This window comes from Actinophytocola sp. (assembly GCF_035942955.1).
Lineage (GTDB): Bacteria > Actinomycetota > Actinomycetes > Mycobacteriales > Pseudonocardiaceae > DASYTH01.
This window is the reverse complement of sequence record NZ_DASZCQ010000253.1, coordinates 1-57671: the sequence shown is the minus strand read 5'-3', so window position 1 is coordinate 57671 and position 57671 is coordinate 1. Positions and strand designations below refer to the sequence as shown.

At 68.3% G+C, this 57671-nt stretch carries 44 protein-coding genes, 2 tRNA genes and 6 pseudogenes; 26 read left to right on the top strand and 26 right to left on the bottom strand.

Annotation, left to right across the window (positions count from 1 at the left end):
- Positions 1-49 precede the first annotated feature (49 nt).
- The 3 genes from VGX25_RS26080 (at position 50) to VGX25_RS26070 (ending at position 1142) form a co-directional block, all read left to right on the top strand.
- Positions 50-925, top strand: a complete 876-nt coding sequence (locus VGX25_RS26080) for an HAD family hydrolase (RefSeq protein ID WP_326920540.1) — start codon at positions 50-52, stop codon at positions 923-925.
- Positions 926-963: 38 nt separating this feature from the next.
- A tRNA-Gln gene (locus VGX25_RS26075) sits at positions 964-1035 on the top strand.
- A 34-nt stretch (positions 1036-1069) separates the two neighbouring features.
- Positions 1070-1142: transfer RNA gene (locus VGX25_RS26070), tRNA-Glu, on the top strand.
- A gap of 364 nt (positions 1143-1506) precedes the next feature.
- On the opposite strand, the gene VGX25_RS26065 is transcribed toward VGX25_RS26070, so the two are convergent.
- The 4 genes and pseudogenes from VGX25_RS26065 to VGX25_RS35795 form a co-directional block, all read right to left on the bottom strand.
- On the bottom strand, positions 1507-2532 hold the full coding sequence (locus tag VGX25_RS26065; protein WP_326920539.1) for a PEP/pyruvate-binding domain-containing protein: 1026 nt from the start codon (positions 2530-2532) through the stop codon (positions 1507-1509).
- Complete coding sequence (locus VGX25_RS26060) at positions 2513-2794, bottom strand: dCTP deaminase (RefSeq protein ID WP_326920538.1); 282 nt, start codon at positions 2792-2794, stop codon at positions 2513-2515. The genes VGX25_RS26065 and VGX25_RS26060 overlap by 20 nt, the downstream gene beginning before the upstream one ends.
- Positions 2795-2882: 88 nt before the next feature.
- Positions 2883-3038, bottom strand: a pseudogene (locus tag VGX25_RS35800) (dCTP deaminase domain-containing protein); the annotation flags it as partial.
- A pseudogene (locus VGX25_RS35795) lies at positions 3035-3573 on the bottom strand (dCTP deaminase). The pseudogenes VGX25_RS35800 and VGX25_RS35795, both read right to left, overlap by 4 nt.
- Before the next feature lie 179 nt (positions 3574-3752).
- Here VGX25_RS35795 and VGX25_RS26055 point away from each other — a divergent pair.
- Positions 3753-3959: a hypothetical protein gene (locus VGX25_RS26055; protein ID WP_326920537.1), complete on the top strand. Its 207-nt coding sequence runs from the start codon at positions 3753-3755 to the stop codon at positions 3957-3959.
- 763 nt (positions 3960-4722) lie between these two features.
- Here VGX25_RS26055 and VGX25_RS26050 read toward each other — a convergent pair.
- The 3 genes from VGX25_RS26050 to VGX25_RS26040 form a co-directional block, all read right to left on the bottom strand.
- A complete protein-coding gene (locus VGX25_RS26050) occupies positions 4723-5169 on the bottom strand; it encodes a hypothetical protein (RefSeq protein WP_326920536.1) in 447 nt (148 codons plus the stop codon).
- Between the two features lie 20 nt (positions 5170-5189).
- A complete protein-coding gene (locus VGX25_RS26045; protein ID WP_326920535.1) occupies positions 5190-5891 on the bottom strand; it encodes a hypothetical protein in 702 nt (233 codons plus the stop codon).
- Between the two features lie 157 nt (positions 5892-6048).
- Positions 6049-6567, bottom strand: a complete 519-nt coding sequence (locus tag VGX25_RS26040; RefSeq protein WP_326920534.1) for a hypothetical protein — start codon at positions 6565-6567, stop codon at positions 6049-6051.
- A gap of 781 nt (positions 6568-7348) precedes the next feature.
- On the opposite strand from VGX25_RS26040, the gene VGX25_RS26035 reads away from it, so the two are divergent.
- From VGX25_RS26035 to VGX25_RS26020, 4 genes are all read left to right on the top strand, one after another.
- Entirely contained in the window at positions 7349-7870 is a 522-nt protein-coding gene (locus VGX25_RS26035) for a hypothetical protein (protein ID WP_326920533.1), read from the top strand.
- A 173-nt stretch (positions 7871-8043) separates the two neighbouring features.
- Positions 8044-8535 (top strand): hypothetical protein, encoded by a 492-nt coding sequence (locus VGX25_RS26030; protein WP_326920532.1) that lies wholly within the window; start codon positions 8044-8046, stop codon positions 8533-8535.
- Between the two features lie 47 nt (positions 8536-8582).
- Complete coding sequence (locus VGX25_RS26025) at positions 8583-9923, top strand: PxKF domain-containing protein (protein WP_326920531.1); 1341 nt, start codon at positions 8583-8585, stop codon at positions 9921-9923.
- Positions 9924-9988: 65 nt separating this feature from the next.
- Entirely contained in the window at positions 9989-11338 is a 1350-nt protein-coding gene (locus VGX25_RS26020; protein ID WP_326920530.1) for a PxKF domain-containing protein, read from the top strand.
- Positions 11339-12033: 695 nt separating this feature from the next.
- Here the strand turns inward: VGX25_RS26020 and VGX25_RS26015 are convergent.
- The 8 genes and pseudogenes from VGX25_RS26015 to VGX25_RS25980 form a co-directional block, all read right to left on the bottom strand.
- The gene (locus tag VGX25_RS26015; protein ID WP_326920529.1) at positions 12034-13905 is read right to left on the bottom strand and encodes a hypothetical protein; all 1872 of its coding nucleotides are present in this window, start codon (positions 13903-13905) and stop codon (positions 12034-12036) included.
- Between the two features lie 839 nt (positions 13906-14744).
- Positions 14745-15673 (bottom strand): annotated as a pseudogene (locus tag VGX25_RS26010) (IS481 family transposase); the annotation flags it as partial.
- A gap of 30 nt (positions 15674-15703) precedes the next feature.
- Positions 15704-16156: a hypothetical protein gene (locus VGX25_RS26005; RefSeq protein ID WP_326920528.1), complete on the bottom strand. Its 453-nt coding sequence runs from the start codon at positions 16154-16156 to the stop codon at positions 15704-15706.
- Positions 16157-16350: 194 nt separating this feature from the next.
- Entirely contained in the window at positions 16351-16539 is a 189-nt protein-coding gene (locus tag VGX25_RS26000) for a hypothetical protein (protein WP_326920527.1), read from the bottom strand.
- A gap of 199 nt (positions 16540-16738) precedes the next feature.
- Positions 16739-18907, bottom strand: coding sequence for a xanthine dehydrogenase family protein molybdopterin-binding subunit (locus tag VGX25_RS25995; protein WP_326920526.1), 2169 nt, complete (start codon positions 18905-18907; stop codon positions 16739-16741).
- Positions 18904-19887: a xanthine dehydrogenase family protein subunit M gene (locus VGX25_RS25990; protein ID WP_326920525.1), complete on the bottom strand. Its 984-nt coding sequence runs from the start codon at positions 19885-19887 to the stop codon at positions 18904-18906. The genes VGX25_RS25995 and VGX25_RS25990 overlap by 4 nt, the downstream gene beginning before the upstream one ends.
- Positions 19884-20348: pseudogene (locus VGX25_RS25985) on the bottom strand ((2Fe-2S)-binding protein). The gene VGX25_RS25990 and the pseudogene VGX25_RS25985 overlap by 4 nt, the downstream one beginning before the upstream one ends.
- Positions 20349-20491: 143 nt before the next feature.
- A complete protein-coding gene (locus VGX25_RS25980) occupies positions 20492-21364 on the bottom strand; it encodes an oxidoreductase (RefSeq protein WP_326920524.1) in 873 nt (290 codons plus the stop codon).
- Positions 21365-21451: 87 nt separating this feature from the next.
- On the opposite strand from VGX25_RS25980, the gene VGX25_RS25975 reads away from it, so the two are divergent.
- The gene (locus tag VGX25_RS25975) at positions 21452-22096 is read left to right on the top strand and encodes a TetR/AcrR family transcriptional regulator (RefSeq protein ID WP_326920523.1); all 645 of its coding nucleotides are present in this window, start codon (positions 21452-21454) and stop codon (positions 22094-22096) included.
- 568 nt (positions 22097-22664) lie between these two features.
- Here the strand turns inward: VGX25_RS25975 and VGX25_RS25970 are convergent.
- On the bottom strand, positions 22665-23117 hold the full coding sequence (locus VGX25_RS25970; protein WP_326920522.1) for a MarR family transcriptional regulator: 453 nt from the start codon (positions 23115-23117) through the stop codon (positions 22665-22667).
- 67 nt (positions 23118-23184) lie between these two features.
- Here VGX25_RS25970 and VGX25_RS25965 point away from each other — a divergent pair, with 67 nt between their 5' ends.
- The gene (locus VGX25_RS25965; protein WP_326920521.1) at positions 23185-24132 is read left to right on the top strand and encodes an NAD(P)-dependent oxidoreductase; all 948 of its coding nucleotides are present in this window, start codon (positions 23185-23187) and stop codon (positions 24130-24132) included.
- 68 nt (positions 24133-24200) lie between these two features.
- On the opposite strand, the gene VGX25_RS25960 is transcribed toward VGX25_RS25965, so the two are convergent.
- The gene (locus tag VGX25_RS25960; RefSeq protein ID WP_326920520.1) at positions 24201-24485 is read right to left on the bottom strand and encodes a hypothetical protein; all 285 of its coding nucleotides are present in this window, start codon (positions 24483-24485) and stop codon (positions 24201-24203) included.
- Between the two features lie 887 nt (positions 24486-25372).
- Here VGX25_RS25960 and VGX25_RS25955 point away from each other — a divergent pair.
- From VGX25_RS25955 to VGX25_RS25945, 3 genes are read left to right on the top strand one after another with little or no spacing between them, the layout of a single operon-like run.
- Positions 25373-26512 (top strand): ABC transporter substrate-binding protein, encoded by a 1140-nt coding sequence (locus VGX25_RS25955; RefSeq protein ID WP_326920554.1) that lies wholly within the window; start codon positions 25373-25375, stop codon positions 26510-26512.
- Positions 26513-26535: 23 nt separating this feature from the next.
- Positions 26536-27495: a sugar ABC transporter permease gene (locus VGX25_RS25950; protein ID WP_326920519.1), complete on the top strand. Its 960-nt coding sequence runs from the start codon at positions 26536-26538 to the stop codon at positions 27493-27495.
- On the top strand, positions 27492-28349 hold the full coding sequence (locus VGX25_RS25945) for a carbohydrate ABC transporter permease (RefSeq protein WP_326920518.1): 858 nt from the start codon (positions 27492-27494) through the stop codon (positions 28347-28349). The genes VGX25_RS25950 and VGX25_RS25945 overlap by 4 nt, the downstream gene beginning before the upstream one ends.
- Before the next feature lie 112 nt (positions 28350-28461).
- On the opposite strand, the pseudogene VGX25_RS25940 reads toward VGX25_RS25945, so the two are convergent.
- A pseudogene (locus tag VGX25_RS25940) lies at positions 28462-28875 on the bottom strand (serine hydrolase); the annotation flags it as partial.
- Between VGX25_RS25940 and VGX25_RS25935 the strand changes: the two are divergent.
- Both VGX25_RS25935 and VGX25_RS25930 read left to right on the top strand, forming a co-directional pair.
- A complete protein-coding gene (locus tag VGX25_RS25935; protein ID WP_326920553.1) occupies positions 28875-29531 on the top strand; it encodes a helix-turn-helix transcriptional regulator in 657 nt (218 codons plus the stop codon). The pseudogene VGX25_RS25940 and the gene VGX25_RS25935 overlap by 1 nt on opposite strands.
- A 206-nt stretch (positions 29532-29737) precedes the next feature.
- Positions 29738-30268 carry a hypothetical protein gene (locus VGX25_RS25930; protein ID WP_326920517.1) on the top strand — a complete coding sequence of 177 codons (531 nt, stop codon included), beginning with the start codon at positions 29738-29740 and terminating at the stop codon, positions 30266-30268.
- A gap of 635 nt (positions 30269-30903) precedes the next feature.
- Here VGX25_RS25930 and VGX25_RS25925 read toward each other — a convergent pair.
- The 6 genes from VGX25_RS25925 to VGX25_RS25900 form a co-directional block, all read right to left on the bottom strand.
- Complete coding sequence (locus VGX25_RS25925; protein ID WP_326920516.1) at positions 30904-33603, bottom strand: tetratricopeptide repeat protein; 2700 nt, start codon at positions 33601-33603, stop codon at positions 30904-30906.
- Between the two features lie 490 nt (positions 33604-34093).
- Positions 34094-34468: an ester cyclase gene (locus VGX25_RS25920; protein WP_326920515.1), complete on the bottom strand. Its 375-nt coding sequence runs from the start codon at positions 34466-34468 to the stop codon at positions 34094-34096.
- 9 nt (positions 34469-34477) lie between these two features.
- Positions 34478-34813 (bottom strand): YnfA family protein, encoded by a 336-nt coding sequence (locus tag VGX25_RS25915; RefSeq protein WP_326920552.1) that lies wholly within the window; start codon positions 34811-34813, stop codon positions 34478-34480.
- Between the two features lie 112 nt (positions 34814-34925).
- A complete protein-coding gene (locus tag VGX25_RS25910) occupies positions 34926-36944 on the bottom strand; it encodes an ABC transporter permease subunit (RefSeq protein ID WP_326920514.1) in 2019 nt (672 codons plus the stop codon).
- Positions 36941-38362 carry an ABC transporter substrate-binding protein gene (locus VGX25_RS25905; RefSeq protein WP_326920513.1) on the bottom strand — a complete coding sequence of 474 codons (1422 nt, stop codon included), beginning with the start codon at positions 38360-38362 and terminating at the stop codon, positions 36941-36943. Before VGX25_RS25905 ends, VGX25_RS25910 begins: the two co-directional genes overlap by 4 nt.
- A gap of 431 nt (positions 38363-38793) precedes the next feature.
- Positions 38794-39486 carry a FadR/GntR family transcriptional regulator gene (locus VGX25_RS25900; protein WP_326920512.1) on the bottom strand — a complete coding sequence of 231 codons (693 nt, stop codon included), beginning with the start codon at positions 39484-39486 and terminating at the stop codon, positions 38794-38796.
- Positions 39487-39611: 125 nt separating this feature from the next.
- Here VGX25_RS25900 and VGX25_RS25895 point away from each other — a divergent pair, with 125 nt between their 5' ends.
- Positions 39612-40769 carry a mandelate racemase/muconate lactonizing enzyme family protein gene (locus VGX25_RS25895; protein ID WP_326920511.1) on the top strand — a complete coding sequence of 386 codons (1158 nt, stop codon included), beginning with the start codon at positions 39612-39614 and terminating at the stop codon, positions 40767-40769.
- A 74-nt stretch (positions 40770-40843) separates the two neighbouring features.
- Here the strand turns inward: VGX25_RS25895 and VGX25_RS25890 are convergent, their stop codons facing one another.
- Positions 40844-43618, bottom strand: coding sequence for an ATP-binding protein (locus VGX25_RS25890; RefSeq protein WP_326920510.1), 2775 nt, complete (start codon positions 43616-43618; stop codon positions 40844-40846).
- Positions 43619-43765: 147 nt separating this feature from the next.
- On the opposite strand from VGX25_RS25890, the gene VGX25_RS25885 reads away from it, so the two are divergent.
- Entirely contained in the window at positions 43766-45136 is a 1371-nt protein-coding gene (locus VGX25_RS25885; RefSeq protein WP_326920509.1) for a helix-turn-helix domain-containing protein, read from the top strand.
- On the opposite strand, the gene VGX25_RS25880 is transcribed toward VGX25_RS25885, so the two are convergent.
- Entirely contained in the window at positions 45103-46302 is a 1200-nt protein-coding gene (locus VGX25_RS25880) for a VCBS repeat-containing protein (RefSeq protein ID WP_326920508.1), read from the bottom strand. The genes VGX25_RS25885 and VGX25_RS25880 overlap by 34 nt on opposite strands.
- Before the next feature lie 306 nt (positions 46303-46608).
- Here VGX25_RS25880 and VGX25_RS25875 point away from each other — a divergent pair, with 306 nt between their 5' ends.
- From VGX25_RS25875 to VGX25_RS25835, 9 genes and pseudogenes are all read left to right on the top strand, one after another.
- Positions 46609-47370, top strand: coding sequence for a hypothetical protein (locus VGX25_RS25875; protein ID WP_326920507.1), 762 nt, complete (start codon positions 46609-46611; stop codon positions 47368-47370).
- 621 nt (positions 47371-47991) lie between these two features.
- Positions 47992-49521: a non-reducing end alpha-L-arabinofuranosidase family hydrolase gene (locus tag VGX25_RS25870; RefSeq protein WP_326920506.1), complete on the top strand. Its 1530-nt coding sequence runs from the start codon at positions 47992-47994 to the stop codon at positions 49519-49521.
- A 92-nt stretch (positions 49522-49613) separates the two neighbouring features.
- Positions 49614-51227 carry a glycoside hydrolase 43 family protein gene (locus VGX25_RS25865; RefSeq protein WP_326920505.1) on the top strand — a complete coding sequence of 538 codons (1614 nt, stop codon included), beginning with the start codon at positions 49614-49616 and terminating at the stop codon, positions 51225-51227.
- A 430-nt stretch (positions 51228-51657) separates the two neighbouring features.
- The gene (locus VGX25_RS25860) at positions 51658-53193 is read left to right on the top strand and encodes a sugar ABC transporter ATP-binding protein (protein WP_414635967.1); all 1536 of its coding nucleotides are present in this window, start codon (positions 51658-51660) and stop codon (positions 53191-53193) included.
- Entirely contained in the window at positions 53190-54218 is a 1029-nt protein-coding gene (locus VGX25_RS25855; RefSeq protein ID WP_326920503.1) for an ABC transporter permease, read from the top strand. Before VGX25_RS25860 ends, VGX25_RS25855 begins: the two co-directional genes overlap by 4 nt.
- A complete protein-coding gene (locus VGX25_RS25850) occupies positions 54211-55215 on the top strand; it encodes an ABC transporter permease (protein WP_326920502.1) in 1005 nt (334 codons plus the stop codon). Before VGX25_RS25855 ends, VGX25_RS25850 begins: the two co-directional genes overlap by 8 nt.
- Positions 55212-56276, top strand: coding sequence for a rhamnose ABC transporter substrate-binding protein (gene rhaS / locus VGX25_RS25845; protein ID WP_326920501.1), 1065 nt, complete (start codon positions 55212-55214; stop codon positions 56274-56276). The genes VGX25_RS25850 and rhaS overlap by 4 nt, the downstream gene beginning before the upstream one ends.
- Complete coding sequence (rhaI, locus tag VGX25_RS25840; protein WP_326920500.1) at positions 56276-57457, top strand: L-rhamnose isomerase; 1182 nt, start codon at positions 56276-56278, stop codon at positions 57455-57457. Before rhaS ends, rhaI begins: the two co-directional genes overlap by 1 nt.
- Before the next feature lie 5 nt (positions 57458-57462).
- Positions 57463-57671 (top strand): annotated as a pseudogene (locus VGX25_RS25835) (bifunctional rhamnulose-1-phosphate aldolase/short-chain dehydrogenase); the annotation flags it as partial.

Sequence of the window (57671 nt, the reverse complement as noted above, 5' to 3'; positions counted from 1 at the left end):
CCTAAACAGCCGAATCGGTGGGGGCGCCCGGCGACCTAGCCTCTCGGGGGTGACTTCCGCGCTCGTGCCCGTGCACCTGCATGCCAAGGCGATGTCGACATCGGACAATTTGGAGGAGACGCACCTGCCACCCCGAATTCAGGCCGTCTGCCTGGACATCGACGACACCCTTGTCGACTTCACGACCTCTGCGCGGAAGGCACTGTGCAGCATGATCGGCCGTGACGACATGTGGCCGACCTGGCTGCGGATGACCGAGGAGCACGTCGCCAAGGTGGTGTCCGGGGAGATGGACCCGGACACCATGCGCATGGCCCGCACGAAGGCGTTCCTGGCCGACCTCGGCGCGCTGCTGGACGACGAGGCCGTCTGCCGGCTCGAGGACCGCCGGATGGCCGAGGCGTCCGGCGACTGGCGGCTGTTCGACGACGTGTTCCCGTGCCTGGACTGGCTCCAGGCCGCCGGGCTGAAGGTGGCCGCCGTGACCAACGCGTCCGGCTCCCACCAGCGCGCCAAGCTCAACCGGCTGGGCATCGCCCGGTTCTTCGACACCGTGGTCATCGCCGGCGAGCTCGGCGCCGCCAAGCCCGACCCGGTGATCTTCCGGACCGCGTGCGACAACCTCGACGTCCCCGTCGACGAGGCCCTGCACGTCGGCGACCGGCTCGACGTCGACGCCCTCGGCGCCCGCGACGCCGGCCTGCACGGCGTCTGGCTCGACCGCTGCCACGCTCCCGGCCCCCGCCCGCACGCCGGCGTCCACGTCATCGACACCCTCGGCGACCTCCCCGAACTGATCGTCAGCGAGTATCTCACCCCCGCCACGACCAGCACCTCCGCCGTCCCCGGCCAGCGCATGCCCGATCCGGTTTCCGGTCCTCGAGCCGCGTGGTCTACCATCTCAGGTCGGCACCACGGACAGTGACCCGAGCCCGTGCTCGGGCCACTGTCCAGCCGTGCTGGTGGGGTATGGTGTAATTGGCAGCACGACTGATTCTGGTTCAGTTAGTCTAGGTTCGAGTCCTGGTACCCCAGCGCGGTGAATCGTGTACGATTCCGCTGCGTTTACGGCCCCGTCGTCTAGCGGCCTAGGACGCCGCCCTCTCAAGGCGGTAGCGCGGGTTCAAATCCCGTCGGGGCTACAGGTGTCGCCCGAGCATCCCGAGGCCGGGAAATCACCAGGTAAACGGTGGATTCCCGGCCTCGGGCTCGTGTTTCGGGGCTTGCTGGCAGCGATCTTGGAAAGGATCGCTGGGCATGGCCAAGGGCATGAACTCCTCGGACGTCTACACTGTCCACATGGGGGAACCCTCCTGGGCGCGAGCGCCCACGGGGGAACATCGAGGAACGATCCGGTGGCTCGTTGCGGGTCCGGGTCTACGCCGGCAAGGACGTCCTCACCGGACGCGACCTGTACCTGAAGGAGACCATCCCGGCCGGGCCGGACGCCTGGGCTCAAGCGGAGCAGGTGCGTGAGGCGCTCGTTCGCCAGGTCGAGCAGGGCCGTCAGCCGCGGCCAACGCCACGCTGGGTCAGCTCATCGAGGAGCACCTGAAGAACGCCGACATCGGGCGGCGCAGCAAGCAGACCTTGCAGGGGTACGCGCGCAAGCACATCCACGCGCTGCCGATCGGCGACTGCACGATCAGCCAGGTCGACGCGCACGCGCTGGAGACCTTCTACGCCGAGCTGCGCCGCTGCCGCGACCACTGCGACGGCCGGCCCACAGTCCGGCACTACACACCCGCCGACCACCGCTGCACGAACCCGGTCGCGGTCAGCGGCCCATTCGACATCGAGATCCCCAACTCCCAGCTGATCACGCAGCATCCACGCCGCGGCTGCGGCGTGCTCCACCGACCCGGCGGGATTCTGCGCCGGCGCGGTGACCAGACGCCGAGCCGGTTCCACGCTGCCGTCGACCAAGCGGTCGCCCGTGCCGAGAACCCACTCCACCTCGACGGAGTCCCGGTAGACTGCGACGACCCCTGCCTCGTCGGCGTCGATCATGCGCTGCACGACCACATCCATGGTTGGGGGCTGCCAGAAACTGCTGTCCCGATGGGTGATCGCGCGCACTGAGAACCAGGACCTCCAGACCGCCACAATGGCCTGCTCGAGATCGGCGCGCGAGACGTCGAGCTCAGTGCTGTAGAGACCGGCGAAGCTGCGGCGGGGTCCGTCTTCACCCGCGGCTGACGAGCGCACCGCGAACAGGCTGACGTCCGGCAGGAACTCCGGGAGTTGCGCGGTCAGTACGTCGCGCATCGCGTCTGTGAGCTGAATACCCGCGAGGCGGCGCATGCTCTGGATGCTCATCTGATGAGCGGTCTCCCACCGAGACCAGCAGTCGGCGATCTCGGCCAGTTGCGCGTTGGCCGCGAGACCGAACCAACTTGATGAGATGACTACGAACTCCGGCACGTCCACGAGGTGATAGATGTCGAGCAGGATCCTCGCCTTGCCCCCGCACAGAGTCGGCCGCGCGCCAAGTTGCGGGACGATGAGCGGTTCAACTGGCGGAGAAGTCATAGTGAATCCTTGTCGCGCATGGTCCTGAACTGCCCTGGTACTTGCCGCGATAGAGATCAACCGTGCCCAGCGGCTTCCACCACATGATCTGACCGATCTCCATACCCGGATAGATGCGGAGATTCGTGGCCGCGAACAGCTGCAGCGTCCACTGCCCGAGATAGCCGATATCGCCTAGGGAGGCCGACAGGTTGATAAACACCCCGAGTCGTGCGACCGATGAGCGGGCCGCGAATGTTGGCGCATAGTAGTCGCTGCCCATAACTTCGATCGTGGACGCCAGGGTATAGACGTTGTGCTTCTAGGACGAAACCCGATTCAGGCATCGTCACTAGCTCGGTCGCGGGACGCCTGCGGGGATCGATAACACGGTCTCTGTAGATTCGTAGCGAGTTGCCGACCCGGAAGTTGTAACTGTTCGGGTTGACGTTCTCGGCCAGGAAGGGATCGATGGTGATCCGTCGAAGGGCGATCTCAGATACGATCTGCTGGCCGGTAAGAATCATCCTGTCCGCCCTGTAGCGAAGAGTCGATCAACACGCATTGTCGAGGGACGCACCGTAGTTGAGGACAGATAGCGGTCATCATAGGGGATGACAGTGCCATGTGGACACCGAAACGCGATCTTTCCTATCTGCATTCCCGGATATAAAGCAATTCGGTGCGCAACCCGAATCTCAAGCGTCCACCGAATGACCGCACCCGTGTGACCCAGCGGAGCACTGAAATGAATCCACATTCCCATCGACGCGAGAGATCGCGTCGCGTACAACGTCGCTGCGAACCGTGTCGAGCCCAGTACTTCTCCGGTCTCACCCAGTAGAAACGGCCCGGCTCGAGAACCCGGCCATCGTCCTCGAGGAAACTTGCCGACATCAAAGGATCAGACCGAGCGTCCAGCGACTCCGTCGCACAGTCAAGAAGCCTCCGACCGAGAGTCACGCGATAGCTATTGGGCTCGAGGTGCTCAGGAGAAAACGGATGAATCGTCATCGTGCCGCCACCTACCTCGGCGGCAATTCTGTTTCCTGTGAGGATCATCAACATCCTCCCGACCTGAACCGGAATCAGCTGAGCTCACGACCAGCCAAGCCGCTGACCGATCCCGCTGGGAGGCTCACACCGGGGGCTCACGGATCGCGCACGAGGTTCACGGGTAGAACACGACCTACTACCAAAGGTAACAGACCCGCCGGGGTGGTCAACCGGAGGCGAGCAGCGTGGCCGAACCAGCGCAACCAGCAAGCGGTCCCAACACGCGCCTGAACGCGCTCATCCTGGCGTCCGGTGCCAGCCGAAAGAGCCTCGCGCTCAGAATCAACGAACTCGCTGCCAGCGACGGCAAGCACACCGCCTACACCCACACCAGCGTGGCCAACTGGACCCGCCGTGGCATGATGCCCGAGCCTGAGATCCGACCCCTGTGACACGGCGCGACTTGCCGAGCTCGAAGTGACCGCCGGTCTTGGTTTCTGTGTCGCGGGGACGCTGGCGTTGTACTCGATATTGGTATTGTTGCGCGGGGTTGAAAGAGACCTGTCATCGGCGGGGTCGTTAAGTGGTAGGGCAGCTGACCTTCTGCGTTCAACGCTAATCTTCGGTGTCTGCCCCTGCTAATCGTCATGATGTATGGAGCTGTCGGCGATCATCTCCTGGCAAAGTATGGTAAGCCGGGCTTTCATGGGCTCGATTTGGCGGCGCTCATCCTTATGGTCGCCACGATCGGTATCATGCCGATCATCGTGGCCAGTACCAAAAGCCCAGCGGGGCGGATTGGCTCGTCGACAACCTGGCTCGAATGGGTGTCGCAGTCGCAGTTCTATCACTGCTGGCCACGACGCTTACAATCTCGTTCGTCGGCAGAGACACGGTCTATTCGGACTACGTGCCGCTGGCATGCTTATGCGGGTTGACAGCATTTCTGTGGGGAGTGATGTATTCATCGGCGCGATATCGCCCGTAGAAGACGCACTGCGCCGCCGAGTGCCTGTGCGGCCAGCGGCGGACAGCGGCGGGGATTGATTCATCGAGCGGGCCGGTCATCCCTGAGAAATGCAGATATGCGCATGGGCGAACCTTTTAGCGACGTTCGGCGACGAACAGCATCAGCTAGATCACGAGCGGCTCAACCGGCGGATCGATCACCACTGTAGGACTTGCGACGGCCGGATGTAAGCATCGGATAGTGAGTTAGTCTGGGTCGGTCGTCGTTGCCTCACCCTGTTCGTCAAGCGTCATCTGATGATTTGGTGGCGTATCGTGCCGTTGGTCGGCGGGTGATTCACGCTTCGCCGCTGGATTTGCCGGAGACGTTGCTGCCTGTCCGTTGAGGTTGGTGGTGTTGCCACCGGTGAGGTCAATGACTAGTCGGTGGCGGGCGGCGGCGCGGAAGTCAGGGCGTAGCCCAGCCGTGGTGACCAGATACCCGCAGACGTCGGCGAGGAGCTTGGCGGCGACCGGACGGACCTGCTTGCCGAAGGCGTCGGCGACGGTGGCGTCGATGCGGTTGGGTTCGGATACGGCGAGGTATTCCGCGTAGCGGAGGACCTCGGCGATCTCGGCGGGCCGGACAAGAAATCGGTTGATCAGTTCGACGGCAAAGTCGACATAGGGTGGGTGGATGACGCTGTTGTCCACGTTGGGGATCCCGGACTGTTTCAGTAGCCGGGCCAGGTTGGCTTCTCGCGCAGGGCGAGTTCCCCGCCGCCGATGTAGGTGCGCAGCGCGGTGGGGATGTCGCCCATGCGGGTGGAGCGCGCGTAGGCCACCGCGTGGGCGATGGCCAGGGCGTAGTGCCAGGCGCAGTCGTAGAACAGGGTGCGGTGTTGCCGGTTGGTCGGGTCCAGGACGGCGACGACGTCGGTGAGGTGCGCGACCAGTTGGGTGAGGTTGCGGTACGGCTCGTAGACCCAGTAGTCGAAGTTGAGGTAGTCGAGCAGCTTGGCCAGCTTGCGGTCGGCGTTGTCGTAGGCGTTGAGGTGCACCGCCGCGGTTTCGACGTCGAACAGGCAGGCCAGCGGGCCGCCGGTGAGGTTGACCGCGGTGGCGAACGTACCCTCCAGCGCGGCGAGGTCGTCCGGGGCGAGCACGCCGACACCGAGCCGGCTGGACAGGGTCCGGGCGGCACCGGGGACGGGCTGGGCACGGACCATGTAGGCGTCGTTGGCCGCGACGAAGTCGGCCACTCCCCGAATCCAGAACATACGTTCGATCGGGGCGCGGGTGGTGGAGCGGCAGTCGGCGAAGGTGGTGTGCAACTGGCCGGCCGGGGTGAACCCGACCCCGAGGACATCGAGGTCGGTGTACTCCTGCCACCCTGGTCCGCGGTCTTGGCCGGCCGCGTAGCCGCGCAGCCGCACCCCGACTCGGGTAGAGCAACCCATCCGCCACAACAGCCGCCGGACCGCGACCTTGAGCGGCAGTCCTCGTCAGTGCCGCGTCCCCGCCGCGGTGCCTCGGTGGCGGGCCGGCCGGACCGCGCCCGCGCCGCTCGTCCGGGTCGCTGCTCGTGGTCGGTCACGAGATGATTCCGTAGCCCATGACCGCCGAGATGAGTCGGGAGTACTCGGCCTCCTTGTGCACCAGCCGCGGCTTGGTGGCCTTCACGGTCTTCATCGGGTTGAGATACCTCGCGTCAGTGGACAGCAGCTCGCGGGCCGTCTCGGCGTCCCGGCCGCTGAAGCTCTCGCCGAGGGTCAGCAGGTCCCGAGCGATCTGCAGGGCGCGCCTGTTGTCCGCGGTGTCGACCAGCGTGGCGGTCACCCAGCTGCCGCCCGGATTGGTGTCCGGCTCGAAGGTGATGATGCCCTTGTTACGCATGAGCCGGTACTGGCGGCTGTGCGAGCTGTGCGGTGACAGCGCCCCATACTTGGGCAGGCCGTTCACGGCGTAGGCGGCAGAGCTGAGCTTGGAGAAGCCGCCGAACTGCTCGCCGCAGCGCACGTAGGCGATGATGGCCAGCGCCTTATCCAGCACCGGCTTCTCCCCGACGAGCAGCCCGCGGTCCAGCGTGTAGGGCAGGGTCGCGAACGGCATCGCGTGCTCGGTCGCGTAGTCGACAACCGATGCTTGAGGCGCTCAGTGGCTCGCTGGGCCCCGGCTGTGACGGCGCTTGGCGTGGGAGCTGGCTGCTGTCGGCCGTGACACCCGGGTCCACCTGGCGCCAACGGGCGTCAGATGGCGGCCGGGATGGCGATGGCGCTTGGAGGCGCCGCAGGCGCATGGTGCCAGCGCCAGCACCCGGGATGCAGCACGCTCGTCGTGGACGGGCGCGAGTCCAGGGAGGTGTTGTCAAAGGCCTGGTCGGTCTTGGCTTGTCCGTCGGAAGTGACCGCAGATGTTCGTGAGTTGTGACCGCTTTGCCGATCAAGTTCATGATCAATATCGGCGAGAAGTGACCGCACTTGGGCGCTTGGGTGGGTGCGTTGGTGGTCAGGGTTCGTTGGTGTTCCTGCCATGATCGCGTAATGGCCGGTACGTCCGTCGTGCTTGATGGGCGAAGGACGAGGACTTTACCTGGCCACCAGCGAGGACCTCGAACTGGCTACACGCGGGGACTTTCTCATGGCCACGGACAGGCGCTCCCATGGGTTGTTGATCAGGAGGTTCTTGATGTCGGGGCAACGATCTGGGCGGTGTCTGGGGATCGCTCTTATGGGGGGCTGCTGTAACGGCGTACCGGCATTGTGCGAATGGGACTTTGCGGATGAGCCCGCCGGGCGTGATCGGATCGGGCGGTTGGCCGGCGGCATCGCGGTGAGGAGATGTCATGGCCTCTCGTGGCATGGTTCGAATGGTTCGCCGTGGTGGACGTCGGTTGGTCGGGCTGGCGGCGGTGGGGGTGGTGGTGGCCGCGACCAATGTGTTGGCGTTGGCTGGGGTCGCTCGTGCGGTGAGCTCGACGACGTGTGTGGGAAGTTCGTCGATCAGTTATTCGCCCGGGCTGACGTTTGCCCCGCGGACGGTGCAGTACACCGAATCGGACACGTTCAGCAGTTGTGTATCTACTGACCCCACCCTGGGCGGGGGTACCTCCTCGTCCAACGCCACATTTCCGGGCGCGACGTGCCTGGCGCCGCCTGGTGTCTTCGCGGACCCGGCCTACACGATCAGCTGGAACAACGGCCAGCACAGCGTTGTCGAGCTGACCTTTACTGATGTCGTCGTGGGCGGCACCGAACAGGTCACCGGCACCGGCCCCGTGATCAGCGGTGCGTTCCAGGGCGGTAACGCCACCATTGTCTGGCTCTATCCCGTCCTCAACCCGCTGCACTGCGCGACCAGCCAGGGAGTCACCCACCAATCCGGTCCGGTCGCCGCCCAGATCACCGCGCCATGAGGGTCAATCGGAGTCCCACGACCCGCGCAACCCATCACAGGCAGGCCAAGACACCGCCGCTGCGGTGACCTACCGATGTGAGGAAGGCGATGATCCTGTTGAGCGTGGATCCGTTGGCCCGGCCGGCCTTGTGGCGATTGCGGTGGCGTTGTTGGCGGGCGGCGGCGCTGTGCGTGGCGCTGGCCCTGGCGGTCAGCACTGTCGCCGTCCCGGTAGCCGGGGCGACCGCGGCGAGCGTCGACGTGGAATGTGTGGGCACCTTTGCCCGGACGTTCGTCCCGCCGGTCACCCGCACCCCACAGACGGTCACCGTGACGGGCGGCTATGACTACTCCACCTGCGTGGTCGGTCCGACCGCGACCGGTGTGGAGAGCGTGACTCTGACGCTGAGCTGCATCCCGGTCACCGCCGGGCCGGCAACCACGGAGACCCTGACCTGGCATGACATCGCGGGCGGTACCAGCACCGTCGCCTGGTCGCCCCCTACCGTCGTCGGCCAGACGGTGGTGTACACCGGCGTGGTCACGACGGGACGCCATGCCGGCGACACCGCCACCAAAGTCACCTCCGGCGTCAGCTACCTCGGCAGCGTCATCCCCTGCCTGCTCGGCATTCCCGTCTCGTCAACTACGGGCTTGGTCGACAGCCTGCTACTCACCCACTGACCCCCGTTAAACCGGCCGCCCCACCTCGCCGATCCAAGGAGCCATTCATGGCATCGATTCGAAGATCCCCGCACGTGCGCGTCGGCCTGCTCGCGCTGGCCACTGGTGCGGCGCTGCTCGCACCGGTCCCGGCGGCGCAGGCCGTTGTCGCGACCACGCTGGCCTATGTGCCGAACTTGGGTGCTGACACGGTGTCGGTGGTGGACACCGCCAGCAATACGGTGACAGCTACCGTGCCGGTGGGCGCCAACCCGCTGGCGGTGGCGGTCAACCGGGCCGGAACCCGGGCCTACGTGTCCAATTTCAACTCCGGCTCGGTGTCGGTGATCGACACCGCCACCAATTCGGTGACCGCCACGGTCGGCGTCGGTGCCGGGGCGGCCGGGATGGCGGTCAACCGGGCCGGCACCAAGGTCTACGTCGCCAACCAGAACGCGCGCACCGTGTCGGTGATCGACGCCGCCGCCAACACCGTGACCGCTACGGTCGCCGTCGGTGGCGGACCGCTCGGGATGGCGCTCAACCCGGCCGGAACCCGGGCCTACGTCACCAATGCAGGCCCGCCTTCGGTGTCAGTGATCGACACCGCCACCGACACTGTCACCGCCACGGTCGCGGTCAGCGGCGGACCACGGGGGGTCGCGGTGAACCCGGCCGGCACCAAGGTCTATACCGCCGACCACGGCTCGGGCACGGTGTCGGTGATCGACACCGCCACCAACACCGTGACCGCGACCATCCCCACCGCCGCCTTTCCGCAGCGGTTGGCGTTCACCCCGGATGGCAGCCGGGCCTATCTGACCCACGATTTCGGCTCCACGGTCTCGGTGATCGACACCACCACCAACACCGTGCTCACCACCATCGACGGATTCGCCAGACCCACCGGCGTCGCGGTCAACGCCACCGGCACCCTCGCCTACATCAGCAACCGGGGCGTGGACACGGTCTCGGTGGTCGACACCACCACCAACGCCATCACCGCCACCATCGCCGGCTTCGCGATCCCCTTCGACCTGGCGCTCAACGGCATCCCGCCCTATGCGTTCACCGGTTTCCTGGCCCCGGTGGCCAACCCGCCCGCGGTCAACACCTGGAATGCCCGGCGGCCGGTGCCGATCCGGTTCAGCCTGGGCGGCGATCAGAGCCTGGACATCCTCGCCGCCAACGCTCCCGCCTCCCAGCAGGTCAACTGCACTACCGCCGAACCCATCGGCCCCAGCGAGGAAACCGTCACCGTCGGCGGCTCCCGGCTGGCCTACGACCCGACCACCGAGTCCTACATCTACGTGTGGAAGCCCGACCCGGCCTGGGCGGGCACCTGCCGCGCGTTGCTGCTCACGCTCAACGACGACAGCACCCACATCGCCCGCTTCCAGTTCAGCTGAGCCACCTCGCCGCGGGCCGGCCCGGCCGACCGGGCCTGGCTCACCGATGAAGAGGAGAATCATTCATGTCACTGATTCGAAGATCCCCGCGGGTGCGGGTCGCCCTGCTCGCACTGGTCACCGGTGCGGCACTGCTCGCACCAGTCCCGGCGGCGCAGGCGGCCGCAACCCCGACCACCCGGGCCTACCTCGCCAACTTCGGGACCAACACGGTGACGGTGGTCGACACCACCAGCAACAGCGTGATCGCGACCATCCCGGTGGGGGTCCGGCCGTTCGACCTGGCCGTCGATCCGGCCGGGACCCGCGTGTACCTCACCACCAACGGCTCGGACAGCGTGTCGGTGATCGACCCGGCCAGCAACACCGTCACCGCCGCGATCCCGGTCGGGGGCTACCCGTGGCGGGTGGCCGTCGATCCGACCGGGACCCGCGTCTACGTCACCAACATCTTCTCCGACAGCGTGTCGGTGATCGACCCGGGCAGCAACACCGTCACCGCCACCATCCCGGTCGGGGGCGCCTCGGAGGCCGTGGCGTTCGATTCGGCCGGGACCCGGGCTTACGTCACCATTCCGGGCTCGGACAGGGTGTCGGTGATCGACACCACCAGCAACACCATGACCGCCACCATCCCGGTCGGCAGCTTCCCCAAAGGAGTGGCGGTCAACCCGGCCAACGCGCAGGTCTACGTCGTCAATGCCTTCTCGGGCAGCCTGTCGGTGATCGACCCGGCCAGCAACACCGTCGCCGCCACCATCCCCACCGACACCCCGGACGAGCTGGCGTTCCATCCGGCCGGCACCCACCTGTACGTCACCACTGGACCCGGCCCCGTCTCGGTGATCGACCCCGCCACCAACACCGTCACCGCCACTATCGACGGCGTAGCCGGCGGCGGGGACATCGCGGTCGACTCGACCGGCACCTTCGCCTACGTCGCCGACAACAACGGCGAACGGCTGGTGGTGATCGACACCGCCACCAACACCATCACCGCCACCATCCCCAACATCCCAGGACCGATAGGCCTGGCGCTCAACGGCACCCCGCAACCGCCGCCCTGCACCGGGTTCACCGGATTCTTCGCCCCGGTGGACAACCTGCCCACCATCAACATGATGAACGCCGGCCGCGCGGTTCCGGTCAAGTTCCGGCTGTGCGGCGACCAGGGCCTGGACATCTTCGCCCCCGGCTCACCCGCCTCCCAGCAGATCGACTGCGACACCGCAGACCCGGTCGACGCCGTCGAGGAAACCATCACCGCCGGCGGCTCCAGCCTGCACTACAACGCCTCCACCGGCACCTACCACTACGTCTGGAAGACCGACCCAGCCTGGGCCGGCACCTGCCGCGCCTTCCTGCTCACCCTCAACAACAACAGCACCCACACCGCCCACTTCCAATTCCACTAACCATTCACGCCGCAAAGGCCGCCCGGCCACCCCGGCCGCCGGGCGGCCGAACCCGGCGGGGCCGACACAGGCACGCCCGCCCGGCCACCACCAACGCAGTAGGACTGGTCGTGAACCCGCAATGGGACAGCGGCAGTTCCCGAAGGCCGAGCTGAACGGCACGTCCCCTCAGGCAGGCCCCGGCACCTCAAGCAGCGCGGCGTCAGGGACGTCGGTGTAGTGCAGCCGGGGTGCGCACCACGCTGGCCGCGTTGCGCTCGAACTCGGGCGAGCCGGTCACGACGCTGCAGGTACGGCACGCCCTACATGACTCGCCAGCGCTATGCACCGGAACTTGCTGCAGCAGGGCCGGGTGGGCGCCTGGACGTGCACGCGGTGCCGCAGCACGTGGAAAGTTGGCCGGCCGGCATCTTCCGACCGCCGACCGGCGTCCAGCGCGTCTGACCAGCAGGCTACCGACCGTGCCTGTTCGTGACGTGGATCTTTGCGCCCGGCGGGGTGCCGTCATGCAGAGATCCCGGGTGGTTGACGAAAGCGCGACCGTTCAGACACCGTCCGCTCATCGTGAAGGATCACGCTGGCATCAGCTGGCAAGAGAGCGGCTGATCGCCCGAGCGGGATCAACGCCGCCCGTGCCCGGTGCGCCTCACACCGGTCGAACATGCAGTCACCTCCACTGGCGGTGGGAGCGGGGTCTAGCAGCTGGTGCGGGTGTCGCCGGTGTCTGTGTGGCAGGTGTCGGTGCCGGCGCCGCCGTTGGCGGTATCGCCGCCGAGGCCGTCTAGCAGGTTGATGTGGTCGGTTCCGTTGGAGCCGGTGAGGGTGTCGGTGCCGTCGGTGTCGGTGAGGGTGTCGTTGCCGTTCTGGCCGTTGAGGGTGTCGTTGCCGGGGCCGCCGTTGAGGGTGTCGTCGCCGTTGTCGAACACGAGGCCGAGCAGGCCGGAGAGCAGGTCCTCGCCGTAGGTGCGGTCGTCGCCAGCTCCGCCGTGGATGGTGTCTTCGCCGTTGCCGCCGTTGAGGGTGTCGTTGCCATCTTGGCCGTAGATGAGGTCGTCGCCGTTGTCGCCGGTGACCGTGTCGTCGCCGGTGCCGCTGTAGATGGTGTCGGTGCCGCCCTTGCCGTCGATGGTGTCGTTGCCGCCGAGCGCGCAGATCACGTCGTTGCCGCTGGTGCCGTTGACCGTGTCGTTGCCCGCGGTGCCGGTGATGGTGCAGCCGTGCCCGTTGTTGACCGTGGTGGACTGAGCGGCCGTGTTGTTGGCGGGGTCCGGATCGGTCTCGGCGGCCGACACCGTACTGGTGGCGGTGATGCCGCCGGTTGCTTGCGGCTCAACCGCGATGGTGACCGTTGCCGAGGCTCCGTCGGTCAGCGTCCCCAATGTGCAGGTGACGGTGGGCGTGGTGATCGTGCATGAGCCTTGTGAGGAGCTGGCCGCGGTGATCGTGCCGGCGGCGCCGGACAGGGCGATGGAGGCGCCGACATTGCTGGCTGACGTGGGGCCGTTATTGGTGACCGTAGTGGTGTAGGTGTAGGTGTCACCCAATGCGACCGGGTCAGCCGAATCGGCTGTGGACACCGACAGATCCGCGCCGGACGCCGTGGGGCGGTTGAACACTTTCACGCCGTAGGGATTGGAGCCGACGCCGACCGTCGCGGTCACCGTGTTGCTGCCGGTGTCGATGATCGTCACCGAGTCGAGGTTGTCGGTGGCGTAGACGGAGGTGCCCGACGGGTGTACCGCCACCCCGGCGAACGACGTGCCTGCGGCAACCGTCGTTGTCATGGTGTTGCTGTTGGTGTCGATCACGGCGACACCACCGCCGCCCTTGGCGACGTAGGCGGTGTTACCGGAGGGGTTGACGGCCACCTGGTTCGGAAAACTGCCGACCGGGATGGTGGCGGTGACGGTATTGGTCGTCGTGTCGATGACCGACACGGTGCCGTCGAGGAAGTTGGTGACGTAGACGCGGCTGCCAGCCGGGTTCACCGCCACCCAACTCGGGACTCCGCCGACCGGGATGGTCGCGGTGACGGTGTTGGTGGTCGTGTCGATGACCGACACCGTGTTGTCGCCTTGGTTGGCGACATAGACCGCGGCGCTGCTCGGGGTGACGACCAGCCCTTGAGGGAAGGGGCCGACCGGGATGGTGGCGGTCAGGGTGTTGGTGGCGGTGTCGATGACCGACACGCTGCTACTGGGAGGATCTCCGAAACCTGTGTTGGTGACGTACACCACGGTGCCGAGCGGGTTGACCGCAGCCGAGTTTGGGTCGTCACCGACGCCGACCGTCGTGGTCACCGTGTTTGTGGCGGTGTCGATGACCACGACAGCGTTACCGGTGGGAAGGTAGGCGGTCGTGCCGGCCGGGTTGACCGCCACATCGATCGCGCCGCCGCCGCCGTATGGGATCGTCGCGGTGACGGTGTTGCTGGCCGTATCGATCACCGAGACGGTGCCGTCCTGGTTGACGACATAGGCCACCGTCGTGGTCACCGCGGCAGCCGGAACCACCGGCGCGATCACGCCGAGCGCGCTCAACAGCAACACACCGAACACAGCCGTCACCCGGCGCCCCACCCCGGAAGACTCCGCACGGACCGCCCGCCAAGACAATCGGCGTCTCCGGGACATCAGCATGGGTTCCTCCCTTTGCCTGGAGCGGCGAGTGACAACCTGACTGTCGGCACGACAAGTCCCGCGCAGTAGTGACCAAAGACCCTATTTCGGGCACGTGGCGGGCGCGGTGGGCTGGCGCATCAACTGCGCGGCGGGCAGCTCGTCCTACGACTCGGGAGCAACTCGTGAACTCCCGCGTGCGGCGGGCCGACGTGTTGCCCGTGGCCACGCTCAGATTTCACACACGCCGACTGCGTGCCGCGCCGTTCGTCGTTGGGCGTCGCGATCGGCATCGCCGGACTCACTGCGTGGCTGGACATCACCGATCCAGCCAAGCCGACCTGCTGGCGCGCATCGACCGGCTGGGCACCAACCAGCTCGCTGTCGACAATGCCACCACCGGCACCCCAGCCGGGACGAGATCCGCGACCGCCAGCGACCGCGGCGGACGCCGGTCAAACGACGGCTTAGCGTCCACCGACGAACCCGACCAAGCTGGCACGGTCAACCGGTCAACGCTCAATCGGGTCTACAAGCGATCCACGACCCGTTTCCGGCTCGCAGCCAGCAGTGCACGACACAGGGGCCTTGCCCACGGACAGATCCAGCCCATCCACGGCGACCGGCCGTGGCGGCTCCGGGACGGGGAAGAGCGAGGCCAGGTTGACCCACACCGGCCGAAACGGTTCCGCCCCCGTGCGGTGGGCCGTCTGGAGTGCCGGGAGGTCCAAGCGGATACCCCTTCGACTGTGGTGCTGATGTTGGTCGGTGACAGGCTGGGTCTGGGTTTTCTGTAGCAGCCTCTCATATGGGGTTTGTCCGCCGAGGCCGCCGTGGGGTCGGTGGTAGTTGTAGTAGTCCTCCCATTCTTTGAGCTTGTCGTTGAACACCCCGGCGTCGTCGATGACCACGCCGTCCAGGAGGCGATAGAACTCCTCGGCGTCGATGCGGTGCGAGCGCTCGACCTTGCCGTTGAGCCGCGGGGTCGCGGGCCGGATGTAGGTGTGGCCGATGCCCTGATCGAGCACGTGCCAGTGGAACGCCGACTGGAACTCCGCGCCGTTGTCGGTTTGGATCTTCTCGACCTGGAACGGCAACCGAGCCAGGACGTAGTCCAGGAACTGGATCGCAGTCTTCTGGTCAGAGCGCGGGTAGATCCGCAAGACACGTAGCCGAGTGCAGTCATCGATGGCGGTGTACTGGTAGTAGCGCTTGCGCTGGTTGGGGCCGGTGCTGATGGGTTCGGTGAACTTGACGTCGATCTGCAGCTGGTGGCCGGGGCGTTGCTTCTCGTAGCGCTTCCACCGTTTGCGGTGGCGTTGGTAGCGCTGCGAGGCCGGCAGCCGGTTCATGCCCAAGCGTTTGAGGATGCGCCACACCCCGGACGAGCTGATCGTGACGTCGTGGTAGCGCTGCAGGTACATGGCAATCTTCAACGGTCCGAAGTGATAGTGCTGCCGCAGATGAATGATCTTCTCGACGACCTCCGGGTGGGTGACGGTTGGACATGCAGCGGCGCGCTCGAGCGGTCCTTCAGGCCCTCCAGGCCTTCGTCCTCATACCGGCGCTTCCACCGGTAGAAGATGTTGCGACTGATGCCGTAGTAGCGGCACGTCGCCGCGATGTTGCCGCTGATCTCCTCGGCATGCCGAAGCACGGCTAGGCGCCGGTTCGCGCGCCTGACCAGGTCCTTCTCACTCCACACCCGCTCAGCCATAAGCCTCCCTTGATCAAGAGACCCAGACTGTCAACAACCCCCGTCAGTTTTAGAGATTGCCAGTGCGGGGTCATTGCGCTCGACCGCGTGAGTGATTCGGTCAAGATGGTCTTGAATCACGGCGGGATCGGTGAGGTTGGACAGCAGTTGCTCCGCAACGACCGCGACCGGTCCTCCCACGATCCGACCTTCATCCGTCACCTTGTAGCCGTCACGCTCGAACAGACGCCGCAGCCGGCGGATGGCCTCCGTGGGGTCCCATGTGGATCCTTCGGCCGGGTTGAACAACGCCCGTAGGGCAACCTCGAAGACGCGAATCGCCCTGGCGACGTGCGCGTGGTCGGTCCAGTCAACCTGGTTGAGGTAACCCTGGAAGTGCGTGACGCGCTGTCCGCCGACCGGTTCGGGCTCCTCCACGGGAGGAGGGAACAACTCGTCCTGCCACATCTCATCGATCTCGCGCAGAACGGTACCGCTCATCATGTCACGGACCGCTTCTCGCGTTCGGACACTAATAAGGTCACGGCGACCGGCCGGTGTTCGGATCATCCTCATCTCTTCGGCTACTTGGGACTGACGTGTATGGCGCCCCGCCGAGTACCGGCGAGGCACCGCAAGCCTAACCGTCGATCGTCGACTCCCACCGCTCGTTAACCGGGGGCGGCCGCGCCAGGCAATCATCCGCCGAGCATGTACGCGGAAAGGTACACGGCGTGCGCGACCAGTTCGGGCGTCTGCTCGGCCACTCGCGTCAGTACTGGGCCGGCTGCGTTGTGCGCGACCACGGTAACCGGCTCGCCACCGCCGATCCGCTTGATCTGCGACGTCAGCAACTCGGCCGCATCGTCGAGACTCACCTCCGCCACGGGCGAGGCCTCCGTGCTGACTGCCGCTGAGTTGTACAGCTGCCTGGTGAACCACCGCGGGCGGCGGGTGTACAGCCCGTGTCCCGCTAGTCCACCGCGACGGCCAGGCGCCCGCAGGCCACCACGTGCTGGGTGACCTCGCTCCAGCACCAGGAGCCGTGCCAGAAACCGTGCACGAGTACCAGCGTGGACGTGGCGCTCACAGCAGCTTGTCCTGGGTGAACGGGACGTCGCGGAGGCGGCGGCCGGTGGCGTGGAAGATCACGTTGCTGGTCGCGGCGGGCACCCCGGTGCCCGGGGTCTCGCCGAAGCCGCGGGCGCCGAGCGCGGGTTTGCTGGCCGGGTTCTCGCGGTCGACGAAGTAGGACTCCACCGTGGGCGTGTCGGCACAGACCGGCACCAGGTAGGTGGACAGGTTCGGGTTGACCACCCGCGCGGTGTTCGGGTCCACCTGCGTGTGCTCCATCAGCGCGAAGCCGATGCCCCAGGTTACGCCGCCGATCACCTGTCCATGTGCGGTCCGGTGGTTGAGTACCCGGCCGGGGTCGTACGCGGCCACCACCCGGCTCACCCGCACCGCGCCGAGTCTCGGCCGGATGCGGACCTCCACGAACACCGCACCGAACGAATGCCCTGGCGTGTTCAACCCGCTCCCGCTCACCACGACGGACTGGCCGTGGCGGGACACGATGTCGCGGTAGCTGTCCCTTCGCCCGCGGTCACCGCGTACGAACAGGTGGCCGTGTTCGGCCATGACGTCCGCCGCCGGCACGCCGTGGAGCGGCGAATGCGGGTCGGCGACGGCGATCGCGACCACGGCGGTACGCGCGTTCTGCGCCGCGTTGGACACCGGGCCAAGCACGCTTGGCATGGTGGACGACCCCGCGGAGATGGCCGCGGCGGGGAACGCCGTGTCGCCGAGCAGGGTCGTGACGTGGTCCAGCGGCATGCCGAGCCCGTCGGCGACGACCTGGGTGAGCACGGTGTAGGTGCCGGTGCCGATCTCCTGGCTGGCCACGCGCAGGGTCGCCCGTCCCGTCTCGTCGACGGTGAGCTGGGCGAAGGACGGGATCGCGTTGTAGGTGTGGGTCTCGGTGGCCATGCCCCAGCCGACGTACTCGTCCCCGTCCCGCATGGACCCCGGCCTGGGGTCGCGCCGTGCCCAGCCGAACGCCCTGGCCCCCAACCGGTAGCACTCCAGCAGGTGCTTGCTGGAGTGCGGACCGGCCGGGCTGTGGTTGCGTACCCGCAGTTCCATCGGGTCGAGGCCGACCGCGTAGCTCAGCTCGTCCATGGCGATCTCGAGACCGAAGTGCGCGGTGGTCTCCGGTGAGCGCATGTAGCTCGACGACGGCAGGTCCAGCCGTACACCCAGCTGTCGCACGTGGACGTTCGGGCAGGCGTACAGGTCGAGCGTGGAGTTGCTGGTGTTGTAGATGCTTTCCTCGGTGCGGGTCAGCTGTGCGGTGCTGGTGTCGACGATGGCGGTCAGCCTGCCCTGCCGGGTGGCGCCGAGCCGCAGGCTGCGGCGGTACTCGGCGCGGTGCCCGTTGCTGGTGTACATCTGCGCGCGGGTCAGCATGAGCTTCACCGGCCTGCGGACCAGTCGTGCTGCGGCCGCGGTGAGCAGTGTGTGGGGCCAGGTAGGGCCCTTGGCGCCGAACCCGCCGCCCAGGTAGGGCGAGACGATCCGGATGTCCTCCTCCCGCACGTACTTCGCGAACGCCTGCCCCACGATCCTGCGGGCCAGCACGACGCCCTGCGCGCTCTCGTACAGCGTCAGCCAGTCACCGTCCCACACGGCGGTGGTGGTGTGCGGTTCGATCGGGTTGTGGTGCTGCATCGGGCTGGTGTACTCCTGCTCGACCCGTACCTCGGCCGCCGCGAGCGCCGCGGCGGCGTCCCCGCGAATGATCTCGTTGGGCCTGTCGCGGAAGTTGGGCGGCAGGTACGCCTCGTCGAGCGCGTCGGCGAGGTGCGCTGCGGGAGCCTCCACGCGGTAACGCACCCGCACCAGGGTCGCCGCCTCCTGCGCCTGCTCCAGGGTCTCGGCCACCACGTAGGCGACCGGCTGCCCGTTGTGGTGGATCCGCGTGTCCTGCAGCGGAATGAAACGCTTGGGATAAGGGAAGTCCGGCGGTACCGTCAGCGGCAGCATGTTCTGATGGGTGTAGACCGCGACGACGCCGGGGTATGCCAGCGACTCACTTGTGTCGAGTTCGGTGATCTCCCCTCGCGCGATCGTGCTCATCACCAGAAAGCCGTGCAGCACACCGGGAATCCGGTGGTCGGCGGCGTAGGTAGCCGCGCCGGTGACCTTCGCCCGACCGTCCACCCGCTCCACGCCCCGACCGATCAGCCCGGTCATCGAACGCTTCCCAGTTCACTGAGGACACTCACCAGCGCACGCTGGACCAGCTCGACCTTGAATCCGTTGCCGTCGCGGGGAACCGCGTCGCTGACCAGTGCCCGGCCCGCGGCGGTCATCGTTGCCGTCGTCAGTTCCCGGCCGCGTAGTGCCGCCTCGACGCGGGTGTCCCGCCAGGGGCGGGTGCCGACGCCGCCGAATGCCAGCCGCACATCCCGCACGGTACGGCCGTCCATCCGCAGCGCCGCCGCCACCGACACCACCGCGAACTCGAACGTGGCTCGGTCCCGCAGCTTCAGGTACCGCGAGCGTGTGGCGACCCCGGTGCGTGGCACGTCCACCCGGGTGATGAGTTCACCCTGACGCAGCACGGTCTCCCGGTCCGGGGTGGCGCCGGGGAGAAGGTAGAAGTCGGCTATGGGGACGGTTCTGACGCCGTCCGGGCCGAGCAGGTACACGGTCGCGTCGAGCGCGGTGAGCGCTACGGCCAGGTCGGAGGGGTGCGTGGCGATGCAGTGGTCGCTGCCGTCCAGGATCGCGTGTCCCCGGTTGTAACCGGTGATCGCCGGGCATCCGCTGCCGGGAACCCGCTTGTTGCATCCCGAACCGGTGTCCCGGAAGTAGCCGCATCTGGTGCGCTGCAACAGGTTCCCGCCGATCGCGGCCATGGTGCGAACCTGCGGGGACGCCGAGGCGAGCAACGCCTGCGACAACACCGGGAACTCCCGCCGCACCACCGGATGCTCGACGACCTGCCGCATCCTGGCGAGTGCGCCGACACGCAGCGAGGTGCCGTCCATGTCGATCCGGCCGAGGTCGAGGTGGTTGAGGTCCACCAGGTGGTCGTGCGCCTGCGCTCCGTCCCGCATCAGGTTCAGCAGGTCGGTGCCGCCCGCGACGAACGCCGAGTTCGGCGTCCCGGCCGCGATCCGCACGGCGTCGGCCGGGCTGGCGGCCACCGTGTAACCGAAGTTCCTCACCGCCGCACCGCCTTCGCGGCGTCGGCGACCGCGGCAACGATGTTCTGGTACGCGGCGCAGCGGCAGAGGTTGCCGCTCATCCACTCCCGGATCTCCGCCTCGGAACCCGTGTGGCCCTCGTCGATACACGCCACTGCGGACATGATCTAACCGGGCGTGCAGCCACCGCACTGGAACGCGTCGTGCCGGATGAACGCCGCCTGCACCGGATGCAGCTCCTCACCACGCGCCAGCCCTTCCACGGTGGTGATCTCGTCGTCCTGCCGCATCACGGCCAGGGTCAGGCAGGACTTGATCCGCTTGCCGTCGGCCAGGACGGTGCACGCACCGCACTCGCCCCGGTCGCAGCCTTTCTTCGTGCCGGTCAGTCCGAGCCGCTCACGCAGCGCGTCGAGCAGCGTGACCCTCGGCTCGACCACCACCTGGTGCCGCTTTCCGTTGACCGACAACGTGATCTCCACCGACGTGCCGCCGGCGACCGGGTGCGCGGGTTCGGCCGTGGCCTTGGCGACGGACGTGAGGTTGGCGGCCGCGACGGTCCCGGCCGCGGACTTCAGGACGGTACGGCGTGTGTGCGTGGTTCTCTGGGGCGCTGGGTCGTCTGTCATCGACTTCTCCTGCCGACTGACTGGCTGGCTTCGTTAGCTGAATCCCCGTATGCGCGGACCGCCAGGTCCTCCCACGCGGCCCACTCCTTCAGGCGCCGGTCGTAGAGCCCTCGCACGATCTGGGGTGTTGGCACGCCGAACAGCGCACCGAACAGCACCCGCAGTGGTGGCTGTTCGGCGTCGACGACGTCGAGCAGCGCTCGCGCGGCGGCGGCCGGGTCCCCTGGCACGCTCGCGCGGCGGCGAGCCGCCATCTCCTCGCGCATCGTGTCGTAGGCCGGCAGCGGGTCGCTGTGCCGCGACGACGATCCGGCCCAGTCGGTGTCGTACCCGCCCGGCTCCACGAGGGTGACGTGCACGCCGAACCGGGCGACCTCGGCGGCAAGGGACTCGCTGAGCGCCTCGAGCGCCCACTTCGAGGCGTGGTAGGCGCCCATGTTGGGCACCGCCAGCACGCCGCCGATCGAGGAAACCTGGACGATGTGCCCGCTGCCGCGCTCGCGCATCCCCGGGAGGACGGCCCGGACGACGCGATGGGCGCCGAAGAGGTTCGTCTCCAGCTGGTCGCGCAGTTCGGCGTCGGTCACCTCCTCCACCGCGGCGAAGTGCCCGTAGCCGGCGTTGTTGACCACAACGTCGAGCCGGCCGAAGTGTTCCTCCGCTTCCGCGACCCGATCGCGGACCGCGTCGGCGTCGGTGACGTCGAGTGAGAGCGCGAGCAGCCCCGGGTGTTCGGCACGAAGATCCCGCAGGGCCGAGACGTCACGTGCGGTCGCCGCCACGTTGTCACCGCGGCCGAGCGCGGCCATGGCGAACTCCCGACCGAAGCCGCGCGATGCCCCGGTGATCAGCCATGTCTTGTTGTTCATGGCCGTACCTCCAGCTAAGATATGAACAAATCGTTCACATACAAGCTACACCCGAAATGAACAATCTGTCTACATGTGGGATGGCGAATGTCCGAGAACGTTCCTGGTCGGCGCGGCCGAGGCCGGCGACCGGCGGCCGAGGTGCGTGCCGCCGTGCTCACCGCCGCGGGGCGCATCCTGCTGCGGGACGGCATGCGAGCGGTCACGTTCGACCGGGTGGCGACAGAAGCGGGAGCGAGCAAGACGACCCTGTACCGGTGGTGGCCGTCGCCGGGCGCGCTCGCGGCCGAGGCGTACTTCGTCCAGAGCCGACAGGTGCTGGAGCTGCCCGACACCGGGGACGTGCGTGCCGATCTGATCACTCAGCTCACCGCGTTCGTCCGCTGGCTGAAGGACGAGGGTGCCGAGCAGCCCGTGTCCGAGCTGGTCGGCGCGGCCCAGATGGACCCCGATCTCGCCCGGGCCTGGTCGCAGACCTATGCACAGCCGCGCCGCGAGCTCGCGCGTGAGCGCCTGCGCGTCGCCCAGCGGGACGGTCAGCTCCGCGAGGACGCCGACCTCGACATCATCGTGGACCAGCTGTGGGGCGCCTGCTACCACCGGCTACTCGTACTCAAGGTGCCCTTCGACGAGTCGATCGCCACGCACCTGGTCGACCACGCACTCTACGGATCGGCACCGCGCACAGCGAACCACCCGGAACCCGCCACAGCACGGCACGATCCCGGCTGACCCCAGCCCGTTGCACACGTCGTATCGAGGTGGAGATACGCGGTCAGCTATCGCACCCAAGATCACAACAGGAGGCCCGGATCCTCCTGAATCCTTCCACCCGAATGGACAGACACGACCGAGCAACCAGATCGCAGACGATCTCCCGACACACGAAAAGAGCCCTCCCAGCAGGCGAAACACCTGAACCGAGAGAGCTCTTCCAAAGGGTGGAGCCGAGAGGGTTCGAAACCCTGACCCCCACACTGCCAGTGTGGGGACAAGTATACCTCTCACCTGCGGCGATTACGGACGCCAGGTCAAACCGGTTCCATTCAGCGCCGTTGAGTGCAATATAGCGCAATTGAGACCATATGGACTCCAGATTTGCTCCACCAGAAAATAGTGTGAGAGTCGAGTCGGACAGTGGCCCTAAGATCTTCCGCTGGCTTGAAGTCCGTCCCGGCACGGCCAACCAACGCTCTCCCCCCGCCAGGTGGCACGTGAGGACGCGAACGTCTCCACCAGAACACCCGGTCAGGCATGAGAGGTATGAGAATGGTGTGCCCTGCTGACGTTGTCCTGGCGCTCAGGAGTGCTGGTTGTCCGGCTGGGTCACCAGGGTTTGCAATGAGTTCCGAAGGTGCACCGCGGCCTGCGGGCTGAGCGGCGCCAGAAATACGCGCTCGGCGGCGTCGCTTGCCTGGGTGGCCAGGCGGAGGGTGTCCTTTCCGGCGTCGGTCAGTTCGACCACGTTGCGGCGCCGGTCGTCGGCGTCTGGATGACGTGATACCAGACCTTTGCCTTCGAGGGTGTCGAGCATCGCGACCATCGTCGTGCGGTCGATGCCGAGCCGCTGCGCCGCCTGCTGTTGAGACGTCGGCTCGCGGCCGAGGGCGAGCAGCACCCCCAGCTCACGCCCGTCAATGCCGTGTGGCGTCAACACTTTCGTGATCAGTTCGGCCATCCGAAGGTGCGCATGCTTGAGCAGGTAGGCCAGATTCCGGCTCAACTCCGGGCTCGGTTCATCGGTGCTCGACACCCGCCGATCCTACAGCTAGTCTGATCGTCAGTAGAACTGATAATCAGCATGACGACAGGAGTAGGCAATGATCCTGGTTACCGGAGGTCTCGGGTTCATCGGCACCCACACCGTGCGGGCACTGCTCGACCTCGGCGAGGGCTGCGTGCTGGTGCAGCGTCGAACCGCCGAGGTACCGGCTGTTCTGGCCAACCCGCAAGTGGCAGTGGAGCAGGCCGACGTCACCGATCTGACCGCACTGCTCGACGTCGGCACCCGCCACAAGATCACCGGCATCGTCCATCTCGCGGGATCGATGCCATGGCCACCCAGTGCCGATCAGCCCATTGAGGACGCTCGCAAGGCGCTCGGCAGCCTGCTCAACATCCTGCAGGCCGCCCAGACCTGGGGCGTGTCACGCGTCGGCGTGGCGAGCACGATCGGCGTCTACGCCGGCCTGCCCCACGCGGGCCCATTGCGCGAAGACATGCCGTTGCCCATGACCTCACCCCACCTCATCCCGACGTTCAAGAAGATCGGCGAGCTGCTCACCGACCATCTGGCCGGCGCGACCGGCATCGAGATCATCAACTACCGCATCTCCGCCATCTGGGGACCGGGTGACCCCCACGGCGCGTTGTTCTTCGCCGCTCCAGAGCTCGTCCATGCCGCCGCCCGCGGAACCGAGCCGGACCTGTCCACTCTGGTCGGTCCTGCGCACGCGGAGGACTCGATCGACCTGTGCTACGTGAAGGACTGCGGCCGGGCCATCGCCCTCCTGCAGACCACAGACCGGCTCAACCACCGCACCTACAACGTGGCCTCCGGCCGCGCGACCTCCAACGCCGAGGTGATCGCCGCGATCAGGAAGGCCGTCCCGGACGCCCGGATCGACCTGCCCACCGGTGGAACCGGCCGACACAACTACCTCGACATCACCCGCATCCAGCAGGACACCGGCTACCGGCCCGCCTATGACACCGAACGCGCGGCCGCCGACTACATCGCCTGGCTGCGCGCGGGCCACGAGCGCTGAGCCGATGGCCGCCACCCGCGGCGGGCACAGCAAGCGGTGGCACCCGAACGGTTCGCTCGTTGAATCGCTCACGGCACGCTGAACGCCTTGCGCCCGGCCGGGGTGAGTTCCCGCGTCGTCCGGTTGGCGGCGAGCGCGAGCACGTCGTCGAGGGTGCTGCACACCTCGCACTGCTGAATTCGAACGGTGCCGTCGTCGTGGGTGGTGAGCAGCCGGTGGCCGTGCGGGGCGAAGGCGACGCTCTCGACCGAGGCCTGGTAGCCGAGGTACACGATGGGCTCGCCCGCCCCGGTCGTCCGCCAGATCCGGACCGTGCCATCGACGCCCTGAGTCCGTCCCGCCTCGGCCTCCAACCCGTGCGCACCATCCCTGCCTGCGGGAAACCACCACATCCGCGCCGCAAACCACTGGACCACCACCCTCGGCTGGACGTTCCTTGATTGACGGTTCGAACATGTCTTGACCCCGCGCAATGCCAGTCAGAGTGTCCGAGAACCACAACGAAAACCTTTTCGGTGCGCTATGCGAATTGGCTAGGGCCATAGTTGACCGTGACGAGTCGTGTCGTTACCGTGATGCCATACGTCCGATAGATCAAACGAAATCCGAAATTTCGAACAGCGGCTGGGAGCGCTCCCAGGAGTAGAGCGGCTTCGATGCCGGGAGGGGTTCGCGATGCCTGGTCGTGCGCGGACCGGGAGCGGCCTGATCGCGCTGTCGCTGAGGTCGTGGAGACCGGTATGGTCGCCACCCGGATCCAACCCGCTCGCCCGGCCCGTCAACATTACCTTCTCTAATGGACAGTGGCGCCGGCACATCAGCCACGGGAAAGTCATCTGCGACAGTGTCGACCTGACTCGGACGATCAGCCCGCGCCGGCTGCGGTACTTCTACCGAGGCTTGGATCCTAACGCGAGCGGACTCCTTGCCGCCCTGGCTCGCGGGTTGCCAACCCACCCAACTTCCCTGCTGAGCCACCCAACCGCCGGTGTCCGTGCAGAACTATCGGCGGTCGCCGGACAAAACGTCGACGCCACCGGCAGATCGGACGCCGATAGCACCCATCTGATCATCTGGACCTGTCCCGGCACCAACCAGCGATGGACACTGTCATGAGAAAATTGCGCACCGCGTCATCGATCGTCCTGGCCGGAACTCTTGTGCTGGCGCTCGGGTGTACGCCCGGTTCGGGCGGTGATCAGACGGGCGGTCGGTCGTTCGAGTTTGGTCGTTCACTGGGATCAACCAGAAGGCCACAGTCGACGTCTACAAGCAGAAACACCCGGACATCGATATCAAGCTCACCGAGGTGGGCACCACGGTGGAGACCGCGCAGGCGCTGACCACCGCGCTGGCCGGCGGGAAAGTGCCGGACCTGGTGCTGATCCAGGGCGACGACCTGCCGAAGTTCGTGCAGCAGCCGCAGAACTTCCACGATCTGCGCGGCTTCGGCGCGGAGGGGATCAAGAGTGACTACCTGGACTGGGTGATCAGCCAGAGCACTACGAGGAACGGGGAGATCCTGGGGATCCCGACCGACGTCGGCGGCATGGCGGTGGCTTACCGCACGGACCTGTTCGCCGCGGCTGGGTTGCCGACCGATCGGGAGGCCGTCGGCCAGCTCTGGCCCACCTGGGACGCCTTCATCGAGACCGGCACCCGGTACACCGCCGCCACGGGCAAGGCGTTCGTCGACAACGCCGCGACGAGCGTGTTCTACCAGGCGGTCAACCAGGGGTCGCAGAAGTACTACGACGAGGCGGGCAACCTGGTCTATGACCGTAACCCGCAGGTGAAGCAGGCGTTCGACCTGGCCCTGAAGACCATTCGCGCGGGTGTCACGGCCAAGCAGTCGTCGTTTTCCACCGGCTGGAGCGCGGCCATGGGCCAAGGTCAGTTCGCGGTGCTCGCCGCGCCGTCCTGGATGCTCAACGCGATCCGGATGAACGCGCCCGACACCAATGGAAAATGGGACATCGCAACGATTCCGGGCGGCAGGGGCAACTGGGGTGGCAGCTATCTCGCCATCCCGAAGCGGGCGAACAACCCGCAGGCAGCATGGAACTACATCGCCGAGACGCAGTCACCGACCGGGCAGCTGGAACATTTCCTGGTAGAAGGCTCGCTGCCCACCACCCCGTCCGTCTACCAGGATCCCCGATTGACCTCGCGGCAGGAGCCGTTCTTCTCCAACGCTCCGGTCGGCAAGATCTACACCTCGTCGCTGCTTGGACTCACCCCGTTCTACATCGGACCGGACAGCTCGGCCATCGGCCAGGAGTTCCTCAACGCTCTCACCAATGTCGAGCAGGGCGCGGGTGATCCGGACGACGCCTGGGAGGCCGCGTTGCGCAACATCAAGACCGCCATCGGCAAATGACCACGGCGTGAGACGTGCGGACCGTGACCACGGCGCGAGCAAGCACACCCCCGACCGCGCCGACGCGTGAGCGCGCCCGCCGGCACATCGCCGGGGGCCCGGTCGAACGCCTGACCCCCTACGCGTACACCGCGCCGTTCTTCCTCATCTTCGCGGTGTTCGGGCTCTTCCCGCTGCTGTTCACCTTCTACGTCGCACTGTTCGACTGGAACCCGATCGGTGAGCGCACCTTCATCGGGACCGACAACTTCGCCCGCATGCTGGAGGACCCCCGGTTCTGGAACGCCACGACCAACACGGTCAGCATCTGGTTGTTGTCCACCGTTCCACAACTCGCGGTCGCGCTACTGCTGGCACACCTGCTCAACCACGCCCGGCTGCGGTTCGCGACGTTCTTCCGCATGTCGCTGCTGGTGCCCTACATCACCTCGGTGGCCGCCACGGCGATCGTGTTCGCGCAGTTGTTCGACCGCGACTTCGGCCTGCTGAACTGGCTGCTCGGCCTGGTCGGGGTGGAACCGTTCGACTTCGTGCAGTCCACCTGGGGCAGTCACGTCCTCATCGCCACCATGGTGGCCTGGCGCTGGTTCGGCTACACCACCCTGCTCTACCTGGCCTCACTGCGGGCCATCCCGCGCGCGATCTATGAAGCTTCGGCCATCGACGGCGCCGGAACCTGGCAGCAGTTCCGGCACATCACCATCCCGGCCCTGCGCCCGGTCATCATCTTCACCGTCGTCACCTCGACCATCGGCGGACTGCAGATCTTCACCGAACCGCTGCTCATCTCCCCCTCCGCGCCGCTGACCTGCGGACCGATCCGCCAGTGCCAGACCCTCACCCTGTTCCTCTACGAGCAGGGATTCGGCCAGTTCCAGTTCGGCTACGGCGCCGCCATCGGCGTGGCCCTGTTCATGATCATCATCGTGATCGCGTCGATCAACTACCTGCTGTCCGCCCGCATCCACGGAGCACATCGATGATCAGCTTTCCGGTCCGCGCCCCCCGGCGCCGGCGCATGGACCGCGTACGGTGGTGGCACTACCTGCTGCTGTCCCTGGCCTGCGTCGCCTGTCTCTTCCCGCTGTACTGGATGTTCATCGTCGCCACCACCGACACCGCCACCGCCACCCAGATGCCACCGGAGATCGCGCCCGGCGGCAACTTCTTCCACCTCGCCGGCCTGGTCCTGGCCACCGTGCCATTCCTGCAGGCCATCCTCAACAGCCTCATCGTCGCTACCACCATCGGCGCCGGCCAGGCACTGCTGTGCGCGCTGGCCGGCTTCGCCTTCGCCAAACTGCGATTCCCCGGCCGCAACACGCTGTTCCTCATCGTCGTGCTCACCATGACGGTGCCCACCCAGCTCGCGATCATTCCCCAGTACCTGATCATCTCGGAGCTTGGCTGGGTGGACACTCTCCAAGCCCTCATCGTTCCCGGCCTCGCCAGCGCCTTCGGCATCTTCTGGATGCGCCAGCACATCGCCATGACCATCGGCGACGAGCTCATGCAGGCCGCCCGCATCGACGGCGCCAGCACCTGGCAGATCTTCTGGCGCATCGCGTTCCCGATCGTGCGACCCGCCGCCTTCGTCCTGGGCCTGTTCGGATTCGTCACCGCCTGGAACGACTTCCTCTGGCCATTCATCGTGCTCAAGTCACCCGAGCGCTACACCGCCCAGATCGCCATCAAAGCCCTGCAGAACAACTTCGCCATCGACCTCGGCCTGGCCATGTCCGGCTCCTTCCTCGCCACCATCCCCCTCCTCATACTCTTCTTCTTCGTCGGCAAACGCATGGTCGCCGGAATCCTCGACGGCGCCTTCAAGGGCTGAGCACATGCCAAACAACCGAATTGCTACAACAGCGGCTACTCCAGTGCGTCTACTCGCCCAGACGGGATCAGGGTGACATTGCCGTATTACACTTCGGTTCGACCGTGTAGAGTTATGACGCCCTGATCTGGCGGTCGATTTCCCGGATCACGGCCGAGCCGCCGTCCTGGGCATTGGACAGCATCGCCACATCCAGGTTGTCAGCGGGATAGTGGCGGGCGATCCCACGGGCGCCGGGGTTGAGCCCGTCCTTGTAGTAGTTGCGGATCGAGCCGTCCCGATCGAGGGTGAACTCCAGGCCGAGGCCGTACCACACCTCGCCGTCATCCCGGTCGTGGTGTCGGATCTGCGGGGTGAGGAACTGTTCGGTCCGCTTGGCGGACAACAGCTCGCCGGCTCGCAGGGCTTGCAGGAACCGCACCAGGTCGGCCGCGGTGGTGTGCGCTCCGGCGTCGGGTGAGCCGATCGGCGGATAGCTGAAGATGTTCTGTTTCCACCCGGTGATCCGACCCTCGGGTGGCGCACCTGGCCGGAGAGGAGCGGCTGGGCGAGGCGTGGCTGCTGGTCGCCCGCGGCGATCCGGAACGAGCCCGGACCGTGCTCGCCGACGCCGCCGCCACGGCCGCGAAGACCGGACACCTCAGCTCCGAGGCGCTGCTGCGCACCGACATGGCCCGGCTCGGCGCAGCCAACGGGGTCACCGACCGGCTGGCCGAGCTGGCTCGACTCTGCGACGGGCCGTTCGCCTCCGCGCGCGCCCACCTGGCCGCCGCCCTCGCCGCCGGGGACCCGGCGCAACTCCTCGACGTCACCGACGAACTGGAACAGGTCGGCGCATCCCTGCTGGCCGCCGAGGCGGCCACCGCGGCAGCCTCCGCCCTGCACCTGACCGGAAAGCCCCGGGCCGCCGCCGCGGCCGCGGTAAGGGCAACAACCCTTGCCGCGCAATGCCAAGGAGCCCGCACCCCCTTGCTGGCCACCACCCGGACCAGCCATCCCCTGACCGACCGCGAACGCCAGATCGCCCTGCTCGCCGCCGCCGGCACCCCCAGCCGCGACATCGCCGCCGCGCTCACCCTCTCCGTGCGCACCATCAACAACCACCTGCACCGCACCTACACCAAACTCGGTGTCACCAACCGCGCCGAACTCGCCAAGGCCCTCACCGAAAAACCCGCATGACGACAGCCGCGGCGATCCAGGCATGCGCCAAGTTCTCCTTGCCAGCAACGGCTCATGCGCCGACCCCACCTCCCTGTTGATGATGGACTTGAGTAATGACTACTCAGGCGCGGGCCGTCCCACTCCCGTTTCCTGGTATCGCACCCCGGGCCGGGCCGCCAGTCCGGGCCGAATTCACCGATACCTGAAAGGGATACGTCATGTCCATGAGGCGAGCACTCGGGATCGCCGGCCTGCTCACCGCGACCGTCGCGACCGTGCTCGGGTCGGCGGCGACCGCCCACGCCACGTTGCCGCCGCGCACCGTCCAACCTGCCTTCACGCTGCTCATCCACGACGAGGAGGACTGGCCGTGGTCCGACGAGGTCAAGACATTCCGCAGCGGCATCGAACTGCCCAACGAAAGCTCCAAAGTGGTCCGCGAGACCAGCCCGCAGACGTGGTCCCGGGACGCCTGCTGGGGCGATGAGGTCCGGGTACGGATCACCTTCACCGCCAACCTCGACGTCACCGGTCGGGTACAGAGCCGCAGCACCATGGATCTGTTCGAGGACACGAGCTGCTTCGCGACCGACCACGATGGCAGCAAGAGCCAGCCGTTCCCGAGCCAGGGTGCCTCGACCACGGTGCCGATGTTCCGGGTGCTCAACCAGGACCCGGACGAGTACGACACCGACGAACGCCAGGCGCTCGACTGCGACTATGCGGAATTGACGACCACGTTCACCGTTTTCTAAAACCACCACGCCAGCCGGTACCCCGTTTCCGGACCGTTCCGGACAACGGGGTACCGGCGCTCACCGTAGGAAGGCGTCGCGGTTCCGTTCCAGGAACCGGCGGACAGACGTGACCAGTCGTCCGATCAACGTCTCGGATGTTGTCGCAGATACCGGACGGATCAGTCAGCGAGCCGTTAGCTACGCGCTCGAGGTAATTCCGGACACCGCGCATGTAAATGGGATCGCGGCCGGCCGCGAACAACAATTTCTCGTAGAAGACTTCTGGCGCCACCGGCTCGTCTGTGGCCGCTGCCGCCGGCCGGGGTTGCAATGTCCACCGGCCGCCCTGCCCCAGTTCACCCGCCAGCGGCGCCCGTGCGCCAGCCAGCCTGCGATCCCAACTACAGCGGATGCGTCCCATCGCCAGCGACGTGGATTGCCAGCGCGGCGGCGGCAACGGCCCGGCCTATGTCCCAGCCAGATGCTGGTGAGCGAGTCGGCGACACGCCTTCGACGCGGCAGCGCAATGTCTTGGTCGGTTGAGTGGAGCCAACTTGGCGATGTCCGAAGTCCGGACGGGACGGTCTGGCGGTCCATCGTGGTCGAGGCGGTGTCGCCAGACCGCGCAATGTGTGAACTCGGTGACTGGGCAATTACAGTCCCGTTTGGACTTCGAGGGCGGCGAGTTTGGCGCGGAGTTGGTCGGCGTTGGGATGGTGCAGGTCATCGAGGATGGCGAGGGCCTGCTGCCAGGCTTTGTGGGTGGCTCGCCGGTTGCCGATGGCGTGGTAGGTCTCGCCGAGGTGAGTGAGGGTGTCGGCTTCGTTGTAGCGGGCGCCGATGTCTTGGAACAGGTCGATGGCGTGCTGGTAGCTGCCGATGGCCTGGGTGTGGTGGCCGAGGTGGTGTTGGGCGTAGCCGAGGCTGTCCCAGGTGACGGCTTGTCCTACGCGGTCGTCAAGTTCTTGGAGCAGGGTGAGGGCTTGCTGGCAGCAGGTGATGGCCTGGGTGTGGTCGCCGAGTTGGGCGTGGAACCAGCCGACCGCGTTGAGAGCGCGGGCCTGCCCACGTCGGTGGCCGGCGACCCGGCACAGGTCCAGAGCCTGTCGGGCGTACTCGAGCGCTTCGGCGTAGTGGCCTTGCAGCCCCTGCACGTGGCCGAGGGTGATGTGGGTGTGCGCCTGCCCGTACAGGTCGCCGACCCGGCGGTAGAGGTCGAGGGCGTGCTGCAGATGGATGTGCGCGTCGTCGAAGCGACGCAGCTGGGTGTAGGAGCCGGCGAGGTTGCGGTGGGCGAAGGCCTGCGCGGCCAGGTCGGGCAGCCGGTGCGCGGCCGCCACCGCGGCACGCCCGGTGGCGGACCACTCGTGCCAGTGCCCGCGCCGGGTCAGGTAGGTCACGAGGGCCCAGGCCAGCTGCCAGGTGTGGGTGTCGAACCCGGTGGCGGCGGCGTGCTCTACAGCGGCGAGGAGTGTGGCGTGTTCGGCGGTGAACCAGGCCAGTGTCTGGTCGTGGTTGATGGGGTGTTCAGGGGTGGTGCCGGGTTGGGGTGGGGTGAGAGCGAGTGGGTTTCGTGCCGGGTGCAGCAGCAGGGCGGCGGTGTGCGCGGTGTGTAGGTAGTGGTCGAGCATGCGGTGGGTGGCGGCGTGGCGTTGCTGATCGGAGTCGGTGGTGTGGGTGAGGTCGGTGGCGTAGGCGCGAAGCAGGTCGTGGAAGGCGTAGCGGCCGGGGCTGTGTTCGACGAGCATGCTGGCCTGGGTCAACTCGGCCAAGTGGGATCGCGCCGCAGTAGCTGCGACCCCGGCGAGGCTGGCTGTGGCTGGTACGGCGATGTCCGGTCCGGGGTGTAGACCGAGGAGCCGGAACAGTTGTGCCGCGGGCGGGGTGAGGGCTTGGTAGGACCAGGAGAACACGGTCCGCACATCGGTGGTCGGGTCATCGCCGGTGAGCGTTTCCCACCGCTGTTGGGTGTCCCGCAACTCATCGGCCAGGACCTGCAGCCCGACGTGGGGTCGGATGGCGGCGCGGCCGGCGGCCAGGACCAGAGCCAGTGGAAGGTGGGCGCAGCGGGAGATGATCTCCGCGACCGCGTTTGGCTCTGCGGCTACGCGGTCGGCGCCGATGCGCCGGGACAGGAGTTGTCGGGCCTCGTCGAGGGTGAGCAGATCCAGCGTGATGGGGTGGGCCCCGTCGGCAGCGATCAGACTCGTGAGCTGGTTGCGGCTGGTGACCAGCACCAGGCAGGTGGGTGCGCCGGGCAGCAGAGGGCGCACCTGCGCGGTGTCGCGGGCGTTGTCCAACACCACGAGCATTCGTTTGCCGGCCAGTTGGCTGCGATACAGCGCGGCTTGGGCGTCCACATCCGTCGGAATTCGCTCCGGCGGCACTTCAAGCGCGTCCAGAAAACGGCGTACCGCCTCCGCCGGCGCCATCACCTGTCCACTCGGATCAAACCCGCGCAGATTGACATACAACTGCCCATCGGGAAACCAGCTGGCCACCTGATGCGCCCAGTGCACCGCCAACGCGGTCTTGCCGATCCCGCCGGCCCCGCCGATGGCCGAGATCACCACCGTCGCCCCCACGTCCAGTGTCGTGGTCGCCGCGTCGGTCAGGGTGGCCAGTTCGTCGTGCCGGCCGGTGAACGACGACGGCGCCGCGGGGAGCTGGTGAGGTATTGGGCCGGCCATGGGTTCGGGCGGCGGTGTGGACAGGTTGGCGGGGTCTGGCGGATAGGGGTGATCGGGCAGGGAGATCCAGGCGACGGTCGACGTTTCCTTCTCCGTCACCCGGACCGGCCGGAACGTTTCCGGTCGCGCGGTCGTGCTGTGCCGTACCACGTCTTCGAAGAACCATGCGGAGGTGATCAGTGCCAGCAGACCCGGGGACTCGGCGAGCGCAGTTTTGAGCGAGCCGGCGTTCACCAGTCGGAAGGCTAGATTAACCGACGTGCCGGTAACGCCGTGCTGGTCAAGGTGGACTTCCCCGGCGTGCAGGGCCATGCGCAGCCGGATCCGTTGCTCCACCGGGTGCGTTTCGTTGTGCTCACGCAGGGCCGCAGCCAGCGCGCGGGGCACGTCATCGACCAACGGCGACTTGGGTATCTCGGCGGGGGCCAGCACGAGCACCCCGTCGCCGCGATCCTCATGCCGGCAGGCCGACCACGAGATGCCCGCCTCGGCGAACGCCCGCCGCACGGCCGCATACAGCGCCTCGCGGACCATCACCTGGTGCGGATTGGTGCGTCGCCGATCGCCGAACCCCTCGACATCCACAACCATGATCGTGCAATGCACGGCAGGCCGCCAGCGCTCCATACGCTCCTCGCACCGTTGACGGTAATCGTCACCCAAATCACACATTGTAATCGTGCCAAAGCTGTCGGCCCAGACTCGTGCAACACAGTCTTTGGCAAGCTCACCCACGGCGGGACAAAGTTGCCCATGATGAAGCTGGCAGGACCGGCGGAGACACAGTATTCGACCGTGCTGTATTCGTGGGCGCAGGTTGACGGCTTGACGAGCGCTCTCAAGGCGGTGCGCGGATTCAAATCCCGGGGCTACACGTCGTGACCAGCCCGTTTCCATTGTGGAGCGGGCTGATTATTTCCTGTGTGGCATGAATCCGTGACATAACGGGCTCGATTGCGAGTTGCGTACGGGCTGCTCTGGTGGGCGTCGGGTGACCTGTTGCCGAGCGGTTCGTCGTGGTGGCGCTGTGGTGTTTGGGGGCGAGGTGCCGTGTGGCGTGGTGATCGGCGGTTGCCCGCTTGAGCGCCATGGCGCCGACGGGTCGTGCTCTCGACGTGTCAGGTCACCCATGTACGAAGGTATGTTCGGATGCCTAGGCCAGTCCGAGGTGGCGTAGACGGCGGTGGGTGTCTTCCAGACCCCAGGCGTGGGTGATCTTTCCGTTGTGGAGGGTGAAGATGTAGACCTCGGGGACGCGGTGGAACCGGCGGCCGGTCGGGGGATGACCGAGCCAGTGCCCCAGGTGGGTGCCGGTGCAGGTGAACCGGCCGACAACCCGGTCGCCTTCGGCGATCAGGTCGACGATCTCCATGTGCACGTCGGGAAAGGACTCACGAAACGGGGTGATCCATCGCCGCGCGGCCGGCGCGAGGTCGGGCGCGTACAGTTCGTCGATGACGTCCAGGCGGCCGTGGTTGAGGACGTCGTGGACCAGCCGGGTGACGATCGCCTTGTTCTCCTCGGACATCGTGGGCCCCTACCTACGCGGTGCGTACATGATGACGGCGACCCCGACCAGGCAGAGGGTGGCGCCGAGGTAGTCCCACCGGTCGGGGCGGAACCTGTCGACGAGGACGCCCCAGGCCAGGGAGCCGGCGACGAAGATCCCGCCGTAGGCGGCGAGGATGCGGCCGAAGTGCGGATCGGGCTGGAAGGTGGCCACGAACCCGTAGGCGCCCAGGGCGAGCACGCCGGCCGCGATCCACAGCAGGCCGCGGTGCTCGCGCCAGCCCTGCCAGACCAGCCAGGCGCCGCCGATCTCGGCCAGCGCGGCCAGCCCGAACAGCAGCACGGACCGCAGGACGGTCATGATCGCGACCATATCGGATCCACCGCCCCGGCAAGCGGCGTGTCGGTGACGCCCGGGTCACCGGCAGCACCCCGCCACGGCGGGACAGCAGGTTCCGCGCCGAATACCGTAGCGCTCACCCCTTCACGGCCCCCGCGGTGAGGCCCTCGGTCAGGAACCGTTGTCCGAACCCGTACATGAGCACGACCGGGATGCTGATCAGCAGCGAGGCCGCGGCCAGCTGGCCCTGCGGCACGACGTCACCGAAGATCATCGACTGCATGCCGACGGGCAGCGTCTTGTAGTCGTCGTTGGTGATGAACACGAATGCGAACAGGAACTCGTTCCACGCGTTGGTGAGCGTGAACAGCGCGACCGCGAGCAGGCCCGGCTTGGCCAGCGGCAGCACGATCCGGAGGAACGCGCCGAACCGCGTGCAGCCGTCGACCAGCGCAGCCTCCTCGAGGTCGGCGGGGATCGACTTGAAGTAGCCGACGAGCAGCCACGTCGCGAACGGCAGGGTGAACGTGGGGTAGGCGAGCACGAGCGACCACAGCGAGTCGTTGAGCCCGATCCCGCTCATCAGCTGATACAGCGGGATGAACAGCAGCGCGCCCGGCATCACGTAGGTGAGCAGGATCGTCACCGTGAAGCTCTCCGAACCCCGGAACTTCAGCCGCGCCAGCGCGTAGCCGGCCAGCGCCGCGCAGATCAGGGCGATCACGGTGGACGCCACCGACACCAGGATCGTGTTGCCGTACCAGGTGCCGAATGCCTTGCCCGTGAACAGGTTGGTGAACTGCTCGGTGCTCCACGGGGTCGGCCAGAGGTCGTCGGTGCGCGCGACGATCTGGTTGTCGGACTTGAAGGCCGTGACCGTCATCCAGTAGAGCGGGGCGAGCACGAAGCCCAGCAGACCCACGAGCGCGACCCCCGTGCCGGCGCCGCCGACCAGGCGTGCGGCCAGCCCGTTGCCCCGCGCGGCGAGCGCGGAGACGACCCGCCCGACGGCGGCCGCGAGCACCACGAACACGCCCAGCACGAGCGCGGCCTTCCACACGATCTGCGGCGACGCCCAGACCAGCACGAGCACCGAGACCACGACGATCACCCACGGCAGCGCCCTGCGCTGAGCGGGAGTCAGCCGCCTGCGCCCCAGGTCGCCTGCGCCTGGCAGGTCGCTGCGTCGCATCATCCGCACGAGGATCGCCACGAGGATGCCGATGATCGGCAGCATCACCAGCGTGACCGCGGCACCCGCGCCCGGCTGCAGCTGCTGGATGGCCTTCGAGTAGGCCACCATCACGTACGGGGCGGTGGCGTCCCCCGGTCCGCCCTGGGTCATCAGCCAGATCAGGTCGAAGTTGTTGAACGTCCAGATCGACGACAGCAGCACCGTCACGATCATGATGTTGCGCAGCCCCGGCAGCGTGATGTGCACGAAGCGCTGCCACGGCGAGGCGCCGTCCACCATCGCCGACTCGTAAAGACCGCCGTCGATGGCCTTGAGCCCGGCGAGGAACGTCACCGTGAAGAACGGGATGCCCTTCCAGACGTTGACCAGGATGACCGCCGGCATCGCGAGCGCGGGATCGGACAGCCACTCCGCAGGCCAGGAGTCGACGAGCCCGATCGCGGCGAGGGCGGGCCCGATCCCGGAGTCGGTGAGCAGGACGTTGACGCTGCCGAAGATCGGGTCGAACAAAGACCGCCAGGTGAAGGCCGTAACGACCGTCGGCACCACCCACGGCAACAGGATCACCCCGGCGATGATCGCCCGGCCGCGGCGCATGTGGTGCAGCATCAACGCCGCGATGAGACCGAGGGTCACTTTGAAGATCTCGGCGTACGCGGTGAAGACGAACGAGTTGAGCACGCCCTTGTGGAAAAGCGCGTCGTCGATAAGGGCGGTGTAGTTGTCCAGCCCGACGAAGACCGTCTCGGCTCCGTGGCGCTCCGTGGTGCTGGTGAAGATCGAGCTGACGATCGGGACCAGGATCAGGCCCGCGACCAGCAACACCGTCGGCCCGATGAACACCGCAGCGAGGCGCCAGTCGCGCCCGAGCAGCCGCTGCGATGTGGTGAGCGAGGACGACGCGGCCGGCGCCGGACGGGCCGGCGCCGGCTGTGTCGTCTTCGAACGCAGGACCGTCACTGCTTGTAGCCCTGCTGCTCGAAGACCTGGACGATCCGGGCGTGGGTCGAGGCAACGGCGTCGGCCGGCCGGGTGCCCTGGATGACCGACTGCATCATGTCGGTCAGCAGATAGGCGGCGACAGCGGCCTGCTCGCCGGGGCTCGGTGCCTGGGGGAACGCGTAGCCCGTCTTGGTGGTCAACGGGAGCGGCGTGCGGGTCTGCTCCCGCAGCGCGGGGAAGGCCGGGTCACCGCTGGTGTAGTACGGGTCGGAGTCCCACACCTTGTCCCACGCGGGGTTGACCAGGCACGGTGCTCCCTTCGCGACACCGAGCAGCGCGCTCCCGCTGACCATGTACTTCGCCACCAGCTTGGCGAGTTCGGGGTTCTTCGCCCCCTTGAACACGACGAACGAGTTGGACTCGCCGAACGCGAGTGGCCGATCGATCGCCGGTCCGGTGGCGCCGTTGAACACGTGCGTGTTGGCGTAGACCGGGTTGTTCTTGGTCTTCGAGTCGGCGTAGACGCTGAACTGGTTGAGCGTGAGCCCCAGGATCTGGGCCAGCCAGTTCTCGTTGTTGCTCGAGTCGGTCCAGCTTCCTATCCCGGGTGGCAGCATCGGCGTGTACTTCGGGTTCGTGTAGATGTCGCCGATGAACTCCACGGCAGCGACGGTCTCCGGCGAGTTGAACACCACCTTCGTGCCGGTGTTGTCCGCGATCGCCCCGCCGTAGCAGTTGATGACGTTCGTGATGAAGCCGTTGGCGTCGCCGGAGCGGTTCACCGTGAGACCCCAGCCGAAGCGCCGCTTCGCCGGGTCGGAGACCTCCAACGCGTTGTCGCGCAGCTCCTCCCACGTGTAATGCGGCTTGAGCGGGAGACCCTTTTCCGCGTACCAGTCTTTGCGCAGGTACATCCCGGCTGCGATGAAGTGGTAAGGGATCGCGTACCAGCGCCCGTCGAACACGCAGTAGTTGTTCGCCTCCGTCGCGGGCTCCCCGTAGAGCTTGCGCATCTCCTCGACCACGTCGGTGACATCGGTGAGGGCGCCGAGGTTGTGGAGCTGGCCGACGAACCGGCGGTCGCTCACGAAGGCCAGATCGCGGCTGGTGCCCGCCTTCACCTCGGCGTCCATCTTCGCGACCATGTCGCCGGCGTCGCCGGAGACCAGGTCGTTGCGGACCGTGGTGCCGGTGGCCTGCGCGAACACCTGCAGCGACCTGTCCAGCGCCTGATTGGCGGACTCCGAGTACAGCTTCTGCGAGAGCATCCCCACCGACCCGCCGCGGAGCGCGGCCGCCTGGTCGAGCAGTTCCTTGGGCACCTGGACGTCGACCTGCGGCGCGGCGGGCTCGTCCCCGCACGCAGCGAGACCGAGCACGCCCAGCGCGCTCATCCCGAGGAACGTGCGCCTCGACCAGTCCGTTTTCTCTTCCATGACCACTCCTCTCTCGCGTCCGATCGAGCGGACACGTACGGACGGGGCGAGGTTGCAACCGGCGGGACAGCCCGGTCGAGCCACGGGGCCGCCACAGCGGTACCCGGAGTCGAGAGCCATGTCGTTGGGTTCGGGCGGCACTGGGATCTCGGGGTAGGACGCGGTGTAGTTGCCGATGGCTCTGGTGAAGACGAGGTTGAGCGCGAGGTCCGACGAGGAAGGCCGCGGCCTGCTCCGCTGCTCTGCTCGGCGGACCGGTCGGTGAACGCGGTGACGACGTACCGATAGGCGAGCCTGCGCAACGCCGGCCGGTGCGGCTTCTCGACCGCGAGTCCGGTGCCAATCAGCCCCAGCCGGATCGGCGAGATCGCAGGTGCTGGCATGCCTCGTCCGTCCTCGTCATCGGTTCCGGATCTCGGTCGTGCAGTGCGCTAGCGCCGCCGGGCGGCCCGCTTGGTCTGCTGCTCCTTCTCCGCGAGGAGCGTGGAGTTGTTGCGCAGGTGCCTGCGCATCGCCGCGCGGGCACCTGCCGGGTCGCGCGCCACGAGCGCCTCGTAGATCTCCGTGTGGTCGGCGGTGGCGCTGCGCAGCGCGGCCGGCGCCTCGTTGGTGATGCGCCGGCTGGCCGTGCCAAGCCAGCGGGCGGAGTACATGATCCGGTCGAGAATGCGGTTGTTGGCCGCCCGGCAGATCTCCATGTGGAATTCGTGGTCGACCTCGAGGTAGGCGTCGGGGTCCGCCTCGAGCGCCGACATGCGGTCGATCTCGTCGGAGAGCCGGTCCAGCGTCTCGTCGGTGATGCTGGCCGCGGCCATCGCGGCTAGTTCGGGCTCGAGCAGCACGCGCAGCTGGTGCAGCTCCTGCAGCAGCTCGCCGACGATCTCCGTGGGCAGCCACTCGATCAGCAACGGGCTCAGGTAGTCCCACTCCGCGCGGGGGCGCACGACGACGCGGCGGCCCTGCGCGACGTCGACGATGTCGAGCGAGGCGAGGATCTTGAGCGCCTCCCGCGCCACTACGCGGGATACCCCGAACTCCTGGGAGATGTCGAGTTCCGACGGGGCCCGACCGTCCTCGATGTCGCCGCTGACAATGCGCCGGGTCAGGTGTGCCGCCACCTGCACCGGGAGAGTCCGTATCTTGACAGCGTCCGGAGACTCTTGTCTCCTTTGCATGTCATCAGCTTATAGGACAAGTTGGACGTCGCGACAGTCCGTTCATCTGCACGACTTGGGCAGCATGGAGAGCAATGCGGATCGTGAACGTCACGACGGCTGTGGTGGCCTACCACGGTCAGGCCACGCTGGTGCGGATCGACACCGACGAGGGCCTCAGCGGGTTCGGCGAGGCCAATCCCGATGCCGGCGCGGGCGCCGTCGTCGGAATGATCAACTTCCTGACGCCCCTCCTGATCGGCGAGGACCCGCGCAACGTCGAGCGGTGCTGGGAGAAGCTGCGCCGCAGCAAGGTCTTCGCGGGCCCCCAGGGCGGGGTGTGCGTGATCGCCCTGTCCGGGATCGAGCTCGCGCTGTGGGACCTCGCGGGCAAGGCCGCGGGCCAGCCGGTCCACCGGCTGCTCGGCGGGAAGTTCCGCGACCGGATCCGCCTCTACGCCGACTGCGGCGACGGCGACGACCCGGCGGGCTCGATCGCCGGATGCGTCGACCGAGCCCAACGGATGGTCGCCGAAGGCTTCACCGCCATCAAGTTCGACATCGACGACCTGCACCACCCTGCCAAGTTCGACGCCTTCAACCACACGATCAACGCCGCCGAGCTGCGATCGATGGTCGAGCGCGTAGCAGCCGTCCGGGAAGGGATCGGACCAGACGTCGATCTGGCCATCGACCTACACGCCCGCTACGACGTGCCGAGCGCATGCCGAATCTCGTGGGAGCTCGAGCCGTTCCACCTGATGTGGCTCGAGGAGCCGCTGCCGGCGGAGAACATCGACGCGCTGGTGCGGGTGCGCGCACAGACCCGCACGCCGATCTGCGCAGGCGAGAACCTCTACCTGCGGTGGGGATTCCACGAGCTGCTCGAACGCGGCGCCGTGGACGTCATCGAGCCGGACGTGCCGAAGTGCGGTGGCCTCGCCGAGGCCAAGAAGATCGCCAACCTCGCGGAGCTTCACTACATTCCCTTCGCACCGCACCTGGTGTCGACGCCGCTCGGCACGATGGCCACGTCGCACCAGTGCGGAGCGATCCCCAACTTCCTCGTCCAGGAATGGCACGCCCTCGAGGAGCGCGCCGTGTGGGACAGCTACGTCCACGCCCCCGACGGGAGCGGGTCGATCGTCAAGGACGGCTACATCACGCTTCCCGACACCCCCGGCATCGGCGTGGAGCTCGACATGAACGGCGTCCGGGCACACGCCGTCGCGGGCTACGGAGTGTTCGAGTAGCGGAGCCGATCACCCAGCCGCCCTGTCCAGCCTTCCGGAGGACCTCGGAATCCTGGGACTCGTGCTCGCGATGATCACCGGGCGATGCGGCGGGTGAGGTCGACCCGGGAGCGGACGTCCAGTTTGGCGTAGGCCCGGGACAGGTGGGTCTCGACGGTCTTCTTGCTGAGGTACAGGCGTTCGGCAATCTCCCGATTGGACAGTCCGGCCGTGACGAGGTCCACGATCTGCCGTTCCCGGCTGGTCAGCGTGGCGCGGCCCGATCTGGGGCCCCGGGCGGCGAGGCGAAGCGCGTCACGGGCGAGGGCGGCGGACAGCCAGGTGGCGGAGCCGGCCGCGAAGATGGCCTTGGCCTGGCCGAGCTCGCCCCGTGCCCGCTCGTGCCGGCCGGTCCGCGCGTACAGGGTGGCCAGCAGGTGCCGGGCCCGGCCTTCCTCGACGGGCGTACCGGCCTCGGCGAAGTGCGTCACCGCCGCCTGGGCGTCGGCCGTCGCCGCCGTCCCGTCCCCGGCCGACGCGAGCACGCGGGCGCGGGCCTCGTGGGCGACGCCCAGCTGGTGGGTGAGACCGGCCCGCACGGCATGGTTGATCGCGTCCGACGCGTGCCGATGGCCGTCCGCGACCCGGCCGAGCTCCGCGGCGGCCACGGCGGCCAGCGCCGACCGGTACGCGGCCGTGGCCGGGTCGACGTCCCCATCCGACACCTGGGCCAGGCACGCCTCGGCCCGGCCGGCCGCCAGGTACACCTCGGCCAGGCCGACCCGCGCCAGCGCCGACCACCAGCCAAGGCCGGGCCGCCCGGCGCCGGAGACCCGGTCGGCCAGCGCCAGCGCCGCCTTGGGGCCGTGGCACCACAGCATCGGCCGCAGCCGGGCGACGTCGGCCATCGCGGCCGCCTCGGCGGCGTGCATGATCCGGGCGTACTCCCGCGCGTCGTCCGCCGCGGTCAGCGCTTCGGCCGCCCGGCCACGCCGGGCATGCAGGCAGGCGTCGGCGATGAGTAGGTACGGCATGCTGTGCGTGAGGCCGCTCCCGGTCGCCAGCTCGATGGCCCGGTGCAGGTGGCGCGCGGCCCGGTCGTGGTGCTGCAGGTGCAGGTCCACCCAGGCCAGCGGGGCGACGATGGCGAGCTCGGTGAGCAGCAGCGTGTCCGGCGTGGCGTCCAGCAGCCAGGCGGCCCGGTCGGCGTGCCCGCGGGCGGCCGCGATCTCGTTGGCCTGCAAGGAACCCAGGGCCAGCACGGCATGCGCGGCCGCCCGCACCGCCGGGTTTCCCGTCCCGGCCGCGACCTCGACGGCGCGGGCGGCGTGGCGGCGCGCCGCGCCGAGGTCGTGCCGCAGGATCTCCACGCCGGCCAGCTCGACCAGCGCCTGCGCGGTGGCCGCCCCGGTGCCGGGCAGCCGGTCGAGCTCGCCGGTGAGCAACGCCCGCGCCTCGTCGAGCGTGCCGAGCAACCGGTGCACGACGGCGGAGAACGTCACCGCCTCCGTGCGACCCGGGCCGTCCGCCTGGATCACCTCGTGCAGCAGCGCCCGGCTCCGCGCGAGCTCACCGCTGAGCCCCAGCGTCCTGGCCAGCAGCATCCGCAGCTCGTCACGGCGGTGGGCGAACTCGTCGCGGTCGGGCAGCAGCTCGAGGGCCCGCTCCACCAGCCGGGCGGCGATGGCGGGGGCGGCGTGCCGGGACGCCACGGCGGCCCGCGCGAGCGTGTCCACCGCGGCCGCGTCCCCGGGCTGGGCGGACCGCTCGGTGTGATGGGCCAGCATCAGCAGGGAGCCGTGCCGGTCCCGCAGGTACCGGGCGGCGCGGGCGTGCGCGCGGGTGCGCCAGGCGGGTGGCGTGTCCCAGTAGGCCGCCGCGCGGACGAGCGGGTGGCGGAAGCGGAACCGGGGGCCGTCGGCCACCAGCATGCCGCACCGGCTGAGCCCGTCGAGGGCCTCGGCGGCGGAGCCGGGCGGGCCGCCGGCCACCCACCCGACGAGCTCCGGTTCGGCCGCGTCACCCACGACCGCCGCGGCGTGCGCGACGTGCCGCAGCACCGGATCCAACGCCCGCAGCTCCGTGCTGAGCACGTCGAGCAGGACCCGTTCGGGCGCCGCCACGGGCTGGCCGACGAGCGCGGTCAGCGTCTGCTCGTCGGCGTCGGCGAGGGTGTTGAGGTACAGCGGGTTGCCACCGGTGGCCCGGTGCAGCAGCCGGTGCCGCCTGGCCGGCTGATCCGGGAGCAGCTCGGCGATCTCGGCCATGGTGAGCGGTTCGACCGTGAGCCGGACCGCGGCGGAATCCAGGCGTGCCAACGCATCGGCCAGACCGGGCGGTGGCTGGGCGCTGCGGTGGGCGAGCGCGATCAGCAGCGGCGCGCGCGGCGGCCGCCGCAGCAGGTACTCGGTGAGCTGGAGGGACGCCGGGTCGGCCCAGTGCAGATCGTCGAGGATCAACACGGCCCCGCGCTCGGCCGCTTGCCGCTCCAGCACCGCCCGCACACCGCGGAACAGCCGGTACCGGTCGAGCTGCGGGGGCCGGTCCCCGGCGGCCGCCGCGGTGAGCGCGGCCAGCGGCTCGGCATCCCCGGGATTCGTTGCGCGCAGCCGGTCGAAGGCGTCGATGAACACGCCGAAGGGGACGTTCTGCTCGAACTCGGTGGCCCGCCCGGCGTGCACCACCAGCGCGCGGCCTTCCGCCCGGTCGGCGAGCTCGGCGAGCAGCATCGTCTTGCCGATGCCCGGCTCGCCCCGGACCGCGACCGCTCGGAAGGAACCCGCCACCACCGCCGCGAGCGCGTCGTCGATGCGATCGAGCTGCGGGCACCGACCGACATGGTCCCGACCCCGTCCCCCGGCCCCGCCCACCGCAGCCTCCACTACTACGGGGAGTATCCACCCGTGTGGTCGCTGTGATCTTGCCCCGCGTTACCGCGGAATTCGAACCGGTGTCGGGGTGGGGTGTCGGGGTATCGCCCGATGCTCCGGCGGCGCGAATCCGGCCACCCTGTTCCGGTGAGCACCGGTCCCGATCCGCGTCGGATCCGCACCCGTGCCGAGCTGGCCCGGGAGCTGGACCTGCTGCGCGCAAGGGCGGCGGCGGGCACCCCGAAGGCCAGGGTCAGCCTTGAGCATCTCGCCGGTCTCGTGCGGCTGCCGCGCTCCACCCTGCACAGCTACCTGAGTGGGCAGACCCTGGTCCCCTCGGAGGTGCTCGACCGCATCATCGTCGCGTTGGGCGCGGACCCGGCCGAGCAGCGGGAGTGGAACGAGGCCTGGTACCGGGTGCACGCCGGCGCGCACAGTGATCCACCGGATGTCGAGCCGGCCGCCGCCCCGTTCTGCCTCCCGCCCGTCGCCCGGGGGTTTACCGGTCGCGACGCCGAGCTCGCCGAGCTCGATCGCTTGGCGGACAATGGCTTCGGAGCGGGACCTGTGGTCTCGGCGATCTGCGGTGCCCCCGGAGTCGGCAAGACCGCGCTGGCCCTGCGGTGGGCGCACCGTGCCCGGGACCGCTTTCCCGACGGGTGCCTGCACGTCGATCTGCGCGGCTACGATCCCGAGCCGCGGCTGCCGGTCGCCGACGCCATGGCCGTGCTGCTGGGCAGCCTCGCCCCGGGTGAGCCGGTTCCCGCCGACCTCGCCGTGCTGGCGGCCCGCTACCGGGCCCGGCTGGCCGGCCGGCGGGTCCTCGTCCTGCTGGACAACGCCGCGGACGCCGAGCAGGTACGGCCGCTGCTGCCGGGGACCGGCTCCTGCCTTGTCCTGGTCACCAGCCGCGACGACCTGGCCGGCCTCCTCGCCCGGGACGGCGCGTACCGCCTGCGGCTCGGTGTCCTCCCGCTGCCCGACGCGCTTGCCCTGTTGGACACCGTGCTCGGCGCCGGCCGGGTGGCGGCCGACCGGCGCGCCGCCACGGTCCTGGCCCAGCAGTGCGGCTGCCTGCCGCTGGCCATCCGGGTTGCCGCCGAGCTGGCCGCCGCCCGGCCGGCGGTGTCCCTCGCCGACCTCGCCGGCGAGGGGCGGCTGCTGGACCGGCTGGCCGCCGGTGCCGACCCGCGGACCGACCTGCGCGCCGTGTTCTCGTGGTCTTACCGCCACCTTGTGCACGGCGACCGCGAGGCGGCCAGGATCTTTCGCCTCCTGGGCGCCCACCAGGGGGCCGACTTCACGGCGGCCACGGTCGCCGCGGTGGCCGGAGCTGACCCCGGGCAGGTTCGGCGGTCGATCGACACGTTGCTGCGCGCGCATCTCGTCGAACCGGCGGCCGCGCACCGGTTCCGGATGCACCGCCTGCTCAAGGCGTACGCCGGCGAGCTCGCCGCCGGCGTACCGGAGCCCAGAAGCGGCGGTCAGGCCACCTTCACGACACTGGGCCAGAAATAGCCCGGACCGGGCGTCGACCAGACCTCCACCGGCACGCGGTTCGCGGAGTTGGGCACCCCGCCGGCCAGCACCCACACCTCGGCATCCCCGTTTCCGTTGTCCACGAGGTAGATCAGGTCCGCCGCGCCGTCGCCGTTGTAGTCACCCACGATGCTCTTGGCCCGGTTGAGCGGGAAGCCGCCCGGGTAGTAAATCTCGGGCCAGGTCGCGTTGTCGCCCGCCCCGGTTGTGTGCGGCACCACCCACGCGACGGAATCGGTCCGCACCACCAGGTCCTTCCGCCCGTCCCGGTTGAAGTCCCCGGTGTCCAGCTGGGCCCGGCTGAAGCTGTCGTGCGTGCCCACGGTGTGCCAGCACCAGTACGGTTGGACCGTGCCCGAGACCGGGGCATCCGTCCCGGGGATTACCCACAGGGCGAACTCCCTGTTGCCGTAGTCGTACAGGACCAGCAGGTCGTCCTTCCCGTCGGCGGTGAAGTCGGCGGCGGCGACGTTCGCCCGGCTGACGTCGAAGTTGCGCGGCGGCGTGCGCCACACCTCGTGCGGGAAGACCGAGTCCTGAACCCGGGAGGTGGTGCCGGAGAACACCAGCAGCCCGGCCGAGCCGCCGCCGTAGTCGTTCAGCACCAGCAGGTCCGCCAGGCCGTCACCGGTGTAGTCCCCCGCGGTGACCTTCGCGGTGCTCGGCACCAGGCCCCACGACGTAACGTGCGAGATCCGGTACGGGATGGCCGCGGTGATGTCGTTGCGGGTGGCGGTGCCCGGATAGATGTACAGTCCGACCTCACCGCCGCCGTAGTCGTACAGCGCCAGCACATCGGAGAACCCGTCACCGTTGTAGTCCCCGGCCGCGATCTTCATGACGCTGGGCCAGTAGCTGCCCGGTCCCTCCCACCAGACCGGGTCCATGGTGGTGGCGTTGTTCGCGATGGTCGGCGTGCCGGGCAGCACGAACAGCCCGGCCTCGCCGCCGCCGTAGTCGTACAACGCGGTCAGGTCGGCCCGCCCGTCACCGGTGAAGTCGTTGGTTCCGGCGCCCATGATCCCGATAGGATGACCGGTCGCGGCGGCCGATGCCGGCGCCACGCCGGTCATGGCCGCCACCAGCACCGCGGCCGTCGCCGCGGCGGTGACCAGCCTGCTCCTGGTCCACAGTGGTCTGTGCACGAACGCATCACTCCCCGAACGTCCCGCGGTTGACGATGACGTGCCGAGTCCAGCACGCCACCGAGCCGAGGTGATCGCTTCCGGGAAGTTCCCGAACCTGTCCGGACGTCAGGACCGGGACTTGGGATGTTCACGCTCGTGTCCGCTCGTGAAGATCCCCAACGGCCAACACGGGATCGGCTCCACGAGACGCCTGAACTGGTCGGAACTTCGGGCCTGGCCGGCTGCCCGATCGGACCCGGTGCCGGCGGAAGGTTCGCCTCAAGGGGCGGGTTTCTGGTACGCCGCCGGGCTAGCCTCCTAGCCGTGAGCACGATTCCTGTCGACGCACCGCGGTCCGCGGACGGCTACTACTGGTGGGACGGCAGCCAGTGGCAACTGATTTCGGACGGCGGTGCCGATGCGTCCGCCGACCCGGCGGTGGACGCACCGGTGGGTATGGGCACCGTCGTCAAGATCAGCTCCATCACCATGTGGTTCAACGTCTTCATCCCGGACCACCAGGTCTCCGGCGCTGGGCTTTGTTTCCTCGGCGACGACCGCTCCTTCGACGCCTCGATCGGTGCCTCCTCGCGGCTGCACGCCGCGGTGACCATCGAGGGCCTTGGGACCGCCAACGCGAGAGTGAGCAGTACCGATGTGCACTGTGGCCTGACCCGGATGGTGGACTGCGCTTCCGGGCAGGTGACGGATTCCGGGACCGCCACGCCGTCGGGCGGCTTCGCCAACTTTCACGTCGGCAATACCTACGCGGATCCGGAGGCGGGAGTGCACGACACCGCCAACGAGAACGTCGCGATCCTGACTCTGGACGTCGCCGCGGCCGACCCACTGGTCGCGCTGGCGCCGACGGTCGGAGTGAACTTCCTCATCACCATCGACCCGGTCACCGGTACCGTCTCGGTCAACGGCGTCGCCGACCACTGGCCCGCGTTCGAGGGCTACGCGAGCGCCGACGGCGGTGGCGCGGTGCCGCTGCTGCAAATCTGGCCGCCCGAGGGCACCGACCCGTACACCCTCCTCGGCTCCCGGGACGCGCCGGTCAGCGCGCACGTCCAGGTGGCCTGAACGGCATTGGCAACCAAGCCGACACGCACATTGCGGCCATGGCGGACAATTGCTCATCGAACCGAGCATGACATACACGCCACCCGCCTCAAAAACCGGCATGGAATTGGCTCAAACGAACCATTCAAAGGCTGATCTTCGCTCGATCACCTATTTCGTCGTGACGAAGATGGCTTCCTTGCGCCGTCGCGAGCCGGGCGATCTGCGCCTGCGGACTTGGTTGTCGGCATTCCGCCGAGCCGACGACTATCGACATCCGAAAAGCACACCTGTGCGACCGGTCACGACCCCGGTGGCGCGTACCGCTCGTGGCCTGGTCCGGGCGTGCCGCACGAGGACTGCCGGGCGTGTGAGGGCATTCCGTTTGCGGCACCGCCGGTGATCCGGGCGGCAGGCCGAGCAGTGGGGTGGGCCCGGAGGCATTGCGTAGCGGATCCGCCAGGACGAGGCCGACCGGGCGAAAACCTTTTCGGTGGTGCGCTCTGCGCACGGTGCTTCGGCACGGTTGACCGTGGCGAGTCGCATCGTTAACGTGATGCTCATCCGATGTACCAAACGTTGTCCGAAATCTCGAACATTGCTGGGAGCGCTCCCAGAGTCGTCGGGGCACGGGAGGATTCCATGAGTGCGACAGTGCGGGTGCCGTGGCGTCGTGGGCGGTCGGTGGTGCTGGCCGCGGTGGTGGCGCTGCTGGCCGGCCTCCTGGTCGTGGTGGGGGCGGCCGGGGTGGCGCAGGCGGCGACGGTCGATCCGAACGCGTGGTACGTGCTGGTCAACCGGAACAGCGGCAAGGCGATGGACGTGTCCGCTGTGTCCACGAGCGATGGCGCGCAGATCCAGCAGTGGACCCGCCACGACGGGGCCAACCAGCAGTGGCAGTTCGTGGACTCCGGCGGCGGCTTCTACCGGCTGCGGGCGCGGCACTCGGGCAAGGTGCTGGACGTGTTCAACTTCTCCACCGCCGACGGCGCCAACATCGTGCAGTGGGCGGACGGCAACGGAACGAACCAGCAGTTCCGCCTGGCCGACTCGCCGGACGGGTTCGTCCGGTTGATCAACCGCAACAGCGGCAAGGCGGTGGAGGTGCAGGGTGCGTCGACCGCCGACGGGGCCCGGGTGGTCCAGTTCGCCGACGGGGGCGGGGCCAACCAGCAGTGGCGGCTCGTCCCGCTCGGCGACGCTCCCGGTGGTGCGCTGCCGTCGACGTTCCGGTGGTCGTCCAGCGGCGTGCTTGCCGGGCCGAAGCCGGACGCCCAACATCCCAACGCGTTGGCGGTCAAGGACTTCTCGGTGACGCGGCACAACAACCAGTGGTTGATCTACGCCACGACGGCCAGCCCGTCCGGGTGGGGTCTGGTGTTCTACAGCTTCGCCGACTGGCCGCAGGCCGCGTCCGCGACGCATACCTATCTGGACACGGCATCGGCGATCGGACCCGGCTACCGGGCGGCGCCGCAGCTGTTCTTCTTCGCGCCACAAAACCTGTGGTACCTGGTGTATCAGACCGGCCCGCCCACTTATTCGACCAGCACCAACCCGGCCGATCCGCGGTCCTGGTCGGCGCCGCGCACGTTCATCGCGCAGGAGCCACCGATCGTGACCCAGAACAAGGGACCGGGGCAGTGGATCGACTTCTGGGTGATCTGCGACGGCGCGAACTGCTTCCTGTTCTTCTCCGACGACAACGGCCACATCTACCGGGCCCAGACCAGCCAGGGCAGCTTCCCCAACGGGTTCGGCAACACCCAGATCGTGCTGTCGGACTCCCGGTTCGCGTTGTTCGAGGCGACCAACGTGTACAAGGTCGCGGGCAACAACCAGTACCTGCTGCTCCAGGAGGCGATCGGCTCGGACGGGCGGCGCTGGTTCCGGTCCTACACCTCCACCAGCCTCACCGGAAGCTGGGCCCCCCTGGCCAACACCGAGTCCAACCCGTTCGCGCGCTCCAACAATGTCACCTTCCCCAACGGGCAGTGGACCCGCGACATCAGCCACGGCGACCTGATCCGCGCCAACAACGACCAGACCCAGACCATCAACCCCTGCCGGCTGCAGTACGTCTACCAGGGCATGGATCCCAACGCCAGCGGCGAATACATCCGCCTGCCGTGGCGCATGGGCCTGCTCACCCAGACCAACTCGACCTGCTGACCGGCGAACGCGGGCGGCTGGCCCGACGTGGGTCCAGCCGCCCCAACCATGCGCGAGCCGCACACCACCTCGCCCCCGCGGGAGGGAACACCATGCGCAGGCACATTCCACGGTGGGCCCCCGCCCTTGTCGCCGCCGCCCTGGCGGCGACCGGCATCGTGGCCGCTCAGGCCGAGCCCACCGCGCCCGGTGCCGTGACTCCGTCGGCCACGATCACCAACCCGGTGCTGTGGGAGGACCTGGCCGATATCGACATCTTCCGGGTGGGTGACACCTTCTACTACTCGGCCTCGACGATGCACTACTCGCCAGGGGCGCCCATCCTGCGCTCGTTCGACCTGGTGAACTGGGAGTTCGCCGGCCATTCCGTCCCGCGGCTGGACTTCGGGTCGAAGTACGACCTCAACGGCGGGCGCGGATATGTCCGAGGCGTGTGGGCGTCGTTCCTGAACTTCCGCCGCAGCAACAACACCTTCTACTGGGGCGGCTGCGTCGACTTCAGCCAGACCCACATCTACACCGCGACGGCCGTGGAGGGGCCGTGGCAGAGACGCTCGACGATCCCCACCTGCTACTACGACGCCGGGCTGCTCGTCGATGACAACGACACGATGTACGTGGCCTACGGCAACACGACCATCAGCGTGGCTCAGCTGTCCGCGGACGGGCTCAGCCAGGTCCGCGCGCAGCAGGTGTTCCAAACCCCGTCGAGCATCGGAACCCTGGAGGGCGCCCGGTTCTACAAGCGCAACGGCGCCTACTACATCTTCCTGACCCGTCCGGCCAACGGCCAGTACATTCTCAAGTCGACGACGGGTCCGTTCGGGCCGTACCAGATCCGGCAGCTCCTGCTGGACCTGCGCGGCCCGATCCCGGGCGGGGGAGTCCCGCATCAGGGTGGTCTGGTGCAGACCCAGAACGGCGACTGGTACTACATGGCCTTCGTCGACGCCTTCCCCGGCGGCCGGGTGCCCGTGCTGGCCCCGATCACCTGGACCTCGGACGGGTGGCCGGTGCTGCAGCTGGTCAACGGCGCCTGGGGCACCTCATATCCGCCGCCGAACCTGCCGCCCCCGCCGCGGGCGGTCAAACCACCGACCGGGGCGGACACCTTCGCCGGGACGACGCTCGGCCCGGAGTGGGAATGGAACCACAATCCGGACAACGGCCGCTGGTCGGTCAACAATGGACTGCGGCTGCAGACCGCGACCGTGACCACCGACCTGTACTCGGCCCGCAACACGCTCACCCACCGGATCCTCGGACCCACATCCACCGCGACCATCACCCTCGACTACGCGGGGATGCGTGACGGGGACCGGGCCGGGCTGGCGTTGCTGCGCCAGTCATCGGCCTGGATCGGGATCAAACGCGACGGCGGCACCGACCGGGTGGTGATGGTCAACAACATCACCATGGACGGCAACTGGAACACCAGAACCACCGGCACCGAGGTGGCCGGCGCGAACGTCTCGGGTGGACGGATCTGGTTGCGCGTCAACGCCGACATCCGCCCCGGTGCCGGCCGGCAAGGCCGCTTCTCATACAGCACCAACGGAACCACCTTCACCCCACTCGGCCCCGGGTTCACCCTGAACAACGAATGGCAGTTCTTCATGGGCTACCGTTACGCCCTGTTCAACTACGCCACCCGAACCCTCGGCGGCACGGTCACCGTGCCCCGGTTCGACCTGACCACACCCTGACCGGATGCCGGTGGCGGGCTCAGTCCCTGGAACCAGCCGGGGGTGTCACGAGGACGGTGAGGGGGAGGTCGCGGCTTGAGCGTCCGATGTGGAGTGTGAAGGGCCGGGTTCGGTGCGCCAGGTTCCGTCGGCCCGGTGTTGGAATGCGCGGGCCGGCAGGGAATGTGGGTGGCGATCACTTCGCCTGGGCGGGCGGTGACGATGGTCCGCCGGCGAGCCGGACGACCTCCCTGATGGTCGCGATCGACGCCATCCTGGCTCAGCGACCGTTCCGCGGCCGCCGTACCCGCGGAAGGGTGTTAAAACGTATCAACCTACCGGCCTTTTCCGTTGATGAGACCTAGGAGGATCTGTGGTAACAGATCCGACAACTGGCGTGAACTCTTGACGTATGGCCCTTTGTGACTTCTAATGTCACTCTGGCACTCTGATGAAACGTTTCACAAATGACGGAGTGGAGTCCCAGGTGGTGGCACCGCTGCTCGCCCTCGACGGCATCAGCAAGTCCTTCGGCGCCGTCGCGGCGCTGCGTGACGTGCGGCTGGAGCTGTTCGGCGGCGAGGCGCACGCGCTGGTCGGGGAGAACGGGGCGGGGAAGTCCACCCTCGTCAAGATCCTCGCCGGAGTGCACGTCCCGGATGCCGGGACCATCACCCTCGACGGCGCCCCGCTGCCGCTGTCCGGACCCGCCGACGCGCGGGCCGCCGGGATCGCCGTGATCTACCAGGAGCCGACGCTGTTTCCGGACCTGACCGTCGCGGAGAACATCTTCATGGGCCGCCAGCCGCGGCGCAGCCTGCGCCGCGTCGACACCGCTCGGATGCGCGCCGGCGCTGCGGAGCTGTTCGCGCGGCTCGGCGTCCGGCTCGACCCGGACCGGCCGGCCCGCGGGTTGTCCATCGCCGACCAGCAACTGGTGGAGATCGTCAAGGCGATCTCCCTGGACGCGCGGGTGCTGGTGATGGACGAGCCGACCGCCGCCCTGTCCGGAGTGGAGGTGGAGCGGCTGTTCTCGGTCGCCCGGTCGCTGCGCGACGCCGGCACCGCGGTGCTGTTCATCTCGCACCGGCTCGACGAAGTATTCACACTGTGTGAGCGCGTTACGGTCCTGCGGGACGGACGGTGGGTGTGCACCGATCCGGCGGACGCGGTGAGCGTCGATGACGTCGTGCGCCGGATGGTCGGCCGCGAGGTCTCGGCGATGTTCCCCGAGCGGGACCCGGTCGCCGGCCCGCCCCGGCTGCGGGTGCGGGGCCTGACCCGGCACGGCAGCTTCGCCGACGTCAGCTTCACCGTCCACAGTGGAGAGATCGTCGCACTCGCCGGGCTGGTGGGCGCCGGGCGCAGCGAGGTGAGCCGGGCGATCTTCGGGGTCGACCGGTACGACGCGGGCGAGGTCGTGGTGGACGGCGCCCGGCTGCCGCCCGGCGACACCGCGGCGGCCATCCGGGCGGGTCTGGCGCTGGTGCCCGAGGACCGCCGCCAGCAGGGCCTGGTGATGGAGCTGTCGGTGGAACGCAACGCCACCCTGCCCCGGCGCTGGGCGCTGACCAGGGCCGGGCTGCTGTTCGGCGGCACCGAGCGCCGGGCGGCCGCCGACTGGGTGCGGCGGCTGCGGGTCAAGGCCGGGCGGCTCATCGACCCCGTTTCCACGCTGTCCGGCGGCAACCAGCAGAAGGTCGTGCTGGCCAAGTGGCTGGCCACCACCCCGCGGGTGCTGATCGTCGACGAACCCACCCGCGGCATCGACGTCGGCACCAAGGCCGACGTGCACCGGTTGCTTGCGCGGCTGGCCGCCGACGGCGTGGCGGTCCTCATGGTGTCCAGCGAGCTGCCGGAGGTTCTCGGCATGGCCGACCGCGTCCTGGTGATGCGCGAGGGCCGGCTGGTCGCCGACCTCCCGCGGGCGGACGCCGACGAGGAAACCGTCATGCTCGCCGCGACCAGGCAGGCGGTCGGGGCATGATCGTCGAGGCCCCGCCCGCGGAGGCGCCCACCAGCGGCGCCCGGCTGGCGCGGCGTGCGTTCGTGGTGCGGGAGTTGGGGAACGCGCTGGCCCTCGTGCTGCTCGTCGCGGTCACCGTCGCGGTCAACCCCCGGTTCCTGTCCGCCCAGAACGTCAAGGACCTGCTGCTGGGCGCCACCATCCTGGCGACCCTTGCGGTCGGGCAGGCCGTCGTCGTCATTACCCGCAACGTCGACCTGTCCGTCGGGTCCATTCTCGGGTTGTCGGCCTTCGCCACCGGATCGGTGCTCGTCGCGTCCCCCGGCCTGCCCATCCCGCTGGTGCTGCTGCTCGGTGTCGCGCTGGGCGCGGGGCTCGGCGCGGTCAACGGCGGGCTGATCCGCGGTGCTCAAGTGCCCGCCCTGGTGATCACCCTCGGCACCCTGTACGTGTTCCGCGGCCTGGACTACCTGTGGGCCGGGAGCCGGCAGATCAACGCCGCCGACCTGCCCGCCGGGTTCCTGCGGATGGGCACCGGCACCGTGGTCGGCGTGCCGGTGCTGGCCCTGTTCGCCGTCGTGGTGGTCGTCGCCGTGGGCTATTACCTGCGCAACTACCGCGGCGGGCGGGAGCTGTACGCGATCGGCTCCGAGCCCGCCGCCGCCCGGCTGTCGGGCATCCCGACCGGCCGCAGGGTATTCGCCGCGTTCGTCGCCAGCGGCGCGCTGGCGGGCCTGGCCGGCGTCTTGCACGCGGCCAGGTTCGGCACCCTCGACGCCAACGCCGGCCTCAACATGGAGCTCAACGTCGTCGCCGCCGTCGTGGTGGGCGGTGTGGCGATCTTCGGCGGCAGCGGCTCGGTCTACGGCGCCGCGCTCGGCGCCGTCCTGCTGACCACGATCAGGGCCGCCCTGCCGGTGCTGGGCATCAGCCCGTTCTGGCAGGACGCCACCACCGGCGCGCTGATTCTCGCCGCCATCGGCCTGGACCGCGTGCTGTCCGCCCGCGTCGCTCGTCGCCTGCGAGAAGGGAAGGCCCGTGGCTGAGCAGCTTGTCCGGACCCGTCGCGCCCTCGGTTCGTGGGACGCGATCATGGTGCTCGCGGTGGTGGCCGTCGCCGTCGTCGGAGCGCTGGCCATCGACGGGGTGGCCAGCCCGCGGTTCTGGCGGTTCGTGGCGCTGGAGGCGATCCCGATCGCGTTGATCGCGCTGCCGATGACGCTGGTCGTCGTCACCGGCGAGATCGACCTGTCCGTGGCGAGCGTGCTCGGGCTGACCTGCACGGTGTTCGGGCAGCTGTGGGTGTCCGGTGTGACCTCCCTGCCGGTGCTGATCATGGTCAGCCTGCTGCTGGGGGCCGTCCTCGGGGCCGCCAACGGCCTGTTCGTCACCGGCTTCGGGCTGCCATCGCTGGCGGTCACGATCGGCACGCTGGCGCTGTACCGGGGGCTGGCGTCGGTGGTCCTCGGCGACCGCGCCGTCGCGAACTATCCGCCGGCCTGGACCACCGGGGCGATCACCGCGATCCCCGGCACGACCATCCCGTGGATGCTGCTGGTCGTCGCCGCGCTGGCCGTCGGGTTCGGCGTCGTGCTGCACGCCACGCCGATCGGCCGCGGCCTGTACGCCATGGGCAACAACGCCGAGGCGGCCCGCTTCGCCGGGATCAACGTCCGGCTCACCAAGTTCTGGCTGTTCGTCGCCACCGGCGCGATGTCGGCGGCGGCCGGCGTGTTCTGGACGCTGCGGTTCGCCAGCGCCCGCGCCGACAACGGCCTCGGCCTGGAACTGGCCGTCATCGCCGCGGTGCTGCTCGGTGGTGTCTCGATCTTCGGTGGCCGCGGCGCGCTGCTCGGCGTCCTGGCCGCCGTCGCCCTGCTCGGGGTGCTGCGCAACGGGCTGCAGCTGGCCTACGTGCCGGCGAACACGTTGACGGTCATCACCGGCTCCCTGCTGATCGCCTCGGTCGTCGGACCGAACGTCGTCGGCATGCTGCGCGAACGGCTGCGCCGGCGCCGGCTCCCAGTGAAAGGAACCTCATGAAAGCAGGCACGAAACCGGTCCGCTTTCTGGCGGCGCTGGCGGCGATCGCGTTCGCCACGGCCGCGTGCGCGGACGACTCGACCGGCGGCGGCAACGGCGGCGCCCCCGCCAGCTCCGGCGCGTCCGGCGGCAGCATCAAGGAGGGCCTGAAGATCGCCTTCCTGCCCAAGCAGGTCAACAACCCGTACTTCACCGTCTCCGACAACGGCGGCAAGGCCGCGGTCGAGGAGTTCAAGGGCAGCTACAGCGAGACCGGCCCGTCCGAGGCCAGCCCGTCGGCGCAGGTCAGCTACATCAACACGCTGTCCCAGCAGCAAACCGACGTCATCGTCGTGTCCGCCAACGACAAGGACGCCATCTGCGGCGCGCTCAACGAGGCAAGGCAGGCCGGGGCGAAGGTGGTCACGTTCGACTCCGACACCAACCCGTCCTGCCGCGACCTGTTCGTCAACCAGGCCAGCACCGAGGGCATCGCGCAGATCCAGCTCAAGCTGATCTCGGAGGCGGTCGGGCCGGACGGCGGCGAGATCGCGATCCTGTCGGCGACGGCCAACGCCACCAACCAGAACACCTGGATCGAGATGATGAAGCAGGAGCTGGCCAAGCCCGAGTACACCAAGCTCAAGCTCGTCGACACCGTCTACGGCGACGACCAGGACCAGAAGTCGTTCACCGAGACCCAGGGGCTGCTGGCCAAGCACCCCAACCTCAAGGGCATCATCGCGCCCACCACGGTCGGCATCGCCGCGGCCGGGCGCTACCTGTCCGGCTCCAGCTACAAGGGCAAGGTGGCGCTGACGGGTCTCGGCACGCCGAACCAGATGCGCGCCTACGTCAAGGACGGCACCGTCAAGTCGTTCGCCCTGTGGAACCCGGCCGACCTGGGCTACCTGGCCGCCTACGCCGGCGGCGCCCTGGCTTCCGGGCTCATCTCCGGCAAGGAGGGCGACAAGTTCACCGCCGGCAAGCTCGGCGAGTACACCGTCGGCAAGGACGGCACGGTCGTGCTCGGCGAGCCGTTCACCTTCACCGCCGCCAACATCGACCAGTTGAACTTCTGATGACTGACCTCGCACCACAGACCCGGTCCCGCGTGCTGTCGGCCCTGCGCCGGCAGCACGTCGAGACGGCCTCATGGGCCTACGGCAACTCCGGCACCCGGTTCAAGGTGTTTCCGCAGGAAGGCGTGCCGCGCAATCCCTACGAGAAGATCGCCGACGCGGCCACCGTGCACCGCTTCACCGGCGTCGCGCCGACCGTCGCCCTGCACATTCCCTGGGACCGGGTCGACGACTACGCCGATCTGGCCCGCAGCGCCGCCGATGCCGGGATCGGGCTGGGCGCCATCAACGCCAACGTCTTCCAGGACAACGACTACAAGCTCGGCAGCGTCACCAACCCGGACCCGGGAGTGCGCCGCAAGGCCATCGACCACCTGCTGGAGTGCGTCGACATCATGGATCGGACCGGCTCTCGCGACCTCAAGCTCTGGTTCTCCGACGGCACCAACTATCCCGGCCAGGACGACGTGCGCACCCGCCAGGACCGCCTCGCCGAGGCACTGCGCGAAACCTACGACCGGCTCGGCGAAAATCAACGGATGCTGTTGGAGTACAAGCTGTTCGAGCCGGCGTTCTATGTGACCGACGTGCCGGACTGGGGCACCGCCTACCTGCACTGCGCGGCGCTCGGCCAGCGGGCGCGGGTGGTGATCGACACCGGGCACCACGCGCCGGGCACCAACATCGAGTTCATCGTCGCGGTGCTGCTGCGCGCCGGCAAGCTCGGCGGGTTCGACTTCAACTCCCGCTTCTACGCCGACGACGACCTGATGGTCGGCTCCGCCGATCCCTTCCAGCTTTTCCGGATCATGCACGAGATCGTGCTGGCCGGCGCCCTCGGCGAGGAAGCCGGGATCGCGTTCATGCTCGACCAGTGCCACAACATCGAACCGAAGATCCCGGCGGTGATCCGGTCGGTGCTGAACGTGCAGGAGGCCACCGCCAAGGCGTTGCTGGTCGACCACGACGCGCTGCGCGCCGCGCAGCACGCCGGGGATGTCCTTGGCGCCAACGCCGTGCTGATGGACGCCTACAACACCGACGTGCGGCCGCTGCTGCGAGAGCTGCGCGAGGACATGGGCATCGACCCGGACCCGATGGCGGCCTACGCCCGGTCGGGCTACTTCGAGCGGGTCAGGTCGGAGCGGGCCGGCGGTCAGGCCGCGGGCTGGGGCGCCTGATGTCCATGTCCACTGTGGACGAGCTGGTCGCGCGGTCGCGGAGGCTGGGCGCGGACAAGCGCAACACCAACTATGCCGGGGGCAACACCTCCGCCAAGGGTGATGCGGTCGACCCGGTGACCGGCGGCGACGTGGAGCTGTTGTGGGTGAAGGGTTCCGGTGGGGATCTCGGTACGCTCGCCGGGGCGGGGCTGGCCGTGCTCCGGCTGGACCG

Bases quoted from the DNA above. Each gene is read 5' to 3' on its own strand.
- VGX25_RS26060 (WP_326920538.1), bottom strand. From the start codon at position 2,794: ATGGGCAGCGACTACTATGCGCCAACATTCGCGGCCCGCTCATCGGTC.
- VGX25_RS26020 (WP_326920530.1), top strand. From the start codon at position 9,989: ATGTCACTGATTCGAAGATCCCCGCGGGTGCGGGTCGCCCTGCTCGCA.
- rhaI (WP_326920500.1), top strand. From the start codon at position 56,276: ATGACTGACCTCGCACCACAGACCCGGTCCCGCGTGCTGTCGGCCCTG.
- VGX25_RS26025 (WP_326920531.1), top strand. From the start codon at position 8,583: ATGGCATCGATTCGAAGATCCCCGCACGTGCGCGTCGGCCTGCTCGCG.
- VGX25_RS26005 (WP_326920528.1), bottom strand. From the start codon at position 16,156: ATGATGAGCGGTACCGTTCTGCGCGAGATCGATGAGATGTGGCAGGAC.
- VGX25_RS25945 (WP_326920518.1), top strand. From the start codon at position 27,492: ATGATCAGCTTTCCGGTCCGCGCCCCCCGGCGCCGGCGCATGGACCGC.
- VGX25_RS25865 (WP_326920505.1), top strand. From the start codon at position 49,614: ATGCGCAGGCACATTCCACGGTGGGCCCCCGCCCTTGTCGCCGCCGCC.
- VGX25_RS25905 (WP_326920513.1), bottom strand. From the start codon at position 38,362: ATGGAAGAGAAAACGGACTGGTCGAGGCGCACGTTCCTCGGGATGAGC.
- VGX25_RS25980 (WP_326920524.1), bottom strand. From the start codon at position 21,364: ATGAACAACAAGACATGGCTGATCACCGGGGCATCGCGCGGCTTCGGT.
- VGX25_RS25975 (WP_326920523.1), top strand. From the start codon at position 21,452: ATGTCCGAGAACGTTCCTGGTCGGCGCGGCCGAGGCCGGCGACCGGCG.
- VGX25_RS25995 (WP_326920526.1), bottom strand. From the start codon at position 18,907: ATGACCGGGCTGATCGGTCGGGGCGTGGAGCGGGTGGACGGTCGGGCG.
- VGX25_RS25895 (WP_326920511.1), top strand. From the start codon at position 39,612: ATGCGGATCGTGAACGTCACGACGGCTGTGGTGGCCTACCACGGTCAG.
- VGX25_RS25930 (WP_326920517.1), top strand. From the start codon at position 29,738: ATGAGGCGAGCACTCGGGATCGCCGGCCTGCTCACCGCGACCGTCGCG.
- VGX25_RS25965 (WP_326920521.1), top strand. From the start codon at position 23,185: ATGATCCTGGTTACCGGAGGTCTCGGGTTCATCGGCACCCACACCGTG.
- rhaS (WP_326920501.1), top strand. From the start codon at position 55,212: ATGAAAGCAGGCACGAAACCGGTCCGCTTTCTGGCGGCGCTGGCGGCG.
- VGX25_RS25870 (WP_326920506.1), top strand. From the start codon at position 47,992: ATGAGTGCGACAGTGCGGGTGCCGTGGCGTCGTGGGCGGTCGGTGGTG.
- VGX25_RS26065 (WP_326920539.1), bottom strand. From the start codon at position 2,532: ATGACTTCTCCGCCAGTTGAACCGCTCATCGTCCCGCAACTTGGCGCG.
- VGX25_RS25855 (WP_326920503.1), top strand. From the start codon at position 53,190: ATGATCGTCGAGGCCCCGCCCGCGGAGGCGCCCACCAGCGGCGCCCGG.
- VGX25_RS25860 (WP_414635967.1), top strand. From the start codon at position 51,658: ATGAAACGTTTCACAAATGACGGAGTGGAGTCCCAGGTGGTGGCACCG.
- VGX25_RS25920 (WP_326920515.1), bottom strand. From the start codon at position 34,468: ATGTCCGAGGAGAACAAGGCGATCGTCACCCGGCTGGTCCACGACGTC.
- VGX25_RS26040 (WP_326920534.1), bottom strand. From the start codon at position 6,567: ATGCCGTTCGCGACCCTGCCCTACACGCTGGACCGCGGGCTGCTCGTC.